Genomic DNA, 57,671 nt, shown 5'->3' on the forward strand with positions numbered 1-57,671 from the left:
TGCTCATTTGTTTTTCTTGTAGCTACATACGAAACAATTGCTACTAATAATGTAAAACCTATAAAAGATAGTATTCCCATATTTTATTTTTAGGAATTATATATATTGATTAATAATATTTTCAAATAATTCCTGCTTACCACTTTGCAATTGTAATTCACCATTTTCTTGTGCGATTTTATACAAATCTGAAAGTTCTAATTTACCAGCTTCAAAATCTTTTCCTGCACCAGCATCAAAAGAACTATATCTTTTTTCTCTTAAAGCATCATAAGAAGAGTTAGAAATAATTTTATCTGCAGTTAATAACGCTCTTGCAAAAGTATCAGCTCCGCCAATATGTGCAAGAAAAACATCTTCCATATCTGTTGAGTTTCTTCTGATTTTTGCATCAAAATTAACGCCACCACCTTGTAAACCACCAGCTTTTAAGAAAACCAACATTGCTTCTGTGGTTTCTTGAATATTATTTGGAAACTGATCTGTATCCCATCCATTTTGATAATCTCCTCTGTTTGCATCAATACTTCCTAACATTCCTGCTTTGGCTGCAACTGCCATTTCGTGTTGCATGGTATGTTGTGCTAAAGTGGCGTGATTTACCTCGATATTCATTTTGAAATCTTTGTCTAAACCATATTCTTTTAAAAATCCAATTGCTGTTGCAGCATCAAAATCATATTGGTGTTTCATTGGCTCCATTGGTTTTGGTTCTATAAAGAATGTTCCTTTAAAACCTTGAGCTCTTGCATAATCTCTTGCCATAGTTAAGAATTGACCCATATGATCTAATTCGCGTCCCATATCTGTGTTTAATAAAGACATATAACCTTCTCTACCTCCCCAAAAAACATAATTTTCTCCATCAAGAGCGATAGTTGCATCAATAGCCAACTTTACTTGACCACCAGCTCTAGCTAATACATTAAAATCTGGATTAGTAGATGCTCCATTCATATACCTTGGATTAGAAAAACAGTTTGCTGTTCCCCAAAGTAATTTTTTACCAGAAGCAGCTTTTTTAGTTTTAATATACTCTACAATAGTTGCCAAACGTTTTTCTGATTCTTCAAAAGTTGGTGCTTCTTGAATTAAATCATAATCGTGAAAACAGAAATAATCAAAACCCATTTTATCCATAAATTCGAAAGCTGCATCTGCCTTGTCTTTTGCTGCCTGAATTGGATCTGCAGCTTGGTCCCAAGGAAAATTTTGTGTTCCAGGACCAAAAGGATCTGACCCTTGACCACAGAAGGTATGCCAATATGCAATAGAAAACTTAAAATGTTCTCTCATTGTTTTTCCTGCTACAAGTTGCTCTGGATTATAATATTTAAACGCTAATGGATTATCAGAATTTTTTCCTTCAAATTTAATTTTGCTAATCCCCTTAAAATATTCTTTCATTTTACTTTTTATTTATTTTTAATAATATGCTCTAATTCGTGTTTCCAATTTTGATATGCCAATTGATAAGGTTCATTATTTTTTAATGGCATAAATGTCATTACGTGATCGTTTTTAGTAATATTCTCTCCAAAACCTTTAAAATCTTTATCAATTAAACCAGCAGCTCTTGCAGCTCCAATAGCACCAGTTGTATTATAAATTTCAATTTCGTGACCTATTAATGTAGCGACTGTATTTGAGAAAATTTCTGATCTGAATAGGTTGTCATTTCCTGCTCTAATTACATTAATCAAAGCATTATCTCCTTTTAATATTTCCATTCCATACACAAAAGAAAATGCAATACCCTCTAGTGCAGCTCTATACAAATGACCATGGCTATGTGTATTTAAGTTAATGTTGCATATTTGAGTGCCAATATTTTTATTGTTAAACATTCTTTCTGCACCATTACCAAATGGGATTACTTGAACACCATCTGAACCTATAGGAATTTTAGAAGCTTTTCTATTCATATTTTCATACGAATTCTCTACACTATGATTTCTTAACCATCGATACTGAATTCCTGCTCCATTAATACACAATAACTTTCCTAAAACTGGTTTTTTTGCTGTATAATTTACATGTGCAAAATTGTTTATCCTTGATGATTCTTTAGAGACTAAACTATCTGTAACTGCATAAATAACACCAGAAGTACCTCCTGTTGCTGCAACTTCTCCATGGTTAAAAATATTTAAAGAAAGTGCATTGTTTGGTTGATCACCAGCTCTGTAGGTAACAGAAATTCCTTTAGGCAAACCTGTTTCTTGAGAAGCTTTTTCATTCACTTCTCCTTGATTTGTAAAATTCTCAACAATATCTGGTATTAAATCTTTATCAATTTGATAATATTCTAATAGTTCTTTAGAAACGCAATTGTTTTTATAATCCCAAAGAATGCCTTCAGAAAGGCCATTTTTAGTGGTATTTATTTCACCCGTAAGTTTGTAAGCAACATAATCTCCAGGCAACATAATTTTATGAATTTTTTCATACAATTCTGGCTCGTTTTCTTTTACCCATCTTAATTTTGATGCAGTAAAATTTCCTGGAGAGTTTAGTAAATTGTTTTCACAATAGTTATTTCCTAAAGTATCAAAAGCTTTGTTACCAATTTCTACAGCTCTACTATCACACCAAATAATTGAATCTCTTAAAGGTTTACCTTCTCTATCTAAAATAACTAAACCATGCATTTGGTAAGAAATACCAATAGAAATGATTTTTTTATAATCGATATTGGCTTCAGCTATAACTCTTTTTATGGCGCTACAGATATGTTTCCACCATATTTCTGGATTTTGTTCTGCCCAATCTTTATGAATAGACAGAATTTCCATCTCATTTGGCGGTTCATGTAAACTTAAAATACTTTTACCTGTTTTAGCTTCTACAATTGCAACTTTTACAGAAGAACTACCAATATCTAACCCTAAATAATACAAATTTTTTGGTTTTAAATTATTCTTTTAAAAATTTGGCAATTTTTTTATCGCCCGTTGAAACCAAATAAATTCCTTTGCTTAATTTAGAAATATCTACACTAATTAATTCTTTGTCATTAGATTCAAACTCCATCACTTTTTTACCTATTAAAGAAAAAATAGATATGCTTTTTATATCTAAATTTTTGTTTGATATATTTAAAATATCTGAACTTGGGTTTGGATACATAGTAATCTTGTTTTGAGCTACCTCATCTACACTTGCTGTGTTTGATATGGTTACTAAATTCCCTGAATTATTATACCCTGTATCAGAACCATCAGAAGCTAAAGTAATTTTACCAGCCCAAGTAAACACCTCACCATCTACAGGATTATTATAAATACCAAAGGTTACAGTTTGTGTTCCTGAACCTGAATTGATTGGCGTAATTGCTGTCTCATAAGCAATATTTCTTTGACCCCAATCTGGAGTTCCATCTGCTTTTGCTATTATTAATTGCCATTCAAATTTATCTCCTTCTGAAACACCATCAAAATCAAAAGTTAAACTTACAGTTGTTGTTGTAGGCGTAATAGCAGACTCAAAAACTAGGTTTGACATCGTTTGGGATTTCAAAGAACTTAAAGAAATTAAAGAAATTGCTGTTAATAAAAGTAATTTTTTTTTCATGATTTTGTTTTTAAATTAATTATTAAATTGAGTTTTAAAATTAACTGTAAACTAAATGAACTGATGATAAAAATCGAGCAAGATGTAAAACAAATGATGCTTGATAAAATCGAATTTGGTTAAAATCAAGAGAAACAACCTTTGCTGCTAGTTTTTTAAAAAAATTAAGTGCAATTATTCACAAATAATTGCACTTAATAAAGTTTGATTTGATATTGCTATATTTTGTGAAACTGAATCATTAAATAAAACAAACTTATCTATGCCATGCTCTTTAGATCTTCCTGAAACTTGAACTGTATAATTTCCAGCGGTTTCAAAAACTGCATATATACTATGACCATCATTATCACTTGTAGAAGACTGCCAATGCCAAGTACTTGCTGTATTCATATAAATTTTAAACCATCCATCTTTACCTGAACCTTCTGGATCTGTAGTTGCTTGACCAGCACTTGCTGCGATAGGATCTTGAATTGTACCATGAGGATAAACAATATTCCCATCCGATTTTTGACCGTAAAAATGTTTTGCATCTGGTATTTTTAACCAACTATCATTAAATTCAGATACGTTGGTTCCCTCTGTTATATATGAGCGCCAAATAAAACGATACGTTCCTGGATTTGTAATTCTAATTTTAAAATTTAAGAGTCCTTTTCCAGGTTCTTGAAAAGAATCTGCACCTTCCCAGACTAAATAGCCATCTCCAGAATAATTTGAAAGTAATTTATGGAATTTCCAAGAAGTACTTTCAAAATTTGAACTTTCAAATTCTACAAGTACCAAACCACCATTTTCAATAAAAACTGGGTTTTTATCTTCTTTACAACCAGCATTATAAATAATTTCAGTTGTTGTGCTTGAATCTAATTCATCATCTGGAATTATTGGTGTCCCTTTTTCTTGCTCTGAACAACTAAAAAAGCAATAACACAAAAAGAATAAATAGAATTTAGTTTTTAAGAATTTCATATAAATCAATTTAAAAGTAAAAATAGAAGACAAAGAATATTAGTTATCCTAAAGATTAAGCGTTATCTGAAAAAATTGTTGCATATACAGATATTTCTAATAATTTATATTTATTCTTTCTATTTTAGCACACATCATAAGAATTCTTTAATTATAGGAAATGAAAACGAATCAAATTATTAGCAAAATAATTGTTGTGACTTTTTACTGCTGCTTGCTATTAAGCTGTATTAAAAAACAAGAAACTGCACAAACAAATGATTTGATTTATGAAACAAGTCCATATTTATTACAACACGCTAAAAATCCAGTAAATTGGAAAGCATGGAATTCTAAAACTTTGGAATTAGCTAAAAAAGAAAATAAATTAATGGTTATTTCTATTGGCTATTCTGCTTGCCATTGGTGTCATGTAATGGAAGAAGAAAGTTTCGAAAATGATACAATAGCTAAATTGATGAATAACAATTTCATAAATATAAAAGTTGATAGAGAAGAAAGACCTGATGTTGATAATATTTATATGGATGCTGTTCAATTAATGACAGGAAAAGGTGGCTGGCCTTTAAATTGTATAGCATTACCAAATGGAAAACCTGTTTTTGGAGGTACTTATTTCACTAAAAAACAATGGAAAAAAGTATTGACTGATATTCATCAACTTTATATAGAAAGCCCTGAAAAATTAATTGAATATGCAGAAAAAGTAACCGCTAAAATTCAAGAATCTGGATTAATTACTTTAAAAGAAGAAAACGAGAGCATCAACGAAAATGATTTAAAAAGTAGTGTTGCACTATGGAAAGAAAGTTTTGATACGGAATTTGGTGGCATAAAAAGTGACATTAAATTTCCATTACCAAAAAATTTAGAATTTTTATTGCGATATGATTATCATTTTAATGATATATCTATAAATAATCATCTAGAAACATCTTTAACACAAATGGCTTATGGTGGTATTTTTGATCAAATTAATGGTGGATTTTCAAGATACGCTACTGATAGAAAATGGCATATTCCCCATTTTGAAAAAATGTTGTATGACAACGCACAATTAGTTAGTTTGTATTCAAAGGCATATCAAAAAGAAAATAAACCTCTTTATAAATCTGTAATTATTGAAACTTTAGATTTTATAAAATCAGAACTTACAGCATATAATGGTGCTTTTTATTCCTCTTTGGATGCTGATAGTAAAAATTCTAAAAATGAGTTAGAAGAAGGTGCTTATTATTATTGGACAAAAAAAGAATTACAAAACATAATAAAAGAAAGTTACCCTCTTTTTGAGAAATATTATAATATTAATAATTACGGATTATGGGAAAAAGACAGATATGTTTTAATTAGAAATTCGTCTGATATGGAATTTGCAAAAAAAAACAGAATTGATATAGAAAAACTTTATGAATTAATACATGATTGGAAAACTAAACTTAAAAAAGAAAGAAAGAAGAAAAATAAACCGAGATTAGATGATAAAGTATTAACTTCTTGGAACGCACTAATGATTAGTGGATATCTAGATGCATACAGAGCTTTAAAAGACGAAAATTATTTGAATATCGCATTAAAAAATGCTCATTTTGTTGTAGAAAATCAGCTTCAAAAAAATGGAAAACTATTTAGAAACTATAAAAACGGAAAAAGCACCATAGATGGATATTTAGAAGATTATGCAACATTAATAGAAGCGTTTATTAATCTTTATGAAGTAACTTTTGATGAAAAATGGCTAAAAAAGTCTAAAATATTATTAAACTACTCTATTAATCACTTTTTCAACAAGGAAAATGGAATGTTTTATTTTACTCAAAAAAATAATTTAATTTCCAAAAAAACTTTAATAATAGATGGAGCCATAAGTTCTCCAAATTCTATTTTGGCAAATTGTCTCTTCAAATTAGGGTTGTATTATTCTAATACTGAATATACGAAAATGGCTAATCAAATGCTATCTAACATCAAAAGTGATGTTTTAGTAAACCCAAATTCTTTTAGCAATTGGTTAAACCTATCTATCAACTTTTCTAAACCTTTTTATGAAGTTGCTATTGTTGGTAATAATGCAAAAAAAATGAATAGCAAACTTTTAGAATATTATTTACCAAATATTATAATCGCAGGATCAGAAAATGATAATAGTAGCTTATCTATACTTAATAATAAATTTGTTGATGATGAGACCTTTATATATGTATGCAATTTAGGTAACTGTAAATTACCACAGAGAGAAGTATTACAATCAATCTCTTTAGTTACAAAATAAGATGAGTTTAATTTAATGTAAAAATTTTAATATCTTCTATTACCTATTTGCTTCTCGAATATTAATTTTAGGAAGTACGTTTTATAAATTATATCTAGATTTCACTTTTAGATTCATAAATAAATCAAAATTAACAAAAGGACATATAGCATTAAAATAACAAAGTAGATGTTTTTAATTAAAGCACTAATGGGTTTTTATTAGGTATTGTAAAATACATTAACTAATATTGAGATATAATGTTTTTTGCTTTTTTATTAAGATTATGAATATAAATAATTCTTTTTTTTTAAGTTTTTTATCTCTTCTTATAGCTATTGGGTTTAGTCAACTATCCATTAGCCAAAATACTATAGTTTTTGATAGAATTTCTACAAATGAAGGTTTATCACAGGGCGATGTAAATATCATTTACCAAGACAATAAAGGCTTTATGTGGTTTGGTACGCACGATGGTTTAAATAAATATAATGGTTATGAATTTACTGTTTACAAACCAAACGCTAATGATTCAACAAGTATTAATAGTAACTTAATTTATGCTATTACAGGAGATAATGAAGGAAATTTATGGGTAGGTACAACAGGAAATGGACTCAATTATTATAATAAAACTACAGGTAATTTTAAACATTACTTACATAACAAAGAAGATATTTATAGCTTATCTAGTAATCATATAAATACGCTCTATATAGATGCAAGAAATATGCTTTGGATTGGAACAGCTAATGGTCTTGATTTAGTAGATTTAAAGAAAACAAAAAACATCGTAAAATTTAAGCATTATAATCCTGTACATAATAAAATAACTACTAATTTTTTAAAAAATAACGTTTATGCGATTTTTGAAGATAGTAAAAATCAACTTTGGGTTGGAAGTTCTAATGGACTGTTTAAACTTTCTAGAGACGAAAACGGAACTATCTATTTTATCTCACTAAATAATTTAATAGATTTACCAAACGATACGTCTGTACAATCTATAGCAGAAGATGAATATGGACGCTTAATAATTGGAACAGGAAAAGGGCTTTATATTTATAATTCGGCGTTTATTAATAATAAAGTTATAAAAATTAAAAATGGTTTTTATAGTGATATTAAAATTGATAATAAAAATAACATTTGGGCAGGTTCTAATATGGGATTACTCTATTTTTTGAATCAAGATTTAGAAAAAACACCAATTTTAGAGAATCAATTTACTTACGACCCAAAAATTAGTAATAGTATTAGCAAAAACATAATAAAATCACTTTTTATAGATAAAACTGGTATTCTTTGGATAGGAACAAATGGTGGTGGAATAAATAAATTAGATCCAGAACAAAAAAAATTTAAACTCATAAAAAAAACGCTTGATCCTAAAAGTTTAAGCTATGATAAAATAAGATCTATTTTTGAAGACAGCAACAATAATTTATGGATTGGTACAGAAGGCGGAGGATTAAATATTTTAACTTCGAAAAATAACGATGGTAATTACGCTAATTTCATCAACTTAAAAACAGTTTTAAAACCATTTGCAATAGAAGAATTAGCAAGTAAAAAAACCATATTAATTGGCGCAGAAAATACTCCTGGACTTTATGAAATAAATATTTCTGATATTAATAAAATTAAGGAGAGTGATTTAAAACCAATAAAAGAAGTCCCATTTAGTGTTTTCTCTATATTAGAAGATAGTAATGAAAACGTCTGGATTGGAACTTACAGTGGAGGAATTTATAGATGGTTAAAAAATAAAAATAGTGGAGGGTATAAAAAAGATGTTATTTTTTATACTTCCTCTAATACCAAAGGAATTCCAAGTAATATTATTAGAAATATTTATGAAGATAGTAACCACAATATTTGGTTTGGAACAGGAGACGGTTTAAGTAAATTAATTCCTTCCGAAATTTCAAAAGAAAATCCAGCGTTTATCACTTTTAAAAATAATCCAAAAAATAAAAACAGTATTAGTCATAATTATATTTTAGCATTGTATGAAAACAAAAAAGGCGATTTTTGGATAGGAACTCTAGGAGGCGGTTTAAATAAGTTAGTATTTAATAAAAATGAATCTGAAGCTATATTTAAAACATATACAGAAACGGATGGTCTTGCCAATAATGTAGTAAAAGGCATTCTTGAAGATTCTGAAAATAATCTTTGGTTATCTACAAACAAAGGGCTCTCTAAATTCAATCCAAAAGATGAGACATTCAAGAACTACGATGTCAATGACGGGCTACAGGATAATGAATTCCAAGAACTCGCTTTCCTGAAAAGGAAAAATGGGGAAATGATCTTTGGAGGCATCAATGGTTTCAATGCCTTTTATCCGGAGAAAATCGAAGACAATCCTTATAAAGCAAACGCAGTGGTCACTAATTTTTTCATCTCTAACAAAGAAGTCAGTCAAGGAGAAAAAATAAATGGGCGGGTAATTTTAAAAAGGGCTATTGACGAGACGAAAAGTTTGGAGCTAGAATATTTTGAGAATAGTTTTTCTTTTGAATTTGCGGCCTTGCATTATTCAGCACCCAGCAAGAATAGATTCGCCTATAAACTGGAAGGCTTTGATGAGGATTGGATTTACACCAATTCAAACAAACGTTTTGCTACCTATACCAATCTAGAATTTGGCAAATATGTCTTAAAAGTAAAAGCATCCAACAACGATGGTATTTGGGAGGATTCTTCCACGGAGATCACCATTGACATAATCCCTCCGATTTGGAAGACTAGAGGTGCATATATCTTCTATACGATTTTATTCTTGGGAATGATTTCTTTCCTATGGATAAATACCATTGCAAAAGCTAAACACAAACACCAATCAGAATTAGCCTCGCTAAAAAATCAAAAAGAAGAAGAATTACAAAACTTGAAATTAAAATTTTTCACCAATATCTCGCATGAATTAAGAACTCCCTTAACGCTTATAAAAGGACCTTTAGAATATTTAATAAAAAAAGGAACGAAAATCAAACAAGATACTGCACAGGAGCAGTATGAGTTAATGAAAAAAAACACTGACTACTTGTTTCGTTTAGTGAACCAACTGTTGGATTTCCGAAAAATAAATCAAGGAAAGATGCACTTGGTCATGCGTCATACAGATATAGTGTCCTTTATAAAGGAAGTTGCAGAACCGTTCCAATTCTTATCACATAAACAACAGATAAAACTTACCGTACATGGTTCCAAGCCTTTTATAACTACCTGGTTCGATCATGAGGCACTGGAAAAGATCATAAACAACTTATTGTCCAATGCGTTCAAATTCACACCCAAAAACGGAAAAATCGATATCAACATCAGCAAAGAGACAGCTATCGTAACTATCGAGGTCAAAGACTCTGGAATTGGGATTCCGGATAGTAGCAGGGAAACCATCTTCGAGCGATTCTACAGCAAGAAGACACAGGACAATAGCAATACAGAAGGGGTTGGGATCGGTTTGTCTTTTGTGAAAAACCTAATAGAATTGCATCAAGGAACCATAAGTGTTTCCAGCGAAACCGGTCAAGGAACAAGTTTTGTAGTTAAAATCCCATCAGAAAGAAAAGCTTATGAGAATATCCCTGAAATAAGCTGTAAAGAAAGTACCGATGCCGATTTTAAGAGACGAACATCAGAAAACGAATCCTTTGCCATAGATTTAGACGATGAAATCACCGACGAAAAAATCTCTAAAGAACGTTCAAAATCTCCAGTTTTATTGATTGTTGATGACAATAGGGACATAAGAATTTTCATCAAACAAGTTTTACAGGAAGAATACACTATCTATGAAGCAGAGAATGGGCAGCAAGGTTTGGAAATTGCAAAGAAAATAATACCAAACATAGTGATAACTGATTTAATGATGCCGATTATGAATGGTTTGCAATTTTGTGAAAACCTCAAAACCACTAAGACCACAAGCCATATTCCTGTGATAATCCTTACAGCAAAATTATCACAGGAAAGCGAACTGAAAGGCCTACAACACGGGGCTGACGACTATATTAGAAAACCTTTTGATGTGGAATTGTTGCACTTGAAACTAAAAAACATACTACAACAAAGGGAACAGCTGCGCATTCGATTCAACAGAGAGATCACATTACAGCCAAAAGAAGTAACTGTCACCTCGTCTGACGAGAGGTTTTTACAACAAGCCATAGAGATTGTAGAAAAACATATGATGAATACCGATTTCAGTGTAGAGATGCTAGTGAAAGAAATGGGACACAGCAGGAGTAATCTCTATTTGAAATTCAAGGAAATCACAGGCTTGTCCTCTAGTGAGTTCATTAGAAACATCCGATTAAAAAGAGCGGTGCAACTTTTTGAAAGCAGCGATTTATCTGTAAAAGAAATCATGTACATGACAGGTTTCAACACTGCATCCTATTTTGCCAAATGCTTTAAAAAACAATTTGGTGTGAAACCGAGTGATTATGTCAGGAAATTTAAGAAAAAAGTATAGATTTCAGTCTCATTCCAACTGAAAGATTCTTTCTAGGGCGATCCATTTTTCACCATCTCTAGCCCAAGGTAGTTCTTGTTGATATTTCCACATGAGGTTTTCCCATTCTGTTACTTTCGGGTTTTCCGCATCCATCTCCGCTTTTTTATGGAGACTGAACATCTCGTCTACTTCCATGATCATAAACATCCTATTACCTGTAAGATAGATTTCCATGTCAACAATACCAGCATCTTTAATGCTTTTTGTTATTTCTGGCCAAGCATTTCCTGCTTTGTGGTATTCTTTATATGCTGCAATCAACTTAGCATCGTCTTTTAAATCGCAGGAGAAACAGTATCTTTTTGTGTTCATATTAAATTGTTCATTGGATGGGAGTCTTGAGAAATAGAAGCGAATTCCACAAATTCCTCAAAACTGGCTGAAAGCAGTCCCTGTAGAATTCTCGAATTTCACTAGATTACACCGATTGTGATTTTAAATGTCGCATATATCCTCCTTGAAATCCCTGCCTGCCGGTCAGGCAAGGTATACCTCGCCTGTCCGGCAGGCAGGTCGGCTTATACTCGAGATGAATTATTTACGGCATCAAAAACAACCAAATGGGTATTATATACTTGTCTGGGATCTGTGTTCCTATAATCTTGATGTCTTCATTGTTCTATATCCATAATGAGCAACAACCGCCAGACAAATCATTGGTAAAATAAATGAGAAATTCACCTCGGGGATAAAACCTAAAATTCGTTCATCTGCAAAACCCGAACCTCCCCAATCCAAGATACTCCCTTGTAAAACGGGCATCAATGCACCACCCACAATTGCCATGACTAAGCCTGCAGAACCTATTTTAGCCTCATCCCCCATATCTTTCAATGCGATTCCATAGATTGTCGGGAACATAATCGACATAAATAAAGATACCCCGACTAAAGAATACAAACCTGTTATGCCTTGTAATAAAATGGCTCCTGCACAAAACACGACGCCTCCAACACCAAAGAGCATTAATATTCTCGAGGGGTTTATGCTCTTCATCAATGCAGTTCCCATCCATCTGCCTATCAGGAAGATAATCATGGCCGCCACGTTGAACCAGGTCGCCGTTAATTGCTCATCTGCCGGTAAATTCTCATTGATATTGTCAACATATTGAAAAATATATGTCCAACACATGATTTGTGCACCTACATAAAAAGCTTGTGCCAACACTCCATGTAAATAGACTTTATTGGCAAATAATTTTTTAAATGATACTGATAATGCGGTTTTTTCTTCATCCGGAGTTTTAGGAATCTTAGTAAAAAAAATTATTGCCATAATTGCCAAGACCACCAAACCCAAAATGATGTATGGTACACTAATCACACTTAAGTCATTTTCTCTGACTGTTGCTTTTGCCGTTTCAGAGAGTGTCTCATAAATCAATGCTCCAGAAGCATCTTTATCATCTGAACGCAATGCTGAGATGACAAACTGCTGCGCCACGACCATCCCGATTAAAGAACCGATAGGATTGAATGCCTGAGCTAGATTTAGACGTCGAGTAGCTGTTTCTTTGTCTCCTAAAGATAAGATCAACGGGTTTGAAGTGGTTTCTAAAAAGGCCAGACCACAAGTAATAATCCAAAGTGAGACCAAAAAGTAGTTGAATTCTTGATTTGTGGCCGCAGGATAAAACAAAAATGCCCCGACCGCATATAAAGACAAACCTACAATTATCCCTGACTTATAACTGTATTTCCTGATAAATAGAGCCGCAGGTAAAGCCATGAAGAAATACCCGAAATAAAAAGCGAATTGTACTAAAGAAGCCTGGACGTTTGATAGTTCCGGCATTACTTTTTTGAATGCAGAAACCATCGGGTTGGTTAAATCATTGGCAATTCCCCAAAGCGCAAATAGCGAAGTAATGATGATAAAAGGAAATAGTAACTCTTTTTTAACTACTGGTCTCTTCTTGGAACTGCTCATGGATTATATTATCTTAATGTTGTGATTGTATTGGTAATTTCATCGAATATTTCCTCGGGTAACTTACCTTCTTCCCAAGCATCTAAAACATCTGTAAGTTGTTCCATTCTTGTAGGCCCCACCACAACCCTGTCTGCTTCTGCAATAGAGAAAACATAGCGTAAAGCCAGTCTCGATAAAGGAATATTCATTTTTTGAGCAATTTTACGTACTGCTATAGCTACATCAACATCATCATTTGAAATCCATTCGTTGTTTGGTCTTTCTTTCCTATATTGCTCCAATCTTCTGCCTAATAAACCCATGTGCAATGCGGAAGCCGCATAGTAGGCCATATTTTCTTTTTCAATAATCTGCAAATCTTTTTGAAACCCCGTCAAATTACAAGCATCCAGTTTTAGAAAACCAGACACCACATCAAAATTCTCTTTTTTCATGTACGGATAAAAGGCTTCATTCGGGTTTCCACCAATTCCTAAAGATTTTACGAGCCCCTCTCTTTTAAAGGATTGTAGGCAATCCATAATTTCATCCATTTTTTCTACGGGAACTAAATGAGGTTCGTGTAAAAACAATAAATCGATGCTATCCAAACCTAAAAGATCTAGACTTTCATAGAGGCTTTTCCGCATGGTTTCAGGCGAATAGTCCACAATGGTATCTTCTGCCCTATCTGCTTTCAAACGGCCAACTTTTGTACTTAGAAATGGTTTTTTTCTTGTCCATTGTTTCAATGCCTTTCCAACAAATTCCTGTGATTTGTTGTAGGAGGGAGAAGTGTCAAAAACACTGATTCCGTTTTCCAAAGCGTGTGTTAGAATACCAACTGCCGTCTTTTCCTCAATTGGCCTCCAAACGCCTCCCAAACCAGAACATCCTAGAACTAAACGGCTTTCGTTATTGAAAAAATCACTTTTCTTATAATCACCTTCTATGTATGTCGGTTTTGTTCTTGTCATTATAGATCATAGAATTTTGTTGCATTATTCCCCATAATACCAGCTTGTTGAGCTTTGGGGAATTTGCCGATGAAACCGGTTACTATTTCTTTCACTTGTTTGTAGCTCCCCGCCACTAAACAAACTGGCCAATCGGAACCGAACATGATTCTATCCGTTCCAAAAGCTGTAAAGACTACTTCCATATATTGATGGATTTGTTTCTCCGTCCAGTTTTGATAATCTGCTTCTGTAATCATTCCTGATACTTTACAGAACACATTTTCATATTTGGCAATTTCTCTCATCAAAACAGCCCAACCCTCGAAAAAACCATCTTTTATATATGGTTTTGCTATATGGTCTATGACAAATTTCTGGTTCGGAAAACGTTTCACGAATTCCAAGACAGCCAATAATTGATGCGGAAATACCAATATATCATACGTGAAATTGTGGTTTTCTAACGCTGATATTCCTCTTAAAAAATCTTTTCTCAATAAAAAACAAGGATCAGTTTCTCCTTGGACAACGTGTCTGAAACCTTTCAGTTTTTCTTGTTTGCTGTATTTTTCTAAAACTGTTTCAATATCATCCCCTCGTAAATCCACCCAACCTACAACTCCTCTTATAAAATCGTATCTTGATGCTAGATCCAATAGAAAGTCGGTTTCTCTTAGAGTTTGGTCTGCCTGTACGGCAACACAGCCATCAATGTTATTTTCAGCATATACCGCCTCTAGATCCGAAGGCAAAAAATCTCTTCTGATGACTTTCATTTCATCATCAATCCAGCTATGTCTTTTGCGTTCGTATTTCCAAAAATGTTGATGGGAATCTACAATCATGCTACAAATTCTTTTAACGCGGTTCTCATTCCTTTTTTAGAAATTATCTCTAAATACTTGGTCACTTCATGTTGCAAACCCTTGACTTTGGTCAAATCCGTACCCCAGAAATCAGTATTGGATATTATTCTCTCAACGACTTCGTCTATGTTGTTGTCACTCCAGGCTTTTTTAAAGAAATCTAAAACTTTCGCATCATCCTTTAAATTGATTTTCGTGCCATTTCTATCGCCTTTGTAAAATGCGATCAATGCCGCTAATGAGAATAGTAGGTTACTTGGCAATTTATTTTTTCTTTTTACATATTCCAAAACCGAGGGCAATACTCTTGTTTTGTATTTAGATACCGAGTTCAATGAGATACTCATTAACTCGTGTTCTAGATACGGGTTTCTAAAACGATCCAAGACATCCGCAGAAAACTGGTCCAGTTCTTCTTCTGGCAAATCCAAAGTCGGGCAAATGTTATTGAACAAGGCGTCTTTTAAAAACCTACCCACTACTTGATCCTCTAAAGATTCACGAACTCTGTCGATTCCGTATAAATACCCCACAGGGACCAATGTTGTATGTGCGCCGTTTAGAATACGTACTTTTCTTGTTCTATATGGTTCCATATTGTCTGTGAAAACAACATTTAAACCGCAGGCTTCCGTTGGAAATGCTTCTTTTACTTCTTTTGGGCCTTCTATTACCCACAAATGGAATTGCTCTCCCTCTACCACCAAATTGTCCTTATAGCCTAATGTCGCAGTGATTGTATCCATTTTGTGTATTGGAAATCCTGGTACGATTCTATCTACCAGCGTATTACAAAAAATGTTATCTTCTTCAATCCATTCTGTGAACTCGTTTCCCAAATTCCAGTCATTTGCATATTGCAAAATGATTTTCTTTAGATGATCACCATTTCTATCGATCAGTTCACAAGGAATCACAATCAATCCCTTGTCTGATGCGCCTCCAAAAATTTGAAAACGTTCGTATAGCAAAGCGGTTAATTTTCCTGGAAAACTACTTTGTGGGGCGTCTTCCAATTTATCATTTTCATTGTAGGAAATACCCGCTTCCGTCGTGTTTGAAATTACAAAGCACAAATCAGGATTTGATGCATTTGCTAAATAATTTGCATGATTCTCATACGGGTTTATCCCTCTTTGGATACAATCAATCACTTGGTGTTCGCTTATCGCTTCTCCATTTTTTATTCCGTTGAGATACAGAGTGTACAACCCATCCTGATCGTTCAACATCCTAACCAACCCTTGGTTTATAGGTTGAATTACAACAACGCCCGCATCGAAATCGGCTTTCTTATTCATCTCGTGAATCATCCAATTTGCAAAGGCCCTTAAGAAATTACCTTCTCCGAATTGTAGTATTCTCTCTGTATATGTATTTGATTCTAAGGTAGTTCTATTTAAATTTTTCATTCCTGCTTTTTATAGTGAGACTCCTCTTTTCCAAGGAATAAAATCATTGTTCCCGTGTAGAACTGCTTTTGAAGGTGTTTCTCCACTTGCCACTCTGATAACATGATCCAATATTTTCTCTCCCATGGATTCAATAGAATCTTCGCCACTAATCACCGTTCCTGCATTGATGTCTATAATATCGTTCATTCTTTCAAATAGATGTGTATTGCTGGACATTTTCAAAACTGGTGCCACCGGATTTCCCGTAGGGGTTCCCAAACCAGTTGTAAAAACCACCACATTACAACCAGAACCTACTAGACCTGTGGTAGATTCCACATCATTCCCCGGTGTGCATAATAGATTCAAACCCGGTTTTGTAACCTGCTCGGTATAATCCAAAACTTCTACAACAGGAGAAGTGCCCCCTTTTTTTGCAGCTCCTGCAGATTTCATAGCATCGGTAATTAGACCGTCTTTGATGTTTCCCGGTGATGGATTGTTCTCGAAGCCGGAACCTACTGCTACTGCGGATGCCGAATAGGCACGCATCAAATTGTAGAATTTTTTAGAATCTTTGTCGGTTTTACATCTATTGACAAGTTCTTGCTCGACACCGTTCAGTTCTGGAAATTCTGCTAAAACAGGGCTTCCACCCAAACCCACCAACAAATCGGATGCATACCCTAAAGCCGGGTTTGCAGAAATTCCTGAAAAACCATCCGACCCTCCACATTCTAGACCTAAGACCAATTTGCTCAAAGGCGCTGGTTTTCTGGTAATTTTGTTCGCTTCTACTAATCCAATAAATGTATGTTTTACAGCTTCTTCTATTAAATGTCTTTCACTCGCACTTTTCTGTTGTTCCAGATAATGAACGGTTTTTGTGCAATCGGGGTCAATATCGTCGATGGCCTTTTGCAACATTCCAATTTGTGCATTCTGGCAACCTAAACTGAAAACAGTGGCTCCGGCAACATTGGGGTTGGTAATATAACCTGCCAACAACTTCACCAAGACTTCTGAATCTTGTCTGATTCCTCCACAACCGCCATCGTGTTTTAAAAATTTGATCCCGTCTACATTGGGGAACAATCTGTTTTTAGAGATTTCTTCTTTGGTAGTGATGATTGGTGTGTTCAAAATCTCCTCAGAAGTGGCTCCTGCCTTGTATTTTTTGATCAATGCATCAGTATCCACGGCAAAATCCTTTTTGGTCTCGTAGCCTAATTTCTCTGATAAAGCACCTTCCAAAACATCTAAATTCCTGTTTTCACAAAAAGTCAACGGAATGACCAACCAATGATTCGCAGTACCTACTTTACCGTCTTTTCTATGATATCCATTGAAAGTTCTTCCTTTGAAATTAGAGATGTCTGGAGCGGTCCATGTGAATTTCTCTTTGACATCATTGAATCCCGCAGAGGCGTGTTTTACATTGTCAGTTGTAATTGCACAACCAGATTCTATCGACTGTACGGCTTTGCCGATTAGAACGCCATACATAAAAAGCTCATCGCCAATGTCAAAATCGTACAGAGAGAATTTATGTTTTTGTTTGATGTTTTCTTTCAAGACAACTTCTTTGCCTGCAATCAACGTTTTTAATCCTTTTTCTAAAGGACTGATGGCAACTATAATATTGTCTTTCGGGTCTATTTGAACGTAATTTTCAGACATTCTTATCTTCGGGTTTTTCTTCTAGTTAAATTTTACAGTTGCTTTGATAACACCCGTTTTTGGATTCAACCAACTATCGAAATTTGAAATCATTTCTGTATAATCCACAGAATGTGTAATAAAAGAATCCGTTGGGAACTGGTCCAATACACTGATAACGTGTTTGAAATCTTCTGTTGTCGCGTTTCTACTGCACATCAGCGTCATTTCCTTTGCATGAATTCTCGGGTGTGTATACGTCAGTTCTCCTTTGGATAAGCCTACCATTACAAAACGACCACCGTGAGACATATAGTCTGGGCAAGCTTCTAACGCATATTTGTTTCCTGAGGCATCAAAAACAGCAGTACACAAATCACCATTAGTAATTTCGGAGATTTCTCTTATAGCATCTTTTCCTGCTTTAACAATGTAATCTACGTCTATTTTTTCTTTGGCATAGTGTAAACGTTCTTCATTCATATCAATTGCAATTACTTTTGCACCAGCAATTTGAGCCAGTTTCATAATTCCAATTCCTATGGGCCCAGCGCCAACAACTGCCACAGTTTCCCCTTTTTTTATATTTACTCTTCTTATGGCATGCGCTCCGATTGCCAAGGGTTCTACAACGGCCATTTCATTATCAGAAAGATGATTTGCAGGTAACAGGATATTTGTAGGAACCGTGATTTGTTCTTGCATTCCTCCATCTCCATGGACTCCTAAAACGGAGATATTCGTACAACAATTTGTTTTGCCGTTTCTACAGGCTACACATTTTCCACAGCTTATGTAAGGCATCACAACCACTTTGTCTCCGGCTCTGATTCCTTGTTCGTTTTCATCGATTTCCAAAACTTCGGATGCAAGTTCGTGTCCTAGAATCCTTGGATAGGTAAAAAATGCTTGATGACCAGAATATGCGTGCAAATCCGTACCACAAATGCCTACTTTGTTTATCTGCAATAAGGCTTCTCCTTCTTTTCTTTTGGGAGCTTCTTTTTCTTTTAGCAGAAATTCTCCCGGTTTTTCACAAACAATGTATTTCATTCTACGTTGATTTTTTTTGAATAAAAAGTTTCGTGTTAGTCAAAAAGAGCATATCATTTTATGAGAGATACTCTTTTTCGTCTCAAACATATTCGATATCCTTACAAGGTTAATTCCAGTACGAACGCATACTTGCCTGGTTTTTCTTTTGGCATTTCTACCTTTAAACCATTTTCGTTTTGCGACCACTTTAAGTTTGCATCACTCCCTAACATTTTCACCTTTGATATTTTATCTTCTAAAGATATCGATTTTATCAGTACACTTCCATTTTCCGGCCATTCCATCATAATTGCAAACACTTTTCCTTCTTTCTGCGTAAAACGAATGTCTTGACCCGTAAACTCTTTATTTCCTCCTTCCGAATGATGGCCTGTTCCCACTTCTGTGGGGCCTTCACCAAAGGTTCTCCAGTATTTTGTATCATAGATTGCCTCACCATTCATCTCTAACCATTGGCCCATTTCTAATAGAATTTTCTTTTGGTCTTCAGGAATTGTTCCATCTGCCTTTGGACCGACATTCAATAATAGGTTTCCATTTTTTGAAACAATATCAATTAGATCATCAATCAAAGAATTCGTCGTTCTCGATTTCCAATTACTTACGTGAGACCAAGAATTTTTTCCAATAGAGGTGTCTGTCTGCCAAGGTAATTTTCTAATTCCAGGTAATTTACCCCGTTCCAAATCGTAAATGACAGTTCCTTCTGGAAAAGCTTGTTCGTAGAAATTCTTGTCTTGTAGAACGACTTCCTTTCCCCATTGAATTCCTTTGTTATAATAATAAGCGGCCAATTTGGGGCGGTATTCCCTCCACTCTGGAGTATCCAACATAAAATCGAACCACAGGATATCCGGCTGGTAATTGTCGATTAAATCTTTTGTTCTTGCCCACCATAGTTCTTTGAACTCTTCAGAAACCGGCTCGTTTAAGTTTTTTCCTTTTTTAGAATACAAATCTGCATATGCAGGGTCTGTGGTATCAAAGTGATCTTTCTTATTGTAAAAAGACCAATTGAAAGCGTAATGGGAAGAGGCGCCCATAACCAGTCCCCTTTTACGACCTTCTTTTAGTAGCTCTCCTAAAACATCTCTCTTGGGACCCATTCTCACAGCATTCCAACGCGTTGTATTTGAATTATACATTGCAAAACCATCATGATGGTCTGCTACCGGGACTACATATTTTGCACCTGCTCTTTGAAACAGCTCCATCCATTCTGAAGCATCGAATTTTTCTCCTTTAAACATCGGAATAAAATCCTTATAGCCAAACTCTTTAGGATTTCCCCATTTTTTATTATGATGGATATTGACACTCGACGGCCCGATACTCTGGTGTTTTAATTCTGCCGTAAATTGCGCGGTATCCATATACATGTTCCTTGGATACCATTCAGAGCCATAAGCTGGTACTGAATATGCGCCCCAATGGATAAAAATTCCAAATTTCTTTTGATTGAACCATTCTGGATCTTTATAATGCTTCTTTATAGATTCCCAATTTGGCTTAAAAATTTCTTGTTTTTTAGAGATAACTTCTTGTTTTTTTCCGAAGCAACCATAACCAATCAATAGAATGATTATTACAAACAGATAGTTTTCACGATTCATGTAAATAGAATTTTAGTACATACAAATTAGCGGTTTTTAACTTTTCTATGTAACCTCAATCGTCCAAAATAGAATAGCAAATGGTTAATTTCTCAATAAAATCAACTTATTTTACATGTAGTTGTCACATGAGAATCAGAATATAAAAGAATTTCTTGAAACCAACTGCCCTTGAGGCAGCACTATATAGATATTGCCATCCGATGAACTGTTTTGTGAGTTTTAAAACAACGGAAACCACAAGATTAACGTCTCTAGGAATGCTTCTCTATTTAATGCTTGAGTAAGTGATAGATTGAATAGTTATAATCGGTTACTTGTAAATTTCTTGATTTAAAATTACAGAACTGACTTGCCCTCCGTTTTCTTGGAAAGTAATCTTAACTTCATTATTGCCGGCTTTTACGAATTTCACATCCACAGGAATATAAATAACTCCGAAAAACTGATCTCTTGGTTTTTGATCATAACCAGCCCAATTAGAAGGAACTTCTACAGGGTTCCCATTCACGGTCACTTCTGGTTCTTTACTCAAATGATGTTTCCTGGACAAGCCCATCCTTATAAATGCCCGTCCCTCTGTGTTTTCATCTACATCCGAAAAATTAAAGACAAGTTCTTTGTCTGCTTCTATTCGTTGTAAGTACGTGTTTGAATAAAAGTTCTTTTCTACAATCGTGTTTTCTATTTTCACACCTTCAACATCACATTCTAGAATTACAGTCTCTCCCGCTTTCAACACTAGATCATCGACCGTTTTCAAATCTGTAAAATAGACCAGTTTTGGCACTTTGGAAGCTGAATTGTACAATCTCCTCAACGTAGTATTTTTAATAAATTGATCGCTGTTATTCAAAAACCTCAAATTCACCGGTTGAGCTTCTTCTGTCAGATTATTGATCGCTATAAAAGTTTTTGTCTCATTTTGAAAGGCGTGCACTTGAATATCTGGATTATTGCTGGTAATATCTATTCTGTTTCCATTTACATCTTTCCATAATTCATAGAACTTTTTCAAATGGGTAAATGTATAACTACCATCCGCATCTCTTTTTTTAATGACCCAAGGGTATGGGTATTTATTAGGATTATTCTTTGAGTTATAGAACCAGCTTGCTTTAGCAGTAATAAACGGTACTGCTTTTAACATTCTGTCTGGCTTGTCTAACAAACTCATCAGAATTCTATTGTAAGCTACTAAACAAATCCCGTTCAATTCTTCTGAATATGGTTTATTATCAGTCAAACCTTGTGCTGTAAAACCATATTCTGATATTAAATGTGGCTTTATTTTTTTCCATTTTACGTAACTGTATGCTTCTATGATATCTAAAATTGCCTCAGAATTACTTCCGGACCTTTTTGTGTAGCCACCAGTCACATTTCGCCCATCGTAAATATGCGTTGCGAAAAACTGCATACTTTCTCCTGCGATATCCATAAATGGTTTCATTCTCGTGTTCCAATGTGTAAAATCCAAACGCTCTACTTCTGGGTAGGCGGAAGCATAACCACCAACCATTATCTCAGGGATCTCTGCGTGCACTTTATCTGCAACCGCTTTGTGTAAATAACACATATCCTCTACAACAGGTTGTGTTTCATCCCAAGAGCCGACATAATCTATGGAATGAACAAAAGGTTCGTTGATCACCTCATAATATTTCGGCATCACAGGATATGCCTTTTTTAGATAGGCCACATTGTATTTGGCCACATCTTCGTGATTTTGATTCAACTGATATGCATCTCTGGGATGGTCTGTAATTACAATATCTTTAGTAACAAATTTCTCATACATCGGTGCATTTTCTATGTTCTTATAGTTTTTTGCCGCCAATTCCTCAGCTCTGTGTGTAGATGGCAACGTATTGTCTTTAGTATTTCTGAAAGGTCCCGGGCCACTAAAAGCCCTCCCAAATTCAATGCCCAGTGTTTCGAATAGATAATCAGCGTCTGACGCTAAATCCCAATTTTGATAAGAATCGTGCATAGAAAAGTATTTTTTTCTATCCAGTTTGCTTTCTTTGCCAATGAATTTTTGGGTGGTAAGATTTACTTCCACGATGTTTTCTTGTGAAAAAAAGGGACAAATCACAGTAGAGGCGAGTACTATCACGAGTGTTCTTCCAAATCTCATTTTATTAAAATTTTACAAATTTGTAGTATTCTTCTTTACTTGTTGCTATGTAATAGGGACCTTGGGGAAGACCTGAAAGGTTGATGAGCCTTGTGCTTTTTTCTTCCTTGACAATTTCCCCTTTCAAATTGATTATTTTAATCAATTCGTATTCAATGGAGCCAGGTAAAGTCAATATAGGAGATTGCCTATTTACGGCAAGTGCTATTGCTTTTTCTTTCAACTCGTCCATAGTAAGGATTTTTACATATTCTGTAATTTCTACCCCTGCAATTTCTTTACTTGTCAAATTCTTATCTGGAAACCCTTCTCCGTTTCCATAATACAATACGAATCTATAATCGCTACCAACTTTTGGTATCGGTGTGTTTACTTTGATTTCTTTGGTGCCTTCTCCAGGTTGAACTTTTTCCGCAGGACTTGCGCCTAACCATTTTTTTCCTTTCCAGATAGATACGGAGATTAATTGCTCTCGGCTTGCTTTGTAGTTGATTTTGAAATCGAACGATTCTCTTGCAGCAAGTGACGTAGGTGTCAACAAATCAAAATTCGCATCATCGGTAACAACCTCTTCTTCTTTAGTGAATGTTACATTGTTAATGACTGTGGATGCTACCGTTGTTGTCCAATCGCCTCCTTTTTCTCTCAATGAGGCCAAAATTCTATAGTCAGCTCCTAGTGTCGGCTTGTCATCCGACTGTAGTTTTACTCGTAAGATATTTTTACCTTTTGAAACAGTCTGTACGGATCCAACCCAAAATTCTGCTGGCCCTCCAGAAATTTCCACAGAAATATCTCTGTCTTCCTGCGTATCGTAACCAATTAAAAAACTGAACGTTGACGTGCTTTTCATTTTAATAGGCACTTCTTTGATAAAGAATAATTTGTCTTTTTGACTGAATGTGGAAAATGAAATCAATAAGAAGACTACATTGAAGAAACTTTTCATAGTATATTTTTAATATCCAGCAAGTGTTACCGCACATAGTGCATCTGCAGGAAGTTTGATGTTGACCTGTTGACGATCAACATACAACCGAACAAATTTTTCCTCCATTCCATCATTCTGTATTAATAACTTGATATTTCCATTTTCATCTTTTACAGAAATCATCTTGTCTTTAGCAATGTGTGCAATTCTGACATCATCTGGTAGAACAGTTTTTGAAACCAGATACATTGCGTTGTAATCAGGTGTATAAGTTACTTCTTTTGTGTCTCTATCAATCACCAACATCGAGTTTTGTTTCCAATTCCAGGCACTTTTAGATGTTTCATTCAAAATGATATTCCAATAGCAATAATTTGTACTCCCTGCATTTATATAACTTGCAATTTCTGCCAGCCTCGTCTTTGCTTGTTCAGCAGAGTTATCTCCATTGAAACAGACCCCTTCTGTATGCATTATCTTCATATTCGGCGCTAAAAGTGATGTTTCTCTGATAAATGGCTCTTTTGCATATTGAAACCCTATTCCTGCAAACTTTTCTCTTACTTCTTTGTTGGATAAAGCCGTGTAATGGTCTGCTCTATCGATGGTTCTGAATGTACCCAGCCAAATTTCCGTTGGTAAATTTTCCTTCTCAAATTTCGGAATAATATAATTTATTCCCAAATCCAGATATTGATCCATCGGAATATAACAACCTGGAAAAGGCGCATACGTATCTGGCTCGTTCTGCACACAAAAACGATGCACTTCCACACCTTCCTTTTGGTACGCTTTTATATATTCTGCTAGATAATCTGCATAGGCTCTATGAATCTCTGGAGTATTTCTGAGTCCGGTTATTTTGCCTGTATACGTATCATTCTTATCTACTGCATTGTTTATTTTCATCCACGCTGGAGGACTCCAAGGCGATGCCTGCATTAGCATTTTAGAATTTATCCTCAAGGCTTCTTTTATGTAAGGCAACAGATATTCTTTGTCTCTTTGTATAGAGAAATTCTTAATTCCATAATCATTAGCAGTCATACTATAATCATATGCATCCAAAGAGAAATCACTGGGTCCTATTGGCGTCCTGTTGAAAGTCAAGTTCGATTTCTCTGTGGAGAATAAGTTCTCCAATACTTCTCTTTGCGCTTCTTTTGGTAAAGAAAACAAAGCTTCTCCACCATTTTCGTTGAATGCACCCCCAAAACCTTCAATGGTCTGGAACGCTACCTCCGGAGCAAGTACAATGAAGTCTTTTTGCAATACTCTTGCACTAGAATCAATAACTGTTTCGTAGTCTTTGACAGGATTTGCCTCACCTGTATTCAACTGCACATACTCGATTGTAATTTTTTTTTCCTGTGCACAAGAAATTAAGGGAATAGATAACAATGCTAGTATTAATATATGTTTGTAGGTCATTTTCAGTTTATCTTATTTGTTGGAGGATGAAGCCGTTCAACCACATATTGTTGGCTTCCTCTGTATTTTTAAATTCTAATAGTATGTTTTGTTTTCCGTTTGAAGTGATTTTTGTTTTTATCGATAGAGGATTTCTTTCTCCTGTAGAACTAGGGTTGAAATAACCCACAGTTGCCGCTTCTTGGGTTTGTACTTTGCCATTTGCATCTTCTTTGGTAACTTCTATATTGTTTATCATTTTTTGGGATGTCAATCTATTATGATGGAAGGTTTCCAGACTGTAGTTTCCTTTTTTCAAGTTCTTTATTTTTAATTGAATCGAGCCGTTTTCTGTATACACCCCATCGGCGGCCACAAAGCTCAAATCACCTTGAATGGCTCCAGAGCCGTCCCATTCCAAAGTATTTTTTGATGAAATAGTAATTGATCCCTCATAATCTACTAGTGAGTATGTCAAGTCAGAATTACTTTCTCCCAACCAAGCATTCCACTCAAACTGAGGGAGTTGGTTTTTGGCACCGATATCGACTTTTTCAATTGGGGCATAAAAAAATGGCTTGCTGTTTTTTGACAGCTCATTGGTATGAAAAGGGATGGTTTTTATTGTAATCTCATCACTTTTCAATCCATCAGAAGTGGCTGAAACCTTTATATTCCCTTCGTTTTCGGTTCCTTTTATATAAATAGAAGCTACTCCATTATAACAGGTGGCAGGATTTATATCGGAAGTGCCATTATCTAGAATCTTTCCATTTCCAGAAATAGAAAAAGAAACTTTGCTTTTTGCGTCTGTAATCACCTCGCCGTTTTTATCTAGAATAGTAGCGTGCACCAATCTTAAATCTGAACCCCCTGCATAAAAAGGTTTTTCAGTTATATTGAAATTCAATTGTATTCGATACGGCTCTTCTTGTTTTGTTCTAGAATGTTCTAAAATTTTTTCATTATTTGAAAATCCAACAGCAGTAATTTTTCCAGATTCCCAATTATAATTAAATGTAAATGATGGATGATTCAAATATCTTTTATTATTGGAATTGTCTGGTTTCTGCCTTGCAATGAAGTTGTTGTCATGATATAGATGGATTTCTTGACAATTGCTGAATACTCGGATTTTACCAGAATTCGAGGCAGTCTCATCAGCAATATGAACAATCGGTTTTGCCAACAATTCTGATTGGTACCAATAATATACCGGCTTTGGAATCCTATAGGGACTAAAAACGCCATAGGTTGTCATTAAGTCGTTTTTCCATTGCCAGTCTACGACGTTGGGTTGCAAATGATTGTAATCTGCACCCAACCAAGTTAAAGCGGCAATATTGTTCGGGTTGCTTTTGTATCTTGATAGATGAAACTGATTCACTTCTGAGTCTGGCGAACTTCCATGTTCCATGACCATTGTAAAATCGCTTTCCGGCCATTCTGTCCTTCTATAATCCATAGTTGCATGAATATCTGTGACTCCTGCATTTTTCACGCCATTCCAAGGACTTGATGCAGAAGCTGTCAAACGAAATGGATCTTCTTCTTTTGCCGTTTCTTGCATACTGGGGACTGGTCCCCTATGATTGATTCCTGCACCCCAAAAGAAAATAGAAGGATGATTTCTGTGGTTTCTGATCATTTGTCTTGTGGCATCGTTTAGTTTTTCAAACCACGCTTTATCTCCATATTCTATCCAAGTTGAAACTTCTTCGTAAACAATTAATCCTAATTCGTCACACGCTTTTATAAAAGCATCATCCTGTGTGTAATGTGATAATCGAACTGCGTTAAAACCTGCATTTTTAAATTGTAATGCTTCGTTGTAATGGAAGGAATTCGGCACGGCATCTCCAATATTTGGATAACTCTGGTGTCTGTTGGCACCCACCAGGAAAAGTGGTTTCCCATTCAAGATCAACCCTTTGCCTTTTACTAGTTTGAAGGTTCTAAAGCCAAAAGTATTCTCGACCCTGTCAACTGGTTTATCCTCTTTATAAATCACAGAATATGCACGGTACAAATATGGTTTTTTTGGCGACCACTGGTTGTAATCCTCTTCAATAGTGGTGGTTTGATAAAAGGTAGCAGTGCTATTTGCGGCAATATTCTTAGCTTGAACCAATTTCTTTAAAGCTGTTCCGTTTTCGTTGATGATAAAAGTCTCTATTCTAGCATTCTGTGCTGTTGGATACTCATTCTTTACGGTCGTTTTTATAGAAACTGTCCCGTTTTTATCATTTACAGTCGGCGTGGTGATATGAACACCGGCGGTATAGTCCTCCCAATTATAAGTAACGTGCATTTTATTGGTCGTTGTTAAATAGACATCCCTGTAAATACCTCCGAATTTTATATAATCCGTTCTGTGCGGATCTGGAGCAATATCTTGTCTGTAGGTATTGTCTGCTTTTATAGCAATTATGTTCTGTTTTCCAAATTCCACAAAATCGGTAATATCAAAATGGAAGGGAACATAGCCATTGACTTCAAAACTGCCTGCTTTTTTGCCATTTACCCACAGTTCTGTGGCATTGTGCACCGCTTCAAATTCTAAAAAAACTTTATTGGTTTCTTTTTTAGGGATTAAAATTTCTTTTCTGTACCAGGAATTGTTTCTCAAGAATTTTTCTTGAACCCACGTTTCCTGAACACTGTCTAAAGCATAAGAAACTAATTTTGTGCTATGAGGCAAAGAAACATCTTTCCAGTTTTTATCATTGAATGAGATTTGGTAAGGTTTACCCCTTACATCCCCATAATGGAATTTCCAATCTAGATTTATATTTGTTTTTGTTCTGTCTGTGGTAACATTTGCTGGTTTGAAAGTGCTATTTTGAGACGCTAATTGGAATGTTATAGACATTAGAAAAACAATGAAAATATTTTTTTGCATTCTTCTTGATTTTTTAAAGAACAAAACTAATTCAAATACCTAATTTTTATAGTAACTCTCGTGTATTAAAATAGAACAAATGTTTTCAAATACATCAGAATACTGATATCTCAACTCTTTACAAAGTTAAAATTGTGCTATGCTTTATGGGAGCCGTCCGTTATCCTTTTTCTAATAATCAAAGTAGGAATCCTTGTGTTCCTTTTGGATTTACTTTACTTTCTAGGGCAATTGCATCCGCTGGAGAACTCTCTATAATCGGTAATACCTCACTTTTTAAAGAAAACCAGCTGTATCTCATCTTTTTGTGGACTCATCTAGCTTTCTTTTTGACAATTCACAGAATAATCAAATAGTTATAGAGTGGGATGGCTTCTCTAGAATAAATGAGGACTTGATAAGAAGTATCGCTTTGCAAACCTTATCTTTTTATAAATTTATATGGCTTTACAACTCTATCTGAAAGCTCTAAATTCAAGATATACATCCCTTTGGATAAATTTTTAACATCAATTATTGTTTCATTATTGTTAAGGTTTACTTTTTGATGGTGAATACAGCTTCCTTTTAAATCGAAAATTTTAAGATTTGCTTTGTTCCCGTCTAGATTGTTGTATTTTATTTTTAGAAAGTCAGTTACTGGATTCGGCATTATCTGCAAAGAGAGTTCCTCGTCGATGGTTGATGGCAGACTCAAAACAGTATCAAAATTTTCGACCGATAATATCATAGAACTTACTCTGCCACCACCATCAGGAAAAGTTACAGCCACTGTGTTTTGATTTTTAACTAGATTTTTTGGGATGTCAATATCAATTACTCCAAAAAAACTTTCTCTATTTGCTTGGTCGTAACCTTTCCAATTTGTTGGTACGGCAATTTGCGTTCCATTAAAAATTAAAATGGGCTGTTTAGATCTGTTGTGTTCTCTTGCCAAACCAAATCTCAATGTTGCAAATTCTACATTGGTTTTATGTACATTGCTAAAACTAAAATCAAGAGTTTGGTTTGCAATAATTGTCTGTAAATGTTTTGCTGTATAATATTTTACTGCTCTACTAGTGTTATTCGTTGGTAAATTTGAGGAGAAAGCATATTCTAAAACTACAGTTTCATCTGCTATTAAACTTAAAAAAGAAGGAGCATTGTTTTGTATACTATTAGAGAATTGAGGCTCGTTATTGTCATATATTTTTAGTCTCTTTATATTCACATGGTCCAGATTAGTCAATATGGATGAAAATTCCAAGTCTACGATTTGAAAACTTCGAGCCAGATTACTCAAAGCAAGATAGAGTTTGTTGGTGTTTTTAAATGCTTGTACTTGAATATCTGGATTGCTTGTTTTTATAACAACTCTCTCTCCTTTTACGTTTTTCCATAAATCATAGAAATAGATTCTTGGTGTATATTCCCACCCATTAGGATTAGGTTGCCCAATGTTTGTTGGTTTCCAAAGTACTGCACTATAAGGTTGATAATTATTTTCTGGTGTAATATGCCATGCTGCTTTGCCTGTGGTAAAAGGAATTACAATTTCTATATTTTCTGTTCTGTCTAAGAAATTAAACATCATATGGTTCATGGATTTTAAGGATTGTGCGTTTGCGATATCACTATAATCGTCTCCATAACCTTGTTCTATGCCACCATACTCTGATATTGCCAAAAGTTTTGGACTGCCCCATTTTGAATATGTGTAGGTTTCCATTAAGTCTAAAATAGCTTCGGAGTTACTTCCTGAACGGATACTATTCTGCCCAGTTACGTTGATACCATCATAGAGGTGAACAGACAAGGCATCCATATAATTCCCTGCAATGTCTATAAACAGCTTCATGTTTTTGTCCCATTGTTCAAAATCTTTTCTTTCAAATTCCGGATAGGCACCCGCATAACCGATAACTTTTATATTGCTGAGTTCTGGGGTTTCCTGAATCTTTTGCCCAACAGCCCTGAACATATTTGCCATTTGTGTTCTTATGGCGTCTTCTTTATCAGCATCGAAATTCCCGCTGTAAAAGTCTCCAGATTTTACAAAGGGCTCATTCATCATTTCGTAATATTTTGGTCTTTCCGCTACATCTACAAAATTCTTGAAATATTCTACCGCCCAATCTGCGGCTATATTTATATCGATGCCATCTTTAAAAACATTCCTTGGGTGCTCTGTACCAATAAACCTGCTCACTTGTCTTACAGAAGTATTACCATTATTATGCTCTGGATACACGCCAACTTCACCCATTTTAAAATTAGCATACGAAAAAGGTCCCCAAAAGCCTCTTCCTCTGGTTACATTGAATTGGTTATAAAATATATTTTCTTCTGCACCATCTTCATTGTAATGAATGTTAAAGAATTTGTCTCTCTGGAGTTCAGAAACAGTGCCGATAAATCTTTTGATTTCAGGGAAAACAGTGACCGTATTTTGTTGGGCGACAAAATTAAATACAACAAAAAACGAGAAAAAATATAGGTTCTTTTTCATCATAGCCAAAAATATGTACTAATCGGTTCTATTTTATGCTTGTATGATTAAAATAGCAAAACAAATGATTTTATCTCTGAGATTCTCTTTTCGGTGGGATTCCTTGATTGTTTTGACAACTGTATTCTAATAAAATCCCCTCAGGTTCTGTGTGAATTCGAGATTAATTATCATTCAGGCATGTCACCGAGGTGTTTCGCAGGTTGTATATGGATGGTCATCAAATGGAGTTTCATCAACAGAAAGCAGCCGTTTGCATTTTTTTTGGTATTGCCTGTTTAGAATTGTATTTGCTGGATTTAAAAAACAATCAATTGAATTTCAGGTGAATTTTCTTTACTGAAACTCAAAGCATCTTCTCTATATGATGTTTTCCATGTATTTTTATCTGCCCTCTATTTTGACTTCGCTTTCCTTTATCTGTAGATTTACATCGCCCTCAATCGAATTTAGAAAAGCCAGCAGATCTCTATCAATTTTAGAAATGTTTTTTAAAGTGATCTTACACGCTACTGTAGAACGACATTGTGGTAATCGTAAGATGTTGGTTCTTTTGTAGAAAGTCGTGTTTTGGTAGACTAATCATTCCAGTGTCGGTCTATTACTTTTTGAATATGAGGATATTTTTCTCCATCTTCTTCATTCAATTCTTTTCTCTTTGCAATTAATTGTTCTTTTAGATCTTCGATGATATATTTATATTCGGGATTCGTGTATGCATTATTCATTTCTTTGGAATCTTTGGTCAAGTCATAGAATTCCCATGCGGCCGGTGTATGTATATCGAATTTATTTCCCCAGCTTCCTTTATTCCAAGTTGCATTCTTATCATCTGTATCAACCCAGTATCTACCGTAATAGAAAATGAGTTTATATTGTTTTGTCCGGATCCCGAAATGTGCAGGGTTTGCATGTTTGTGTGCCATATGCATCCAATATCTATAATAAGTAGCTTGTTGCCAGTCTTTTGGTTCCTCACCCGTTTTAAGAATTTGCGAGAAATCGTGACCTTGCATTTTTTTTGGTGGATTCCCACCTGCCAGAGAAATCAATGTTGGTGCAAAATCAGTATTGTTTATAATGGCATCCGTTCTTGTATTTGCTTTTATTTGGGCTGGATAACGCATAAAAAAGGGCATTCTCAAAGATTCTTCATACATCCATCTCTTATCGATATAATCATGTTCCCCCAACATAAAACCCTGGTCTGCAGTATATATGATGATTGTATTGTTATACAGACCCTCATCTTTCAAGAATCGGATGAGTCTTCCGATATTGTCATCCACGCCCTTTACGCAACGTAAATAACGTTTTACATATTCTTGATAAGTCTTGTATGTGTATTCCTTATCCGTCGCACCGTCTATTTGATGGGGATTGAATTCTGGGTTGCTTCTTTCAGTATGCTGCGTACTCCAAATACGCATCCCCATATTTCTAATATTGTTTCTCTTGGAAACTGATGAACCGATTATATGAATCAGCGAATCATTTTTACCTCTCGTTGCCTCAGAGCCGTTATTGCCATTGTCGTACAGGCTTTCTGGTTCTGGAATTTCTGTATCGGCCAAATAATCCCTATATCTTGGTGCGTGCTCAAAATCGTCATGGGGTGCTTTGTAATGATGCATTAAAAAGAACGGTTTTCCTTTATCCCTCTTGCTCTTTAACCAATCTATAGTTAAATCCGTTATTATATCCGTACTGTGTCCTTTATATTCTCTTCCTTTGAAAGCCGGCTCGTCCCATAAGGCATAGGGCATGCCTGTCTCAGTAAAAACAGGGTTGAAATAAGTGCCTTGCTGATGATGATCTGTTAAGATGTTGTAGTAATCGAAATTCGGCTGTGCTGTTAAATGCCATTTACCGATCATAGCAGTCTGGTAGCCCAACTTATTCATTTCAATTGGTAGATATTGTTGATTCTTACGTAGAACGCCTTCTAAGTCCAGAACGCCATTTGCTTGGCTATTCTGCCCTGTAATAATAGCGGCCCTACTTGGCGTACAGATAGAATTATTGACGAAACAATTTTCGAAAATCATTCCTTCTTTTGCTAATTTGTCCAGATTTGGCGTGGGATTCAATGAAGCCAATCTACTCTTATAAATGCCAAATGCTTGTGAGGTATGATCATCTGACATAATGAAAATAATATTCGGTCGTGTATTCTCATCAATCGATACTTCCTTTCTGCAAGACATGAGAATACCGATTATAAATAGGACGAAATATATTTCAAAGTGTTTTTTCATTGTAGTAATTAAAAAAGATTGCAACTATTTTTTACAATTATATACCAGATAGGGTGAGGGAAATTAAAAATATATGCTTGATGCTGTCTAAACATATCTTTAAAATAAAAACCTCTATAAGAAGAATCTACTTATAGAGGTGTTATTGCAAATAAAGTATAATTAGAACCCAGTACCTGGCGCCTCTGGCGTTCCTGGACTTTGGGCTTGTGCTTTCTGTGGGGTCAATACCATATAAGTACCTAATGCAGTCAACGCCGCATATTTACTATAATTTCCAATTTTATTTATAGCCTCTTTTCTAGAGATGCTTCGAGTGTTTGCTATCTCTTTATTTTTTATTTTTATCATTATAGTCTTTTAAGGATTACTCTAATATTATTTTTCTATTTAATTTTCCCTTCTCAGTTTGTAACTGAACAATGTAGATTCCCTTTGACAGTGAAGTCAATTCGATATCATTTCTATTTTTAGCAATAATTTTTCTAGTCAATACTTTTGTGCCTAGAACGCTATACAAACTAAAACTGCCTATAGCATTCAAACCAGCAATAGTCAATGTATTTTCATTGGATTTATAGATACTCACACTGTTCAATAGACTTTCGGAACCCGAACTCAATGCCTTACTACTTGTATGGATATAAAAACGCCCCTCACCGTTTAAAGCATCAGTTGTCTGTATTGTTAGTTCACTATTTGCTTCATCTAGACGTGTGAAAGTGTTTTTTTCCCTATCTTCCAAATAGATCCTTATATCGGTCGGGAAATTTTGTGTATTTACCGTAAATGTAAATTCTTTATTTGCAGGTGCTGTCAAACCCACTGGAATAATCATTGCATCGAGATCATAATCAGGTAAAGCTTGTTTTTCGAATGGAATTTCTGAATAATCCCCATTCAGTAATTTTGTGAAAATTTGCAGAGTGGTCGTTCCGGTATTAGAACTCCCTGTAAACCTGCCTACATCGAACATTGGGTCCAACCCCGTTGTTTTGTCTGATGCATAGCTTATTTTTGTAGAGCTGTTGGAAACGCCGTCCGTAATTGATAAAGATAAGGTAGTTGCTGTATTTTTATAAAAAGTCCCCGCAACGTTGGTCTGCATTGCTTCTGTAAAAGAAATTGCAGTACTTACAACATTGGAACTCACAAAAAATGCTTGTCCGGGAACAATGGAGCCAGTTGCCAAAGAAGTATACGTGTTATTCGTTGCATCCCAAACATACACATTTTGATTTGGATCATAGAGAGGAGTAGCATTTACACTTAAAAAAGTAGCGATATCTAAATTCGAAGGGAATGGGTTCCCTACCATATTCCATCTGTTTTCGTTGGCAGTACCTAAATTATTACCGGTAATAGTCGGTGAAATTGGGTTTGTACTTGCATCTGGGTATGCTGTTCCAGAAAATGTAAACGTACCTGCTGTTGCTCCATCTTTTTTCATAGAATATCCAGCGCCACTAGCAAAAGCCGTCTGAGAGACTCCGGAACCTGTATCCTTGACATACACCCAACTTCCTTTTGAATCCGTAGCATTGTTATAAGTACTGATACCCCTGTTGGCCGTATCTGTCGTACCTGAAGATATATTATTATTTGAAATCCAGTCGGTATCATACATTTCTCCAACAACTGGCGAAGATGCTAAATGCCATTTATCATCTGGAATAGCAAGGTTATAAATAAATATATTATCTGCTAAAGTTACCGTGCCGTTTGCTATTAAGGAGGATCCTGACGCCATATCTATACTTCTTGCATCGATGGCGCTAGTTGCCGTGGGATAATTTGTCAGTCCGCTTGGTATCGTTACCGCAGTTGATGCATCCGGTTCTGGAAAATCATCCATCCAATTTGTATCTTTAGACCAATCTGTATCTGTGACTCCTGTCCAGGTTCTGGTGAAGACATCCCCGTCAGTAACTTCGAATGTGACTGCTTCTGATGATAACGTAGAACCACCAAACTGATTGGACTGCCACGTTAATGTCTCTCCAACGACTTCTACTTGTCCTGCTCCATCAAAATCATTTAGATTAACCCAAGAAACTGTTGTTTCTGTTTTTGTCACAGTTGTAGAACCTGCACCTACTGTTTGCCCTCCTACGGCAACACTTGCGTTTCTTGCTTCGATAAAGATCGGATTGCTTCTAAAGGTGAAATACTTGATACTGAAATCCGTTGTACCGAATAAATTCTCATTTGCGAATTTTGGAGGCGTTAATATAAAGTAAGGGACAATCAAAGCGTCTTGTACAGGGGCATTTACTGTACCTCCAAAATAATAGGCCGCCTCGATAGTTACAATCTCGCTGCCGGACAATGAACCAGCAGTTGGAAAGTTGAAGTTGATCAACGTAGAACCAGAAGCCGTTGATACACCAAAGTTGTTCCCGGAATTGGGGATTAGGACACCGTCTAACTTTGCTTGAATAAATATGGATTTAGGACTACCTGCATCAAAAGGCAAATCTACCCAATCTACCGTGATTCCTCCAGCAATTTGATTTCCATCCGAGTCTAGTACTCGTAGGTCTTTATTCAAATAGGCAGGATCGGTGATAGTTATGGTTTGCGCAAAACTATTCAATGATAAGACAGTCAAAAGTAAGAATATATTTTTTTTCATTTTTTTTATTTTAAAATTATAGACGATAAAAATATATCTTAAAATAAACACATTATAAAACATATGTGTTTATAAAAACAACATATGTGTTTTCAGCAGGATTCATAGTTGAAATGATGCTTTTGTTATTTAAAAAACAAAAGTTTTCCATTGTTAACTCCACATAATATAATTGTTTTGTTATTAAAATCTTTAAGTTTCGCCATTGATTTTATGTTGTCAGAAACAAAAAAACCACTTTCTGAATAAGGTAGTGCAGTATACGTTTTATTTTGAGCTCCAAGCATTACTAAACCAATAGAAGCGTCTGCTCTTGTGGTTTCTACCTCAACCTCATATTTGTTTCCGGCTATAATGATATCTTTTATGCCATCTTCGTTCAAGTCTGTAATTTCTATAGAATTAATAACGGAAAACTGTGCCTCCGTGGGTAATTCTTTGATGATGAATTTTCCACTGTCGTTTTCTAAAACAACACTTGCAAATTCTTGTACTTCTAATTTTAGAGTGTTTTCATCATCAATATTTCCCAAAACCTTTTCAATTCCTGCGTTTGCAAATTGGGAGTAGGTTTCAAATTTTTGAGCAATTTCTGGCACTTGTTGTGAAGAACATTGTTTTCCTCTAACGGGCACTAATTTTCCTTGATATTCTTTTGTTAAGAAAATATCATTGGTGTCGTTTTTATCAAAATCACTTATATAGGTTTTGAATGGTTTTTCTAAACTTGCTCCAAATTTGTAATTCAATCCTAAATTACCAACCACAAAATCGATATCACCATCATTATCAATATCATCTGCCACAATTTTATTCCACCAACCCTTTGTGTCTTGTAGATTGAATTCTGTTGTTTTGTTTATTAAAATTTCGTTTTCTTTTTTAAAAACTGTTATTGGCATCCATTCTCCTACTAAGATTAATTCGTTGGCTCTATCGCCGTCAATATCTGCCCAAACTCCAGAAGATACCATCCCTATTCTTGCTAACTCTGGTGCTTTTTCTTTGGTTACGTTTTCAAATTTTCCGTTTGTATTCTCTAATAAAAAACTTCTTGGTGCAAAACCATATTTGTTTGGAATAACCCTGCCTCCAATAAATAAATCTAAATCACCATCTGCATCAAAATCCAATGGGACAACACAAGAACCACTTTCGTAAAATCGTGGTAAATCGGTGGATAGCGTGAAATTTCCTTTTCCATCGTTAATATACAATCTGTCTTGTAAAATTGGTGAATTTGCATAAAACTCATTACTACCGCTTACTACATACAAATCTTGGTCATTATCGTTATCTGCATCAAAAAAAACAGCTCCAACATCTTCATGTTTCGAATCAACAGACAATCCGTTTTGTGTTGTTGATGAAAAAGTAGCATTTTTATCTTGTAGATATATTTCTCCAGATTGATTCTTTGCTCCACCGACAAAAAAATCGTCCAAGCCATCATTATTTACATCTGCAACCGCCAAACAAGGGCCTTCTTGGGACAATTTATGTGGTAACAAAATCTGATTTTTAAAATCATCGAAGATTTGTTCTTTGTGTTTAAATGGTTTTGAAAGTATTTTATCAGTAACATCTACCAATAATTTTTTTTCTGATAAGTTTTTTTCATCAACAATAACATCTTGTTTTACAGCATTCTTATAATCTATATTCACCGTTTGATTGGCATCTATATTTCTCAAACTACTGATTGATCCGTCTTTCCAAACTATTGTCAAATCATTGATTTTAGTTGTTTTTCCCAAACCAAAATGTGTAATTGGCGAAACGGAAGACAAATAACCTCTTACTGTTTTCAATTGATGGTATTGCATTCTATCATCATATTTGATTGTAATTCTTGCTCCTAGACCTTTGCTGTTCTTTTCCGGTCCTTTTAGAATGATTTTCAAATAATTGTTGTTTAATTTCTCCGAAGTATTTTTATAGATAAATGCTTTGTCTTCAATATTATTTACAATGATGTCCATATCGCCATCATTGTCTAGATCCGCAGTTGCGGCTCCGTTAGAAAAACTGATGCTATCATCCAACCACGAATTGTTCTTCTTGGAAAATGTCAGATCTCCATTGTTTTTGAAGATATAATTCGCAATTTTATTTTCCTGAAATAAATTGATGATATATTGTGCATTTTCTTCCCTTGTATTTTCTTTCGCTTTTTTGGTTTTCATAAAAGAACGAAACTGCGTATTAGAGTCCTGGTCGGAAACATCCCTTCTAAAGCCGTTGGTAATGTATAGATCTCTAAAACCATCATTATCAAAATCGGTTCCCAAACAAGACCAGCTCCAATCTGTCTTTGCAATACCGCTATATTGCCCAATATCACTGAAAATACCATTCCCACGATTCAATTGCAACATATTGTGCATATACTGATAGTAGAAACCATTGTCTACCATATCTGCAAAGAGTTGCGTATTCATAGAAGCCATAGAGGTTTTGGAACGCGCGTAATCTTCCGGTGCCATATCTAATTGCATTAAATCCTCTAAACCATCATTATTGAAATCTACAAAGTCTACGCCCATTCCATACATTGGAATATGCTTGAAATGGTGTTTTAAGCTTTCTTTGAATGTTCCGTCTTTCTGGTTGATGTACATATAGTCTTTCTCTAGATAATCATTGGAAACATACACATCATCAAAACCATCGTTATCAATGTCTGATGTTATTAGACCCAAGCCATACCCATAATTATTTTTGATGCCCGCTTTTTTTCCAACTTCCTGATAAACGCCCTCATTGTTGATATATAGCTTGTCTCTTTGTTCTGTGTTCTCTGATTGCTTTCCTTCCAAGACTTTTTTATAGTTTAAGAAGAATTCCTTAGGTCTGTTGGTTAGATACATATCTAAATCATTATCATTGTCCGCATCGAAAAAAGAGGCCATTAAGGAATAGCCCTCATCGGCCAAGCCATATTTTTGAGCTTCTTCTTTAAAAGTATGATCGCCTTGATTGATGAATAAAAGGTTGGCTCTCTCATCGGTTTTATCTTGCCAGCCCCCTCTACATACATAAATATCTATAAAACCATCATTGTTCACATCTGTCATTACAACGCCATTATGCCAACCTTTTCCGCCAGAAACATTGGCACTTTCTGTAATATCCTCGAATTTAAAGTTGCCCTTATTCAAGTATAATTTATTGGAAACCTCATTACCTGTAAAGTAAAGGTCTTCTAAACCATCATTATTTATATCACCAACGGCAACGCCACCCCCATTATATACATAGTTGAAAACAGCAAAGAAATTTTTAAAGTTCTCGTCTATTTTATTATTGAATGAAATGCCGCTTTCCTCAGATGGAATCAATTCAAATATCTTGGGTTCTTTTGCTTCGGATGAATTTTCCATTCCATTTTTTGGCACATCATTTTTACAACAAGCAAGTACTAAAAAGAGACTGCAGAATATATAAGTATGCCAATTTTTTTTAATCATGATACAATTTTAAAAATAAAAAATCTACTTATAAATAACAAATAGATTTTTAGAGATATATAATTCTTAATAAAATTTAATCTATCCTATATAAGGACACATTGTCTATATAAATTGTTTGAGTCGTTGCTGATGATAATTGCTGCCAATATTTTCTGTTTAAGTTCTCATTGGTTTCTTCAAACTCGATCACATACTCTTTCCATTCTGTAGTCAATGGTGCGGCAATTGATTGGACATCTGCCCAATTTGGAGTTACAGCTCTAAGATCCAAATCTATTTTACCAACAGTACCCTTTGCCCACACGGAAAACCTGTATCTGGCACTAAGTTCCGTAGTCGCAAATTTGCTGTCTAAAATCCAATTTTGGCTAGTACCATCTAAATGTATCTCCAAACTTTTATTTCCATCTTGCACTACGGTATTTCCTATAGCATAGCTTTCTGGGTTATTCTTACCTGCTGTTGGATTCCAATTCCCCCAATCTGTTGGAAAACTACCTAGATTGCCATTCTCGAAACTAGGGTTCAACTCTTTATAAAGATTTACGATTGTATTCTCTATTGGCTGGCTTCTTAAAGGTGATAAAGGAGTACCACTTTTACTTACAATACCAGCATTGATATTCAATATGATGTTATCCCCCTCACTTGCAGAAGTCATTAAACTTACAATTAGTTTTTTGGAGTCATTGGAATCGACATCAATTGATGCAATGTCAACAGCCGCATCATTGATTTTTACTGAAACCAGGTCTTTTTCTGCTTGTGTCAACGGTTTTAAATCCTCTGTATAAGTAAGCTCTATGACAGAACCCAAAAAACGTAATCTAGTCTCGGCTGGAGCTATAGAGGGTACATCTGTGATGAATATATAATCTTCCTTGAGATTCTCATCTATATAATAAGGTGCTTGTCTTTTAGCTATTAATTTCACTGAAAAATATCCAAGACCGGCATAGGTGACCTCAGGATTGGCCAGTGTACTGCTTTCAGGAACACCCCCTTCAAAAAACCATTCATAGCCATCTAAAAGTTTGGAGTCATCAAAGGCAGAGGTTATATGCTGTGTTGTATTTGTGAACATTATTTTACTTCCTTGCAGCGCAACAGTTGAACTTGCAGTAAAATCTGCAATTACTTCTGGATATACGTCTATATTAAAGCCGTTGTTCTGTGTTGAGCCGTCTTCATATACAACGGCTAGTTTTGCTAGAAAAGTGCCTTCGTCCGCATAATTCACAGTAACCTCTTTCTCTGTCGATGTTGAGATATCTCCACCGACAAAAGTCCATTCTCTGGAAGCCACGTTGGATGATTTATCCTCAAACACGACGTCTGTACCGACTGTGATCAATTTCATGTTTGCCGTTGCCTGGAAATCAACCTCCTTGATCCCATCTCGTAAGTTCGATTCTTCTTCGCAACTAAACAACGCAACACAAATCAAGACTAGTAGTATACACGTCCTAATTTCTTTTGAGTTCAATATCTTCTCAATAGCCTTCATTCTGCTTTAAATTTGGGTTAATTCTAATTTCTGAATCTGGTATTGGCCAGCGTATTTTATAAGGTTGCCAGTTTAGGCCTGGGTTATCAGCTCTATTGCTACCTTCTTCATCTATGGCTATAATAGTTGCGCCATACACTCCGTTTCTAATCAAATCGTGTCTTCGCCAACCTTCAAAACATAATTCTTTTTGTCTTTCCAAAAGTATCTCCGATGCATTTGCGCCTGGGTTAGATAAGAACATATCCGATACTACAGTTGGCGGTTTATCTTCTCTTGCCCTAGCTCTTAATCTGTTTACTGTTGCATCTATGTCTGCTTGTGTTAGAATACCCATTCCGTTCAAGGACTCTGCATACAATAAAAGTACATCTGCATATCTAATAATCGGCGAATCAAAGGGTGTGTTGTTTGCCCAGGATTGTCCCCTTGGTCTGTGCCATTTCCAAGGTTTCCAAGGATCTGCAAAAGTGCCCCAGGTTGACGGGTCGGAAAAACCTTCTTCTGGTGTTGCTTCTTGTGCATTGTGTTTGGCAACGTTTTGACGTAACCTCACGTCGTCTCTATCATAGTCTGCTTCTAGTTCCAAATTCAAAAAGGCCGTGTTCCATCCGCCACCTGAATTCAAATCTCCGTTAGGGCCGTAGAAGGAACTGACCAGCCCACCTAGATTCTGTCCTTCACTATCGTTGCCAATTGCAAAAATTATTTCTTTATTCTGCTCATTGTTTAGAGAGAATATCTCCGGATAACTTTCTTCCAGTTGATATACCCCACTTGCTATAACGGCTTCTAATTTTTCTTTGGCCAATGCAAATTTCTCACTCTGGTTTAAAGGAAAACCTGTCATTTGCAAATATACTTTTCCCAACAGGCTTTGTGCGGCGCCTTTTGTTGCTTTTCCTCCACCTTGCTCATTCGTTAGAACAGACTCTGCGACTAACAAGTCGGAAATTATAAAATCGTAGACTTCTTGAGTGGTGTTTTGTGCAACCTGAAGCTTACTGTCATCGCTCAAATCATCTATCTCATTGATTAGTAGCGGAATATTCTCCCAGGCAACTACCATATTAAAATATATGGCCGCTCTTAAAAATTTTGCCTGTGCTACAAAATTTGCCTTATCCTCTGGTTCTATTTGGTCATCTGTCATAGCGCCGATTCTATCTATGGTGCTATTTATTTTATTGATAGCTACATACGAATCCTCCCACATTTGTCTCACCCTGATAGTGGTAGGGTTCAGCCTTTGGGTATATAGGTCTATTTCAAAAATACTAAAAGAAGCAACTACAACTTCATCGGTGGCTATAGAGCCCCAAGTTGTTGCCCAACCATTTATAGTTTCATTGTTAACAGGATCCTTATGGCCGCCATAACCCAGAATTTTAGCAGCGTGATAAGCACCATTCAAATACAGTTGCGCGCCTTCCTTGTCAACCAAGAGTAGTTCTGGTGTAGTGGATTCTGTAGGGGTTTCCTCTAAAAAACCATCATTACAACCAACTAGCAGACAAAACAGTAATAATAAAGCACCGTAATGATAATGTTTTATATTGTTCAAGTATCTCATAGTTGCTTTTTTTTAAAAACCCAATATTAGTCCCATTCTAAAATTTCTTGATCTTGGGTATGCATCAAAATCCAAACCCGGCGTTAGTTGATTTCCACCCACATTCACATCGGGATCAAAACCTGTGTAATCAGTAATGATAAAAACATTGTCTGCAGAGGCGTAAAACCTTAAAGAGCTCAAACTTACTTTGTTCAATAAACTTTTTGGGAGGTTATAGCCAAAAGTAATATTGCTCATCCTTAAATAAGAACCATCTTCTATAGATGATGAATAGGCATTTCCTTTCAAGGCGGCATCTTCTTCTCCAAAAACACCCGGAATATCGGAATCGGGATTTTCTGGGGTCCATCTATCTGCAATTATACCGAACCTGTTTGGAAACGGAACTCCTTGATCTGACAATAATCTTTTAGTTTTATTGTAGATCTCATTACCATAAGACCAAGACATCAATATGGAAAGATCAAAGTTTTTGTATTTCAAATTATTTGTAAACCCTCCAAAATGTCTGGGCACTGTCCTTCCAATTATGGTTCTATCTTCTGTATTTACTACTCCGTCTCCATTTTGATCTTTGAACTTTGCCATTCCCGGTCTGTAATTTGCTGAATTGACTTTTGTAATACCTGGTTTTAAAGTATAAAAAACATCAAAATATGGAACACCTTGCACCGCAGCATCTGTTCTAATCTTTGTTGCGGCCTCTGTATTCGTCAATCCGTCGAATTCAACAAAATCGGAATAGTTATACACACCATCTGTCTCAAGCCCAAAAACAGAACCCAAGGGCTCCCCTACTTTAATGATATAATCATCACCTATTTGATTGGATCCGATAGATTCTATAAATATTTGATCTGCAGTACCTATATCCAGAACTTCATTTTTATTGAAGGTAATATTAAAAGAGGATTTCCAAGAAAAATCCTTCCTCTGTATATTCGTTGTGTTTACCAAGAATTCGAAACCGGTATTTGCCAAGGATCCTAGATTTTTAAGCACTGTTTTATATCCAGATGTTGCTGGCAGAGGCACTTCTAGTAATAGATCGTTTGTTCTCTTATAATAATAATCTGCCTCTATCCAAAGACGATTGTTAAATATTCCTAAAGTTAGACCCGTGTTGAATTCGCTCGTTTTCTCCCAAGTCAATTGATCATTTTGAAGCTGTGTAATGCCAACCCCTGTATTTATTTGGTTACCCTCATAAACATAACTCGCCAATCTTACCTGTGCGAGAGATCTATATGGAGTAATCTGTGCATTCCCAGTTTGACCAAAACTCATCTTTAACTTTGCATCGTTTATAGTTTTATTATTTTTAAAGAAATTTTCATTTGAAATCTTCCAGGCAAAACCAGCAGATGGGAAAAAACCCCACCGATTGTCTTCTGCGAACTTGGACGATGCGTCGTATCTGCCTGCAAGGTTTACAACAAACCTATCAGAGAAATCATATTGTAACCTTGTAATAAAAGATCTTGTTTGATTTTTTTGCTTAAAAGAATCTGTCGGGTTAGTTTGCAATGCAGATTCTAAATTCCCTAAATTGACCCCTGGTATTTCAAAACCGAATGCTGCATTCGAAATAGTTTCCCAGCTATTTTGTTGCTCTTCATAAATAGAAATAACATCAATTGTATGTTTCCCGTTGAAATTTTTTCTAAAGTTCAGACTCTGTTCGGTTCTAACTCCCAAACCCAAACCTTTTCCTGTAAAAGCTGCGCCACCAACTTGTGCGCTCCAACCAAATTTCTCTGAAAAATAGGCTTCACCTTGATTGTAATAAATATTCCCACCTACAGTCGATTTGAATTTTAATCCATCGGTTATCTTATATTCCAAATAAACGTTTACAAAAGACTGAAACGTTTTACCGATATTGATATTATCGTTTAAAATTCTATTTGGATTTGCAAAATCTCCATTCCTAAAACTCAATAAATTCCCTTCATTATCATATTCAGCATCTGGAAATTGCACTAAACCTTGTGCAGGGCTAAATGAAAGCGCATTTGTAACGACACCGGACCTGCCGTTTGCATCTTCGGTTGCCGCAGTAACTACCCCGTTCTTTTTGATGAAACCAGCATTTATGGATGCTCCGGTTTTAAACCTTTCACCCACGTTTTGATCAAAGTTCAAGTTTAAGTTATATCGTTCGATTCTTGAAGTCTCAATGATTCCTTCTTGGTCGGCATACGTGAAGGAGCCTGAATAAGTGTTGTTTTCCGCACCGCCGGACATAGATAATTTATAGTTCTTTGTATATGCTGTTCTAAAGATTCTGTCTTGCCAATCGTTTAACTTTATTCTTGGGTCGTTCAAGCTTACTGCATTTCCGAATTCATCTCTATAGGCTCCAACTAAAGGATTTTGACTGTTCGGGTCCCAAGGTGTAAACTCTAGGCGCCAGTCGACAAATTCTTGTGCAGAGAGCACATCCATCCTATTTGACAACATCGAAATCACACCGAATGACTCAAAATTGAAGGTAGCTTTGCCTTTTTTCCCTTTCTTTGTCGTTATCAGAACAACTCCGTTAGACCCTCTAGAACCATAAATTGCTGCGGCCGAAGCATCCTTTAAAACCTCTATGGATTCTATGGTACTTGGATCTATGGTGCTTAAAGGACTTACCCTGCTATTTCCTAAACCTGTTGAACCGTTTGACCTCAATCCTGTATCTGGCAACGGAAATCCATCTACCACATACAACGGATCGCTACTCGCCGTAATAGAATTACCTCCTCTGATTCTGACTTTAAAACCCGAGTCCGGCCCACCTTCAGAAGAAACTACTTGTACACCAGCTGCTCTGGATTGTAAACTCCCCTCAAAAGAATTTGCTTTCACATTGTCAAATTCTTCATTCTTAATAGAAGATACAGCACCAGAAATATCTTTTCTTTTTTGTGTACCATAACCAACTATTACAATTTCTTCTAAACCTCTTGCTTCCTCTTCAAGAACAACATCAATTTTTGTTCTACTAGCAACAATTTCTTGTTTGTCTTTATATCCTAAATAGCTAAATATTAGTATATCTGTTTCTTTAACATTTATTGAATAATTACCTTCAAAATCTGCAACAACTCCGTTTTTCTGTCCTTTAACTATAATTGTAGCCCCTGGTAATACATCTCCAGATCCAGAAACTACACCTGTTACTATTATGGTTTGCGAAAAACTTATTAAAGAAATAAAAAGGCAACATACAAATAGTACTTTGCATTTTAATAATTTTTTTAATTTGGCTGATTTTATTCTCATATTTATTTCAATAATTGCTACAAATATTACTTTTATTCTATTAATGTTGTGTAACAAATGTTTTTTTTAAAAATACAAATGAGTTTATTGATTGTTGTTAGTTCTTTTCTTATGAGAATTATAAAAATAAATTGAGTTATATGCTTAGGTTCTGTTTTATTAGATTTTGATATACTGGCTTTTCTTCAACCATTCTACAAATCATTTTATGAAAAATACTAGCTTTAAATTGCGAGCGATTAATTGAAAAAAACTCATCAAAGTATAGTTGAATATACCGTTTACTCATATGGGTTGGAATTGCTCTAAGCAATGATTTAACTTGCATAATCATAACACGTAATTATTTAAAATTAAGGACATTCTTACTGTATACTTATTCAAAGGTTATTAATTTCTTTTAAAGGTTAGTATCCTCTCTATTTATCCGTTATTATTTTGGCAGATGTACTTATATGTTTTTCAAATATTGGTGTTAATGATTTTGCTGAATAATCGTCAATAAATCTTATATATACTCTTTTTGCTTTATCTTTATCAGTCAATTATACTGTTACTACTATCTTTTTCTTTTTTGAATCATAGCTTCTACCTTATTTTCTTTCTTCTTTTCCACCGACGGTAAATTCATCAACGTGAATTCATTTTTTTAAAGGATATTTTTGACTACTTTTCATTGCTCTTCTTACCTTTTGCGTAAAATACCAAGCTGTACCTTACCAAATGATAATACCTTTGTCCATTTGAATATCCGATATGCTTTTGCTACTTGTACTCATCTCAAAAGCAACACAAAAAGATTTTTTATAAACCAAATTTAGCCTTGTGAAATACAGTGTTTGCTGTTGAACTTTCTAAATGATGACAAGTATAACAGTGATAGTTATGATTTGATTTTTCACAGCCTTTTATGTGCCCACATTTCATACAAACAAAACCATCTTACCATTTGTTCTTGCCAAATAAGACTTACAAGCTTTATCATTTGATAATACTTTTATAAAGTTTAGTATATCTTGTCTTTTAAAATGCTCCATATCTCTTACTAAAGGCACTAATATACAGAAATTGAATGACTAACTCAAAAAACAATATCATGGTAAAAACTTTAAAAGATTTTGTTACTTTTTTCTTTATTGCTATCTATTAAGCATAAAAAAATAGCTCCCTTCTCTATTTAATGACATGTTAAATGCCTATTTCATCAAATAATTTTATCAATTTTTCATCGGAAGGCCTTGGAGCATTGGCATTTACTATATTGCCCTGTGGGTCTATTAAAAGAAATCTTGGAATACCCAAAAGCTTTATTCTTTTTGGAAATAACGAGTCTTGTTTTGAATAGAGTTGTATGCCTGTAAGTTCTTTTTCTGCTACCATTTTTCTCCACTTTTGATAGTCTTTTTTTCTGTCTGTTGATATACTAACAAATTCTATGTTTTTACCATGGTATTGTTTTTCAATTTCTTTCAAAAATGGGATTTCCTTTTTGCATGGCGCACACCAAGTAGCCCATATATCTATGTAAACATATTTACCTAATAAATCATCTAAAGACATTTCACCACCATCATAATTTTTATAATCTATAAATTTAGGAGCAGGGTTTCCTTTTGCTAAAGGTCCTGTTTTTATTTCTTTTTCAGCATAGTACATTCTTTTAAAAGTATGTTTCATTACGTCGAATTCCTTTTTTTCCAAAGAAATTAATAGTGTGTCAAGGTTTTTGACATCTATTAGCAAATTATTAAATTCATTATAGGCACTATCAATAGCTCTATTGAATTTTTCTTCTTCATAAGTTAATATATTTTTATTAGAAAAAAGATGCTTTCCCAACACCCTTTTCTTAATGAGATAATTATTTTCATTTGCCCCATTACCTTTAAACACTATACTTTCTGTTATTTTTTCTACATCCACACTCAACTCCAAATCATATCCATTATTCAAATATAACACCGTACCTTCTTTATCTTTTATAGATAAAAAATATTGACTTGGTGTCACTTTTAAAGTGTCGGAAAATGTTCCGTCTTCATTTACTTTTATCACTTTTTTGTAGTCGATCATCATGCCATGTATTACTAGTGAATCGCTTACAACATTTTTAATAGATCCTGAAATCGTTACATAATCTTTTGGTTTGTCTTCACTACACGAAAAAAAGACAAGTAGAGTAATCCCGATTAATATTCTGTTTATTTTTCTCATTTTGATTTATTCAGATTTTAAATTTATAATGTGATTGGATATCCAGGATTCTGTATAATAATATCTTCAGATCCTTGTACTTGTAATTCGATCCAAGGAATAGGGAAAATGTACTTATCTACATTGTTCATTGTAGGTTTTACGGTTGACGGATCAATATTTCCATTTATATCGTATCTAATTAAATCGAAAAAGTCTTCACCATTTTCAAAGTAAAGTTCTAACAATTTCTCTATTCTTATAGCCTCCAATAGCTCTGCTTTAGAACTCACATCAACACCAATTAGTAAAGGGGGTAAATCTACCGCCGGTCTAGTTCTCACTTCGTTTAAACTTGCAAGTGCCTCTAAATCTACATCTACTCCAATTCTGGCTGCTGCTTCAGCATGTATAAGATATATTTCCGCTAAACGCATATGTATATGTGTTGGCAACGTAAAGACAATAGTTGGAAATTTTGTAAAATCAATAGTAGTACCTTTATTAAATGGTACAGAAACCCCTGGAAACAATTCTTGACCGGCACGAGGATCCCAAGTAGATGAATTATTGGGATTTGGTCTTGCAATAGATTCATAGATCGTACCTAATGTACCTCCACTTGAAAAAGCGCGATTCACCGCTTCATTTGTATTAAAAAATGGACCAAAAAATAATGCTGAAGATTCATGTGCTGGAAAATTTTTTCCGAAATTATCACTATAATTATCTGTAAAAGTTCTACTAGTAGTATCTATGATCTCTTTCGCTAACGAGGCCGCTTTTTCATATTCTCCTTCATACAAAAGCACTTTTGCTTTAATAGCTTTTGCTGCATCTTTATTGGCGTAATATGATTCTGATAAAAAACAATTCTCTATTGCAAAATCCAAATCAGCATAAATAGCTGCATAAGATTCGCTTACACTATTTCTAGAGGTAGGAGTTGCATTATAACTTGGCTCTAGTTTTAATGAAATTCCATACAATGAAGAGGTGTCATAAAACTGCCCGAAGCTCCTCAACAAATAAAAATGAGCTAAACCCCTTAAAAATCGCCCTTCAGCTAGAAAATTATTTTTAATGGCGTCATTACCAAAAGCATTAGCTTCCAATACCTCTACACGCTCAATAAATAAGTTAGCTTCTTGAATAATACGGTATGCTCCTAAATATAAACCTTCTATTTCTTCTGCATTAATTTGAGGGTTATTTGCCACCAATGGATTTCCTGAAAGTCCACCATTATTAGATAATCCCATCATAGAATTTGCTAATGACGCTCCAGTAATAAAAGTTGCTCTTTCGCCATCTCTAAGCTCATTATAAACACCGTTTAGAACTATCTGGGCAGAAGCTTCATCAAAAATGGCTTTATCATCATCTAATGTATAGATAGGTTCCACATCGTCTAGACTATTACAACCAGTTAAAAAAGCTAATATTGGTATTATTATGATAATTTTTTTCATCTTTTCTAATTTATAAAAATTTGATTATAGACCTATGTTAAGTCCAAAAGTAAATGCTTTTGTTAATGGAATTGAGTTATATGTATAGGTACTGTTTAAAGTTGTTATTTGCTGACCAAATGTGGCAAAACCAAGACTATTGTCTGAAGAAGTGATAGTTTCAGGATCTAAACCTGGCCATTCTGTGAATGTCCATAAATTGGTTGCCGTAAAATTAAGCTTTAGACTTCTTACAGATAATTTATCTACTAAATTCTTAGGCAAATCATAAGATAATTGAACGGCCTTTAACCTTATAAAAGAAGCATCAAAAACTTCTCTATCAAGAACACTTTGTCGTTCAATAGAAAACTCTCTTTCAGATACACCTTGATTGGTAAAAATGGCACTCTCGTAAAGTGCATCTGGATTATCAGCAGAGTAGGTATTATCTAATATTCCAACAATTTTATTTTGATCTAATAAATGTCGATTAATTAGAGAGCCTTTGATATCGCCCCATGCTTTTTCAACTCCTTCAACAAATTGAAGATTAAAAGTAAAATCGAAACCCTTGTACTTAAAAGTATTATTCCATCCTCCAAAATAATCAGGTTGTGTAGACCCATGTATTTTTTGGTCTGCAGAAGTAATCTCTCCATCACCATTTAAATCTAAATATCTAAAAGCACCTACTTGCATTCCACTTGGGTCTTGGTAGAAACCATCAGGTGCGCTAGCGTTTAGTGCATCAATTTCTGCTTGATTTCTAAAAATTCCTTCTATGGTATACCCATATAAGGAACCTAGCTCACCACCTTCTTGTACAGAACCAGGGTTGCCAAATGATGCTAAGGAGCCTCCATTTAATTTGTCTAATCTATTTTGATTGAATGCGATATTAAAATTAGATCTCCATAGTACATTTCCTAAGTTAGCGTTAAGCCCCAAGTTTATTTCCAAACCCTTGTTACTCATATCAGCAACGTTGGTGATATGCGAAGGGGAACCTGTTGTTGGAGAAATTGGGGTTAGCAATAAAAGACCTTTTGTGTTTTTTTTATAGTAATTTATACTTCCAGAAATCATATTTTTAAATAGCCCGAATTCCAAAGCCAAATCAAGTTGGTCTGTGGATTCCCATCTTACATCTGGATTTGGGATGCCATTAGATAATACAGCAGAATTACCAGCATAAGTTTGGGTAATAAGATCATTGAGTGGTCTATACGCTATAACATATTGAAAATCTGGAATATTTGCCAATCCCGTTCTTCCTAAAGAGCCTCTTAACCTTAAATCACTTATAATAGTATTATCTACAAGAAAAGATTCGTTAGATAAATTCCACATTATTGCTGCCGATGGAAAAAACCCCCATCTATTATTTGGTCCAAATTTAGTAGAACCATCTGCCCTTGCTGTGAATGTAAGGTAGTACTTCTCATCATAATTATAATTAAACCTTGTAAAATAAGAGTTTAATCTTCCTATTTGCTTGCTTTCATGTCCAGAAATAATATCAGTGGCTGAGGATAAAGAACTTAATATTTTATTAGGGATGCCTCTAGCACTAATTCCATCTTGGTTTAATTCCCTATTCTCCAAACTCATTCCAAATAATATGTCTGTAGAATGAATATTATTAAACTTTTTTACATAATTAAGTGTATTAAACCAAGTGGTATTTATAGCTTCGCTATTGTTAAACGTTAGGTTATCTAAATTTGGTAAAAAAGGGGGTCTAAAAATTCTACTATCAGATGTCAAAACAGATGCATTGTAAGTCGTTTTAAACCTTAAACCTTTAGTAAATTTGTATTCTAAATAAACAGATCCATTAAAATTTTTGGCCTTATCTATATTTTCTATTTCTTGATTTGCAATTGGCACATACGACGGCTGTCCAATAAAATTAATAAAACTAGTATAACTCCCATCCTCGGTATACGGGGATAATGTAGGTTGATATTGAATTTCTGAATAGGTAAAAAGTGGTGATCCTGCGTATTTGTTAATGCTGTGATTATAGCTTAAATTGGTTCCAACTTTAATTTTATTAGAAACCTCGGTTTCTAAATTAAGTCTTACCCCAATGTTTTTAAAATCATTCCCATTAGTAACTCCTTCTTGATCTCCATAGTTTAAGGCTGCAAAATAATTAGTACTTTCTGTTCCTCCTTGATAATTAACATTAATCGTGTGACTAATTGGAACTTCTCTTAACAAAACGCTACTCCAGTCGGTATCTGCATTCCCAAAATAAGGCATTCCTGCTGCAAAACCGCCTCTGTCATTATTTAGCACTTGGTTTGCAAAGTTATTATCTGGACTTAATGCAATAGTATTCTCTGCTACTTTAATTATGTACTTTTTATACTCGGTAGCATTCATCAAGTCTAAACTTTCTGTGTTTGATTGAACTGTTGAGGAATAATTGATACTTAATTTTCCTTTTTGTAATTTTCTTCCTCTTTTTGTAGTGATTAAGATAACTCCATTTGCTGCTCGCGAACCATATATGGCCGTTGCAGAAGCATCTTTGAGCACATCGATACTTTCAATATCTGCTGGATTTATGGATAATAAAGGGTTTTCGTTAAGAAATGTGCCATTATTAAAATTATCGGCTACTACATCTTGAACCAAAATAGGGATTCCATCAATTATATACAATGGTTGATTGGCACCTCTAATTGAGGAAACTCCCCTAATATTAACAATGGCACCAGCCCCAGGTCGCCCATTAACCTGAGCCACAGATACACCCGCTAGTTTTCCTCCCAACATTTGATCAAAACTTTGGGAAGCAGGCTGAAAATTTAAATCTTCACTATTTATACTAGATACAGAACCCGTTAAATCTACCTTTCTTACTTTACCATAACCAATAACGACTACTTCATCTAAAACATTAGGCTGTTCTGATAACACTACGTTTACAACAAACCTCCCATTTATAGAAACTTCCTTTTTAGCAAAACCAATGGTGTTAAAGATTAATGTTTGATTATTTGCTACAGCCAATTGATATTCTCCATTAAAATCTGTGCTAGTTCCTTTAATTGGGTTTTCTTTTACCTGAATATTAACTCGAGGCAGAGGATTACCATTTTCATCAGTAACTTTCCCTCTAATTTTAATTTGCACTATTTCTATGGATTTTTCTTTTAAAATAATTGTATTCTTTGAGGTTAGTTCATAATAAAAATCACCAAAAGAAAGGCTTTTTGCAAGCAACTCGTTTGCCTTGATTACTCCTTTTTTCAATCTTACTCTGGGAGCATTTACAAACAAGTCTGTTCTGTAAATAAACGTATACTCTGTTTTCTTTTTAATTAATTCAAAAACTTCTATTACAGAAATCTCCCTATCAGATTCTATTTCAATTTTAATACTCTGAGAAAAAAATGGTTCAGAAACAAAACCAAAAGATAAGGAACAACAGAAAAAGATAAATGATCTTATCATAATAAAAAAAAGTTTTTTCCTATTTAAAATAGAAAGGTTGGTAAATTTAAATTTCATAAATTTGAATATTAGTTAGTTAAACTTATAATTAATTAATACTTAAAAGGGACTGAGATTGGTACCGTCAAATATCTAAGCTCAGCTCCCTTCTTTATTTTACGATAATATTTTTATTGTTTATTTCAAATTTCACAGTGTTTGTACTTTCAATAATATCTATAATATCATTCAGATTTTGATTTTTCTTAAAAATCCCACCAAATAAAATATTTTTATCTTGTTCTTTTTTAAATATAAAATTTACATCATACCATCTTGATAAAACATTCATTATTTCTAACAAGGACATATCTTTAAAACTAAAAAATCCGCTTTTCCAAGACACTTCATTATAGGTGTCTACAAGTTCTACCATTAACGTATTGTCTTTTAAATTTAGTAGTAACTTTTGGTTGGGTTTTAAAAGAATCTCTTTTGATTTGTTTTTGATTGAAATTTTCCCTTCAACTAAGGTTGTAATAATTTTATAATCATCTTTATAAGCTTTTACATTAAACTCGGTACCTAATACTTCAATTTCTTGTTTGCTATGTATTACTTTAAATTCGGCTCCATTATTAACTGTACTTGATGAAACATCAAAATAAGCCTCACCATATATTAATTCTACTTGTCGAGGTTTGCCATCGGTAAAAGCTACTGGGTATTTGATTTGAGATTCTGAGTTGAGCCAGACCTTGGTGCCGTCTGCTAGGGTAATTTGAAATTGGCCGCCTCTTGGCGTGGTTAGGGTGTTGTAGGCGATTTGGTTTCTAGCTTCTGGTTTCTGGTTTCTGGTTTTTTGGTAGACAATTTCTTCTCCGTTGCTTTTTATTTGCTCGGTTTGGTATTTGGTACCTTTCTTTAGTGCTACTTCAGAACCGTTTTCTAGGGTTAGCAAGGCTTTGTCTGTACCTTTTTGGATTTGATTGTTGACTACTATTGGGTTTGTGAATTGTGGTTCGGTATCGTTTTTGTCAAGGAAGATTGTGAGTGCTATGATTAATGCAACGGATGCCATAGTAACATATCTCCAATAAAATGGACTCTTTTTGACTGGTGTTTTTTCTTTTTGTGCGGCTATCTCTAAAATTTTGTCATGCATCCGACTCGCCTCACTTTCATCCATTCCAGAAACTCCTTCTAAGAATTGGTAGGTATCCTCAATTGTAGGAACTTCAAAGAAATCTTTTGAATGTTTAAAATAAGCGATTATTTGTTTTACTTCTTTTTTAGAACAATCTTCTTTGATGTATTTGATAATTAATTCCTTTATTTTGGAAGACTTCATGATGGCTTTTTATACGTTGGTTATTTATATAACATTTTTAAAGCACTGGAGTACTAATCAAAATTTGATTTTTTTAACTATTTCTTCACATTTCTTTCAAAAAAATTTAACAAACGCTCTACAAACCCAGTAACAATAAGAGGTTTTAGGAGAAGTATCATTAACCAAAAAAAATGTTACTAAAAGGGATTATTTTTAGAGGTCAGTGATTAAATGTATAGTAATGATTATCATTCTTCTTCTAAAAAATAGGTTTCGACTGCGCTCTCCCGAACATTCAGGACAGACATTTAGCATACACCTTAATTGGTATTATAAAGCTAACTACTGACTTATGATTTTTTAAAATGAAGTGAATTTATCTGATGTTAAAAGAGCAGAGAGCAAAGAGAAGATAATAAAGAAAATAGAGGTGATTTGTGATTCAATTAGATTAACCTTGATAGCGGTAGACAAGTTCGATTTGCTAATTTGAATAAGGACTGTCCAAGGTAAACGCATAAAAATATTTAAGACACGAATTTCACGAACCATCACGAATTTTCCAAAAAGTCGTTAGATTTTTTAGTCTGTAGCATTATTTGTTCATCAGTTATGCATGTTGAGTTCTAAAATTCAATCGTTTTTTGTAAAAATAATCGTTGTATTGATGTTAATTATTGCAATTCGTGTTTCGTTTTCGCTTTGTAAGTTTAATGCATTACCCTGACGTATTGCTTGCCCAATTTTTAATTTGTGTCTTATTGCGCTACATCCAGTTGCGAGAAAACAGCACGAAAGCCAAAGCGATATCCTTATTGTTTAGCAGAAAATCACGTAGCGTTTCTAATGCCAAACTCATATGATTGCGAACAGTATGAGGAGAAATACCTAACTCTTTGGCAATTTCTTCATAACTTTTATGGTCGTTCCGAGACATTTCAAAGATTTGTCGCCTTCTAGGTGGTAACAAATCAAGTGCTTCTTTTTTAATCACTTCTAGTTCGTCCTCACGAATATACCGTTCTGTAGAATTGATGGATTTTTGACTTTTGTAAAAGATTTCATCGCATAACTTCTGATTTTTAGCAGCTTTGTTAAGAAAGGTAATAGTTTTATTTCTTGTTGCCGCAAATAAATAGGATTTAATGGATAACTGCGGGTCTAAACTCGCTCGTTTTAACCATATACTTAAAAATACATCTTGAACAATTTCAGCTGCATAGACTCTGAATTTGACCATTTTTAAGCTGTACTTAAACAAATCATCCTGATAGGTAGTAAAAAGAGATGTAAATGCTTTTTCGTTACCAGCAATAAGCTGCTTTAACAATAGATTTTCGTTAAGTTTACTTGTATTTGACATACTTTTACCCTTTTAATAAATGTCAATTAGTTGATTGGAATTTCCCCTTTTGTGTCTCGAACTCTGAATACTAAAATTGCTCAATATTAAACAAATTTTATTAATTTTTTAAACTTTGCAGTAATTAGGGTACTAAAGTTGTTGAATTAAAGGTACAAAATATTTAATAAATAAAAGGGATTTTTGCTTGTGTTTATTGGAGTTTAGGGGTTGCTTTTTGGTTGGTAGTTTTTGGATACTGGGAATTTTGTGCCTGTTTGCTAGTATTTTACATAGTTTCCTTCCGAGGCTTTAGAAATAATTCTTGTTTGTCGAATTACTTGAAGTGCTGTGGTCGATTTTTCCTTTTTGAATTAATTTATATTTAGCTACCTGATTCGATGGGATGACTATCTTTATCTATATTAAACTTTGCTCTTAACATTTGCATATCGTCGCTGACTTTTCTGTCCAATATTTTGGCATAATGCTGTGTGGTTTTTAAAGATTTGTGTCCGAGCATTTTGCTTACTGACTCAATTGGAACGCCATTTGTTAAAGTAACAGTTGTAGCGAAAGTATGACGTGCTAAATGAAAGGTTAGATTTTTATGGATTTCACATAGATCTGCAATTTCTTTTAGGTAGGCATTCATTTTTTGATTGCTTAACACAGGTAATAATTTGCCTTTATTTAAACTCTGTGGATGTTTTTTATATTTATCAATAATCATCTGTGCTATGGGAAGAATAGGAATTTTTGATGCTGATTCTGTTTTTTGACGATGTGTGAATATCCATTCTTCGCCATCAATACCTAAACTAATATTTGTTTTTGTTAGGTTTTTAACATCAACATAAGCTAGACCTGTAAAACAACTAAACATAAATATATCTCTTACCAAAGTCAATCTTTCCGTTGAAAACTCTTTATCAAGAATTTTTTGGATTTCATCTTCAGTTAAATACACGCGTTCTACCTCTCTAACTTTTGACTTATAGTTTGCAAAAGGATTTTTATCTATCCAATCATTAGCTAAACAAATTTTTATTATTTTGCCAAAATTCTTAATGTATTTTACCGCAGTATTATTGGCGCAGTTTCTTACACTTCTTAAATAGAACTCGTAATCTGTTATAAAAGCGTGATTGATTTCTTTAATATCAATATCTGAAATTTTATACTTGCATTCTAAAAAAGCAATTGTATGTTTTAATGATGTTTTGTAACGCTCTAAGGTACCCGCTGCATATTCCTTTCCCACCAATTCTTTTATTTTATTATTGTGATCTTCAAAAATTGGAATTAACATACGTTTGTTATCATCAACACCCTGCAACTTTAATTTCAATTTTGATGCTGTAGTTACTTCCTTATCCTTCATTATTTCATGGTGCGTATCATACACTTCTTGTTCTAGTGTTTTTAAATATGCATTAAATGATTTTATTTCTTCTGATACACCAATTGCTTTTTGCAATTTACTGCTCCATTTTTCTGGTTCAATGTATCTTTTAGATGCTATTTCTTTGGGCTTACCATCTATAGTAATTCGTAAATAAATAGGTGCTGTTCCGTCTGATTTGGTTTTACTTTTTTTGATTACAAAAAGTAAGTTGAATGTTTTATTCATAATAGGTCATTAAAAAGGTGTATAAATCTATCTTTTAAAACTACTTGAAACAAGATGTTCAAAAAGTGAACTTCTTATTATACAAGTGTTTAAGTGCAATTCGTGACCTGTTTTGGATTTTTTCCAATAGGTCACCGAATAGGTCACTGAAAGCATACTATTTAATGAACTTTATGTAGTTGTGTAAAATGCAAAAACGCCGTAAAACCTAAGTTTTACAGCGTTTTGATTGAGTTTATAACTCTTTCAGCGGAGAAAGAGGGATTCGAACCCCCGGACCTGTTACAGTCAATAGTTTTCAAGACTACCGCATTCGACCGCTCTGCCATTTCTCCAGAATTTTAGTCTCATCAGGTATCCCTGAATGCGGATGCAAATATAGAAAGCTTTTTTAATTTTATAAAAGAAAAAAGCGTTTATTTTTTGTGTTTTTTGAATATCATTAATTCATCAATCTATCTTATTCAGCATCAAGTGATCTTCAAAAATTAAAATAGATAGAAATCATTATAAAACATAGAAAATCAAATTTTTCTAAAACTGACTTTACTATATTTGTACGATACTTTAATACAAAAAACAATGTCATTTAATTCTTTTGGAAAATTATTAAAAGTTACAACGTATGGTGAATCTCATGGTACAGCAATTGGTGGAATTATAGATGGGTTTCCTGCAGGTTTAGAAGTCAATTTTGAAGCCATTCAAGAAGAATTAAACAGACGCAAACCAGGGCAGTCTAAAATTGTTACACAGCGGAAAGAACCTGATACGGTAGAATTTCTATCAGGAATTTTTGAAGGAAAAACAACGGGAACTTCCATTGGTTTCATTATTAAAAATACAAATCAGAAATCGAAAGATTACAATCATAATACCAATGTG

Annotated in this window: 35 protein-coding genes, 1 tRNA gene and 1 pseudogene (2 of these 37 only partly in view); 3 read left to right on the forward strand and 34 right to left on the reverse strand. The window is 34.4% G+C overall.

Annotated elements, in window-relative coordinates; translation table 11 throughout:
- The 5 genes from Q0998_RS00990 to Q0998_RS01010 form a co-directional block, all read right to left on the reverse strand.
- Positions 1–80: the 5' end (the start) of a solute:sodium symporter family transporter gene (locus Q0998_RS00990; protein WP_299664955.1), read on the reverse strand. Its footprint begins 1,495 nt before the window's first position; only the first 80 of its 1,575 coding nucleotides appear in the window; its start codon is at positions 78–80; its stop codon lies off the left edge, out of view.
- A gap of 16 nt (positions 81–96) precedes the next feature.
- Positions 97–1,407, reverse strand: coding sequence for a xylose isomerase (xylA, locus tag Q0998_RS00995; RefSeq protein WP_299664958.1), 1,311 nt, complete (start codon positions 1,405–1,407; stop codon positions 97–99).
- Positions 1,408–1,415: 8 nt separating this feature from the next.
- Positions 1,416–2,900 carry an FGGY family carbohydrate kinase gene (locus Q0998_RS01000; protein ID WP_299664961.1) on the reverse strand — a complete coding sequence of 495 codons (1,485 nt, stop codon included), beginning with the start codon at positions 2,898–2,900 and terminating at the stop codon, positions 1,416–1,418.
- Between the two features lie 16 nt (positions 2,901–2,916).
- Complete coding sequence (locus Q0998_RS01005) at positions 2,917–3,573, reverse strand: T9SS type A sorting domain-containing protein (RefSeq protein ID WP_299664964.1); 657 nt, start codon at positions 3,571–3,573, stop codon at positions 2,917–2,919.
- 174 nt (positions 3,574–3,747) lie between these two features.
- A complete protein-coding gene (locus Q0998_RS01010; protein ID WP_299664967.1) occupies positions 3,748–4,548 on the reverse strand; it encodes a hypothetical protein in 801 nt (266 codons plus the stop codon).
- Between the two features lie 160 nt (positions 4,549–4,708).
- Between Q0998_RS01010 and Q0998_RS01015 the strand changes: the two genes are divergently transcribed.
- Complete coding sequence (locus Q0998_RS01015) at positions 4,709–6,820, forward strand: thioredoxin domain-containing protein (RefSeq protein ID WP_299664969.1); 2,112 nt, start codon at positions 4,709–4,711, stop codon at positions 6,818–6,820.
- A 265-nt stretch (positions 6,821–7,085) separates the two neighbouring features.
- On the forward strand, positions 7,086–11,285 hold the full coding sequence (locus tag Q0998_RS01020) for a two-component regulator propeller domain-containing protein (protein WP_299664972.1): 4,200 nt from the start codon (positions 7,086–7,088) through the stop codon (positions 11,283–11,285).
- Positions 11,286–11,294: 9 nt separating this feature from the next.
- On the opposite strand, the gene Q0998_RS01025 is transcribed toward Q0998_RS01020, so the two are convergent.
- The 29 genes and pseudogenes from Q0998_RS01025 to Q0998_RS01165 form a co-directional block, all read right to left on the reverse strand.
- A complete protein-coding gene (locus Q0998_RS01025) occupies positions 11,295–11,639 on the reverse strand; it encodes an L-rhamnose mutarotase (RefSeq protein ID WP_299664975.1) in 345 nt (114 codons plus the stop codon).
- Between the two features lie 282 nt (positions 11,640–11,921).
- Entirely contained in the window at positions 11,922–13,259 is a 1,338-nt protein-coding gene (gene fucP, locus Q0998_RS01030) for an L-fucose:H+ symporter permease (protein ID WP_299664978.1), read from the reverse strand.
- Between the two features lie 8 nt (positions 13,260–13,267).
- Positions 13,268–14,218: an aldo/keto reductase gene (locus Q0998_RS01035; RefSeq protein WP_299664980.1), complete on the reverse strand. Its 951-nt coding sequence runs from the start codon at positions 14,216–14,218 to the stop codon at positions 13,268–13,270.
- Complete coding sequence (locus Q0998_RS01040) at positions 14,218–15,045, reverse strand: amidohydrolase family protein (protein WP_299664982.1); 828 nt, start codon at positions 15,043–15,045, stop codon at positions 14,218–14,220. The genes Q0998_RS01035 and Q0998_RS01040 overlap by 1 nt, the downstream gene beginning before the upstream one ends.
- Entirely contained in the window at positions 15,042–16,478 is a 1,437-nt protein-coding gene (locus tag Q0998_RS01045; RefSeq protein WP_299664985.1) for a tagaturonate reductase, read from the reverse strand. Before Q0998_RS01045 ends, Q0998_RS01040 begins: the two co-directional genes overlap by 4 nt.
- 9 nt (positions 16,479–16,487) lie before the next feature.
- Positions 16,488–18,140: a UxaA family hydrolase gene (locus tag Q0998_RS01050; protein ID WP_299664988.1), complete on the reverse strand. Its 1,653-nt coding sequence runs from the start codon at positions 18,138–18,140 to the stop codon at positions 16,488–16,490.
- A gap of 21 nt (positions 18,141–18,161) precedes the next feature.
- On the reverse strand, positions 18,162–19,172 hold the full coding sequence (locus Q0998_RS01055) for a zinc-binding alcohol dehydrogenase family protein (protein WP_299664991.1): 1,011 nt from the start codon (positions 19,170–19,172) through the stop codon (positions 18,162–18,164).
- A gap of 101 nt (positions 19,173–19,273) precedes the next feature.
- Complete coding sequence (locus Q0998_RS01060; RefSeq protein WP_299664994.1) at positions 19,274–20,788, reverse strand: alpha-L-fucosidase; 1,515 nt, start codon at positions 20,786–20,788, stop codon at positions 19,274–19,276.
- A 313-nt stretch (positions 20,789–21,101) separates the two neighbouring features.
- On the reverse strand, positions 21,102–22,928 hold the full coding sequence (locus Q0998_RS01065; protein WP_299664996.1) for a beta-agarase: 1,827 nt from the start codon (positions 22,926–22,928) through the stop codon (positions 21,102–21,104).
- 4 nt (positions 22,929–22,932) lie between these two features.
- On the reverse strand, positions 22,933–23,877 hold the full coding sequence (locus Q0998_RS01070; protein WP_299664998.1) for a hypothetical protein: 945 nt from the start codon (positions 23,875–23,877) through the stop codon (positions 22,933–22,935).
- 9 nt (positions 23,878–23,886) lie between these two features.
- A complete protein-coding gene (locus Q0998_RS01075) occupies positions 23,887–25,290 on the reverse strand; it encodes a hypothetical protein (protein WP_299665000.1) in 1,404 nt (467 codons plus the stop codon).
- Between the two features lie 7 nt (positions 25,291–25,297).
- Entirely contained in the window at positions 25,298–28,171 is a 2,874-nt protein-coding gene (locus tag Q0998_RS01080; RefSeq protein WP_299665002.1) for a glycoside hydrolase family 2 TIM barrel-domain containing protein, read from the reverse strand.
- Between the two features lie 178 nt (positions 28,172–28,349).
- Positions 28,350–28,472: a hypothetical protein gene (locus Q0998_RS01085; RefSeq protein ID WP_299665003.1), complete on the reverse strand. Its 123-nt coding sequence runs from the start codon at positions 28,470–28,472 to the stop codon at positions 28,350–28,352.
- Between the two features lie 120 nt (positions 28,473–28,592).
- Positions 28,593–30,665: a T9SS type A sorting domain-containing protein gene (locus tag Q0998_RS01090; protein ID WP_299665004.1), complete on the reverse strand. Its 2,073-nt coding sequence runs from the start codon at positions 30,663–30,665 to the stop codon at positions 28,593–28,595.
- A 575-nt stretch (positions 30,666–31,240) separates the two neighbouring features.
- Positions 31,241–32,869 (reverse strand): sulfatase, encoded by a 1,629-nt coding sequence (locus Q0998_RS01095; protein WP_299665198.1) that lies wholly within the window; start codon positions 32,867–32,869, stop codon positions 31,241–31,243.
- Between the two features lie 213 nt (positions 32,870–33,082).
- Positions 33,083–33,271 carry a hypothetical protein gene (locus tag Q0998_RS01100; RefSeq protein ID WP_299665006.1) on the reverse strand — a complete coding sequence of 63 codons (189 nt, stop codon included), beginning with the start codon at positions 33,269–33,271 and terminating at the stop codon, positions 33,083–33,085.
- Between the two features lie 16 nt (positions 33,272–33,287).
- Positions 33,288–35,531: a T9SS type A sorting domain-containing protein gene (locus Q0998_RS01105; protein ID WP_299665008.1), complete on the reverse strand. Its 2,244-nt coding sequence runs from the start codon at positions 35,529–35,531 to the stop codon at positions 33,288–33,290.
- 149 nt (positions 35,532–35,680) lie between these two features.
- Positions 35,681–39,025 (reverse strand): VCBS repeat-containing protein, encoded by a 3,345-nt coding sequence (locus Q0998_RS01110; protein ID WP_299665010.1) that lies wholly within the window; start codon positions 39,023–39,025, stop codon positions 35,681–35,683.
- 76 nt (positions 39,026–39,101) lie between these two features.
- A complete protein-coding gene (locus Q0998_RS01115) occupies positions 39,102–40,388 on the reverse strand; it encodes a hypothetical protein (protein WP_299665013.1) in 1,287 nt (428 codons plus the stop codon).
- A 133-nt stretch (positions 40,389–40,521) separates the two neighbouring features.
- Positions 40,522–42,108, reverse strand: coding sequence for a RagB/SusD family nutrient uptake outer membrane protein (locus Q0998_RS01120; RefSeq protein WP_299665016.1), 1,587 nt, complete (start codon positions 42,106–42,108; stop codon positions 40,522–40,524).
- Between the two features lie 12 nt (positions 42,109–42,120).
- A complete protein-coding gene (locus Q0998_RS01125) occupies positions 42,121–45,384 on the reverse strand; it encodes a TonB-dependent receptor (RefSeq protein ID WP_299665019.1) in 3,264 nt (1,087 codons plus the stop codon).
- Positions 45,385–45,520: 136 nt separating this feature from the next.
- A pseudogene (locus Q0998_RS01130) lies at positions 45,521–46,421 on the reverse strand (IS1595 family transposase).
- A gap of 151 nt (positions 46,422–46,572) precedes the next feature.
- Positions 46,573–47,598, reverse strand: a complete 1,026-nt coding sequence (locus Q0998_RS01135; RefSeq protein ID WP_299665022.1) for a TlpA disulfide reductase family protein — start codon at positions 47,596–47,598, stop codon at positions 46,573–46,575.
- A 23-nt stretch (positions 47,599–47,621) separates the two neighbouring features.
- Positions 47,622–49,049, reverse strand: a complete 1,428-nt coding sequence (locus Q0998_RS01140; protein WP_299665025.1) for a RagB/SusD family nutrient uptake outer membrane protein — start codon at positions 49,047–49,049, stop codon at positions 47,622–47,624.
- Positions 49,050–49,073: 24 nt separating this feature from the next.
- A complete protein-coding gene (locus Q0998_RS01145; RefSeq protein WP_299665028.1) occupies positions 49,074–52,499 on the reverse strand; it encodes a TonB-dependent receptor in 3,426 nt (1,141 codons plus the stop codon).
- A gap of 151 nt (positions 52,500–52,650) precedes the next feature.
- The gene (locus tag Q0998_RS01150) at positions 52,651–53,829 is read right to left on the reverse strand and encodes a FecR family protein (protein WP_299665031.1); all 1,179 of its coding nucleotides are present in this window, start codon (positions 53,827–53,829) and stop codon (positions 52,651–52,653) included.
- Between the two features lie 748 nt (positions 53,830–54,577).
- Positions 54,578–55,174, reverse strand: a complete 597-nt coding sequence (locus Q0998_RS01155) for an RNA polymerase sigma factor (RefSeq protein ID WP_299665034.1) — start codon at positions 55,172–55,174, stop codon at positions 54,578–54,580.
- Between the two features lie 364 nt (positions 55,175–55,538).
- Positions 55,539–56,786 (reverse strand): site-specific integrase, encoded by a 1,248-nt coding sequence (locus Q0998_RS01160; protein WP_299665037.1) that lies wholly within the window; start codon positions 56,784–56,786, stop codon positions 55,539–55,541.
- Between the two features lie 250 nt (positions 56,787–57,036).
- Positions 57,037–57,121: transfer RNA gene (locus Q0998_RS01165), tRNA-Ser, on the reverse strand.
- 247 nt (positions 57,122–57,368) lie between these two features.
- Between Q0998_RS01165 and aroC the strand changes: the two genes are divergently transcribed.
- Positions 57,369–57,671 carry the 5' portion of a chorismate synthase gene (aroC, locus tag Q0998_RS01170; RefSeq protein ID WP_299665040.1) on the forward strand. 762 nt of this gene lie beyond the right edge of the window, so only the first 303 of its 1,065 coding nucleotides appear in the window; its start codon is at positions 57,369–57,371; its stop codon lies beyond the right edge, outside the window.

Source organism: uncultured Polaribacter sp. (assembly GCF_947501385.1).
In the GTDB taxonomy this organism is placed as follows: Bacteria; Bacteroidota; Bacteroidia; order Flavobacteriales; family Flavobacteriaceae; genus Polaribacter.

Coding starts and splice junctions, on each gene's coding strand:
- Q0998_RS01120 (WP_299665016.1), bottom strand. CDS start 42,108: ATGAGATACTTGAACAATATAAAACATTATCATTACGGTGCTTTATTA.
- Q0998_RS01115 (WP_299665013.1), bottom strand. CDS start 40,388: ATGAAATTGATCACAGTCGGTACAGACGTCGTGTTTGAGGATAAATCA.
- Q0998_RS01050 (WP_299664988.1), bottom strand. CDS start 18,140: ATGTCTGAAAATTACGTTCAAATAGACCCGAAAGACAATATTATAGTT.
- Q0998_RS01005 (WP_299664964.1), bottom strand. CDS start 3,573: ATGAAAAAAAAATTACTTTTATTAACAGCAATTTCTTTAATTTCTTTA.
- Q0998_RS01085 (WP_299665003.1), bottom strand. CDS start 28,472: ATGAGATACAGCTGGTTTTCTTTAAAAAGTGAGGTATTACCGATTATA.
- Q0998_RS01075 (WP_299665000.1), bottom strand. CDS start 25,290: ATGACCTACAAACATATATTAATACTAGCATTGTTATCTATTCCCTTA.
- xylA (WP_299664958.1), bottom strand. CDS start 1,407: ATGAAAGAATATTTTAAGGGGATTAGCAAAATTAAATTTGAAGGAAAA.
- Q0998_RS01055 (WP_299664991.1), bottom strand. CDS start 19,172: ATGAAATACATTGTTTGTGAAAAACCGGGAGAATTTCTGCTAAAAGAA.
- fucP (WP_299664978.1), bottom strand. CDS start 13,259: ATGAGCAGTTCCAAGAAGAGACCAGTAGTTAAAAAAGAGTTACTATTT.
- Q0998_RS01110 (WP_299665010.1), bottom strand. CDS start 39,025: ATGATTAAAAAAAATTGGCATACTTATATATTCTGCAGTCTCTTTTTA.
- Q0998_RS01125 (WP_299665019.1), bottom strand. CDS start 45,384: ATGAGAATAAAATCAGCCAAATTAAAAAAATTATTAAAATGCAAAGTA.
- Q0998_RS01070 (WP_299664998.1), bottom strand. CDS start 23,877: ATGAAAAGTTTCTTCAATGTAGTCTTCTTATTGATTTCATTTTCCACA.
- Q0998_RS01095 (WP_299665198.1), bottom strand. CDS start 32,869: ATGTCTTGCAGAAAGGAAGTATCGATTGATGAGAATACACGACCGAAT.
- Q0998_RS01060 (WP_299664994.1), bottom strand. CDS start 20,788: ATGAATCGTGAAAACTATCTGTTTGTAATAATCATTCTATTGATTGGT.
- Q0998_RS01090 (WP_299665004.1), bottom strand. CDS start 30,665: ATGATGAAAAAGAACCTATATTTTTTCTCGTTTTTTGTTGTATTTAAT.
- Q0998_RS01100 (WP_299665006.1), bottom strand. CDS start 33,271: ATGATAAAAATAAAAAATAAAGAGATAGCAAACACTCGAAGCATCTCT.
- Q0998_RS01010 (WP_299664967.1), bottom strand. CDS start 4,548: ATGAAATTCTTAAAAACTAAATTCTATTTATTCTTTTTGTGTTATTGC.
- Q0998_RS01065 (WP_299664996.1), bottom strand. CDS start 22,928: ATGAGATTTGGAAGAACACTCGTGATAGTACTCGCCTCTACTGTGATT.
- Q0998_RS01160 (WP_299665037.1), bottom strand. CDS start 56,786: ATGAATAAAACATTCAACTTACTTTTTGTAATCAAAAAAAGTAAAACC.
- Q0998_RS01045 (WP_299664985.1), bottom strand. CDS start 16,478: ATGAAAAATTTAAATAGAACTACCTTAGAATCAAATACATATACAGAG.
- Q0998_RS01040 (WP_299664982.1), bottom strand. CDS start 15,045: ATGATTGTAGATTCCCATCAACATTTTTGGAAATACGAACGCAAAAGA.
- Q0998_RS01140 (WP_299665025.1), bottom strand. CDS start 49,049: ATGAAAAAAATTATCATAATAATACCAATATTAGCTTTTTTAACTGGT.
- Q0998_RS01150 (WP_299665031.1), bottom strand. CDS start 53,829: ATGAAGTCTTCCAAAATAAAGGAATTAATTATCAAATACATCAAAGAA.
- Q0998_RS01015 (WP_299664969.1), top strand. CDS start 4,709: ATGAAAACGAATCAAATTATTAGCAAAATAATTGTTGTGACTTTTTAC.
- Q0998_RS01155 (WP_299665034.1), bottom strand. CDS start 55,174: ATGTCAAATACAAGTAAACTTAACGAAAATCTATTGTTAAAGCAGCTT.
- Q0998_RS01025 (WP_299664975.1), bottom strand. CDS start 11,639: ATGAACACAAAAAGATACTGTTTCTCCTGCGATTTAAAAGACGATGCT.
- Q0998_RS01020 (WP_299664972.1), top strand. CDS start 7,086: ATGAATATAAATAATTCTTTTTTTTTAAGTTTTTTATCTCTTCTTATA.
- Q0998_RS01145 (WP_299665028.1), bottom strand. CDS start 52,499: ATGATAAGATCATTTATCTTTTTCTGTTGTTCCTTATCTTTTGGTTTT.
- Q0998_RS01035 (WP_299664980.1), bottom strand. CDS start 14,218: ATGACAAGAACAAAACCGACATACATAGAAGGTGATTATAAGAAAAGT.
- Q0998_RS01135 (WP_299665022.1), bottom strand. CDS start 47,598: ATGAGAAAAATAAACAGAATATTAATCGGGATTACTCTACTTGTCTTT.
- Q0998_RS01080 (WP_299665002.1), bottom strand. CDS start 28,171: ATGCAAAAAAATATTTTCATTGTTTTTCTAATGTCTATAACATTCCAA.